Here is a 57,671-nt window from a genome sequence, read left to right on the forward strand (position 1 = left end):
GGTTGATTACAAATCCAAAGATAATGGTAAAATCGTTAAAAATCATAAATGGATGACAGGAAATGAACTGGAAGCACGCTAAAAATCTAATTCTAAATTGAGAAATAAATAGATATAAAAAGAAGTCTTAGAAGAATAACATTTATCAAAAAACGCTTAATAGACGAGAAGAATATCGTCTATTAAGCGTTTTATATTAATATTTTATCAGTACGTTGCATTTTTCTACGCCAAACATGGTAGTTAAATGATACTAGTCTAAAATAATAGTCTTAATTTTTCACAAAATACTATTCGCAATCATAATACTCAAACATCTTCTCATAAATGATGGGTTTTAAATTATTCGTCGTGTTTAAGCACACGAGTCATTTCTTCAATTTTGCCGGCATGTAATGGAACATGGAAGGCATTTAATACTAATAATTCATTGAGTGTTTGACAACCAGCAATAGGTTGTTTAAGTTCTTGTGACAATTGTTCATCTGTTAGTTTGCGCGCACGTTCAGGAAGTGTTTTTAAGTTTTCTTTAATCGTTTCGATTGCTGGAACATCTTGTCCTTCCCAGTTAACAGGGCTAGATCCGTAACCAAATAGTTTAGTATATTTAGCGACGTCTACGGCATTTTGACCACCTATTGATAAAGCAGAATCGAAAATCGTTAAAACATGTCCGAATTGCCAATGTAACGTATTTGGAAAAACATCATTTTCTTTATCTAATACGTGTTCAACGTTCCAATTATCATAAACAGATAGTAAATGATTTACACCTATATCAATTACATCGTAAACTGTTTTATCATTCATTTAAGTTTCCTCCTATATTTAAAAAGTGTAGTACTAAAAATCTACCCGTTAAAAATTACTCACAAACACTATGATTAGAAGTACTAGTTTTATTTACTGTATAGCACGAATGGATGTAAAGAGAATTAAGACTAGACAAAGTATCAAAGCTGTATTACTGAAAAAAAGCTAATAAAATAACAATAATAGATATTTATAACAGAAAAATTGACAAAATTATTTCTTCAATTTCTTAGACGGTAACTTAAACTAGTCATTCTTAACTTGTTTTGTTCTCTCGAATTCTATCCTTACAATGGAGAAATTTCTTATTTATAGCATCAAAATAATGTAAAAAAGAGTGGGACAGAATGTATTTTGAATGCATCGTCCCATTTCACCAAGTTTAGCAAGAAGAATTAGGATTGAAAAAAGCATAGCATAAGCGTATTTTCAACTCAGTCATTGACTGATAACATATTAAAAAAGCCCAAGACACTTAATGATGTCTCAGGCTTTTTTATCTATTTGTTCAAGAAGTTACGTTTATATTTCTTGTTTATTTATATAGTCTTTATTGTGGTTTTAAAATGACTTTAATATTGTTATCTTTTTTCTGATCGAAAATATCATACGCTTGTTTTGCTTCTTCTAAAGGCATGGTATGCGTTATGATTTCTGTTGGATCAAACACTTCATTTTTAATCATTTCATATAATTTTGGCATTTGATGAATAACTGGTGCTTGACCACTTTTTACTTGAACGTCTCTATTAAAAATTAAATCTACTGGAAAATTATCTGCAGGTGTAGCATAAATACCAGTTAATTGAATGGTACCAAATTTTCTTACTGATTCTGCTGCTGTAATAATTGGACTAATATTACCGCGTTGTGCTGAGTTTGAACTCATCTCTAAATCATCTTGAGCAACTTGTCCATCCATTCCCACACAATCTATCACAACATCTGCACCGCCACGTGTATTTTCACGAAGTAATTTTCCAATATTATCTTCTTTAGAAAAGTTATACACTTCAGCACCATTGAATTTTTTCGCATGGTTTAATCTATGTTCCACATTATCAACGGCAATCACACGTTCAGCACCTTTTAATTTAGCAAATTTTTGTGCCATTAAACCGATTGGACCACAACCTAGAACAATAACAGTGTCACCAGATTTTACGCCCGCATGTTCTACACTCCAATAAGCTGTTGGGACAACATCAGATAAAAATAATACTTGTTCGTCTTTCAAATCGCTATCTGGAACTTTGAAAGAAGAGAAGTCAGCAAATGGAACTCTTAAATACTCTGCTTGTCCTCCCCAGTGATTCCCGTGCATGGCACCAAAACCGAAAAGTCCACCATTGTCCATTTTCCAATTTGCAGGGGATGGATTAGAGTTGTCGCATTGAGATTCCATATGGTTATTACAATAGAAGCAGTCACCACAACCGATGTTAAAAGGTATAACCACTCTATCCCCTTTTTTTAAGGTCTTAACGTCTTTTCCTACTTCTTCTACAATTCCCATTGGCTCATGTCCAATAACAAAACCAGGATCCATAAATAAATCGCCTTGATGATAAAAATGTAAATCAGAACCACATATACCTGAAGCTGTTATTTTAATAATTGCATCTGTGGATTCTTCTATCGTGGGATCGTTCACTTCACGAACTTCCATATTTTTATGACCTTGATAAGTAACTGCTTTCATTAATATCGCCCTCCTCCTGTCAATCTACCCCTTGTAACATATTATAAATGCTGAAGAGTCATATATTATGTTTAGATGATGTAGATATGTTCGAATTAGAGGCTACTTTAGTAGAAAGGATATAGACGCATCGATGCTACATTCATTTATGGAAATGAAGAAAAAGTAAGGTAAAGTCTTGTAACAACAGGACTTAAACTTGAAGACGTATTTATCACAACTGGACGATTTTAGACGAGACAATGTGGAAAAAATATCATTAATCATTAGACAATCTTGATTGAGATTATTTGGAGTTATATTGAGTATATCAACCAAGTACAAATGAGGTGGTAATGATTGATACATGAAAAGGGAGGAAAGATTGATATCAATCAGACAAAGTTAAAGTATTGGAGTAAGTCATTTTAATAGAGAAGTTTTGCTTTAGAACATTCACATGATGATGAGCAATACTATTGAAGAAGATAAAAAAAGAGATTATACCATCCGTATAATCCCCGTAGATACATAATATATAATTGAACTCCCAACTCATACATAGTCTTTCCCCTAAGGCCATTATGCGAGTATTCGTTGTATTTGTCTATGTTCAAATATATTAATAATAAAAAAATGAGTATAACGTTTATATAAACGTGTGCATTGTTTTTACACGATCTGCCTAGTTAGACCATGAGAAATGACATACTTAATCAAGGCCATACGCAAATTTGATTTTATATAGTTCATGGTCACTTAAATGAAATTCATTAGTATGGAATACATATTTGCCAAATATATTTTTAGCTTCCTTAGGTGAGATAATATATTCATTTTTTAATTTTTCTAACTCTTGAGCTACACTTGTTGCGAAATTATATTGATCATCACGTGTGTGATAATCATTAAAACCGTTTTCTGATTGTTTTATTAAGTTTTCTATTTGAGTTGAATCCTTATTATTTTTTGATAATCTAGATTTTCTAAATCTCTCTAAAGTTCTCATCGCTTTAGCGTATTTATCTTCGATTGCTTTGACTCTATTTAATGTTTTTAATGAAGTTCTATTTGGTGTAACGCGAGGTGATGAATCATAAGCATATTTATCTTCAATTGCTTTTAAAGTGTCATTAAATTTATCTGTAGCTTGATCTTCATTGTTTTGACTTGCTCTATTTAATTCACTATATGCATTTTGTATCTCTAATTGCTTGGCGACTTCTTTTAAATATTGTGTTAATTCATTCATCTAGACAAACTCCTTTATTTATTTATTTAATGTTCTTTATTGAATATTTTCTTCATTTGTATATATATATCACTTAATACATATAATAAAACATTATGATTTAATTATAAATTATTTAACAAGATATAAATATTTAGTATTAAGACTATTATATATATTAAATGTAAAAAAACGATAACAATCAATATTAAATACTGTAAAAAGTATAGTTGGAATCTATAACTGATGAACTGTTTATCTTAAATAGTGAGAGAAAGACTAACAGAAACTTAATATAATAGTTAAGTAATAAAAAAATGCCCACATCTCATGGGCATTTTCATTATTACATCGTACTGATATCAATAACAAAACGATATTTAACTTTAGATGCCAACACTCTTTTGTAAGCATCATCGATTTCATCTGCTGTAATTAATTCAATTTGTGGGGCGATATGATGTTCAGAACAGAAATCTAACATGTCTTGAGTTTCTTTAATACCACCGATAGCAGATCCAGCAAATGAACCAGCAAGTTCTTTAAATGTTGATTTGTCACTTAAGATAGAATATACGCGTTTGCATTATTCTTCATATTGACAATAGAGACCTAGATCAATTAAGTCAACACATTAAACTCAGTATGTATAGCGCAAGATGATTTAAACTAACCAGTGTGAGATATATCTCAGTAACTTCATATTAGAAAGAGAAGTAAAATAAAACAGATAAATAGACTTTTAATATAAATGTAATTATATTGATAACATGTTGAAGGACATCTAAGAGACATCTCTGACAAATATAGAAGTGGAGGAACAAACGATGAACATTGGTATTATTGGAGCAACAGGTAAATTAGGAACTAAAGTATTAGATGAAGCACAACAACGTGGACATGAAGTAACTGCGATTGTAAGAAATGCTGCTAAATTAGATGATGATAAAGATGTTAAAGTGATTGAAAAAGATGTGTTTGATTGAACTTCTGACGATATTAAAGATTTAGACGTGGTAGTCAATGCATTTGGCGCGCCATTAGGTGAAGAAGAAGTGCACGTTGAAGTGGGACGCGTATTGATTAACATATTAAAAGATGTAGATACAAGAGCCATTATTGTAGGGGGCGCTGGTAGTCTATTTGCAGATGATGCGCATACTATACGTGTTATGGATACACCAGATTTCCCAGAAATGGTGAAACCAACTGCTAAAGGATCAAGTCGTAACTTACAAGACTTACAACATGCTGAAGGAATAACTTGGACTTTTATTAGCCCATCAGCGGAATTTGACTTTGAAGGTAAACGTACAGGCACCTATACGTTAGGAAAAGATCAATTATTATTTAATAGTAAAGGTAATAGTTATATCAGTTATGCAGATTTTGCTATTGCTATAGTAGATGAAGCTGAAAACAAAGCGCATATTAATGAACGTTTCACAGTTGTTGGTGAAGAAGAATAATAGTAATCCTAGATGTCCTTTAGAAGAAATAATTAAACAGGCTAAACTTAAATCAAAAGTAATTAGCTAAAATGCAATGGCAGTCATAAAGATAGTAAAAGAAGAGTTTAAAGAATGTCCTCCTATATATCTGTATGATAGTACCTAGTAGGATGTTTTAGTGTGTGACTATATTATTTTGTTTTTTAGTAATAGATTCATAACTAGTTAATTATAGAAAAAAATAGGGTATTAAATATAGTAAGACTTTAAATACAGTAAGATTTTAAAGGAGAGAGTGATGATTAAGATTAAAAAAGCTACAAGAATTGTATTACCCTTAGTAGGTGGAATGGTTATCGGGAGATTAACAGCTAAAGCTCAAAATGATTATAAACAATATGAAAAACCACCTTTTTCACCTCCAGCTAAAGTATTTCCAATTGTATGGCCATTACTTTATACATCAATGGGAGTAGCTTATCAATTATCATATGCGCATGCAGCTCATAAAAGACAGAAACAATCCATAACACGTGCTCATTATACACAATTAGGATTGAATTATGCGTGGACGATACTTTATTTCAATTTAAAACTGAGAAAGACATCTTTAATTGAAAGTTACGTATTACTTGCAGCTGGAAATATTACTGCACATCGTTTTTATGCATCTAATAAGTATGCTGGTTTATTGATGTTACCTTATGTCATTTGGTTAAGTTACGCAAGTTATTTAAACGGAGGTAATGTAATCTTAAATGAAGATCAACCAGGTTATACTAGAGATTAAAACTGAATGATATGCATAATATACTCTATAGTAGGGATATATTAAGTGACAGTATTAAATGAACTTATGTATTATTCTTTTATAAAAATATAAAAAAAGCACAAGCAAGTATACATACATGCTTGTGCTAAAAATTTATGTTTAAACAGGGACAACATTTGTTGCTTGTTCGCCGCGTTGACCTTCAGTGATGTCAAACTCTACTTTTTGACCTTCTTCTAAAGTTTTATATCCATCAGTAGCAATACCTGAGAAGTGAACAAACACATCGTCGCCGTCTTCTCTTTCGATAAATCCAAAACCTTTTTCTGCGTTAAACCATTTAACTGTACCGTTATTCATATAGAATACCTCCAAGTGCTTTTGCACATCATATTTGTAACAAATTCATAAATTAAAAGAGAATATTCCATAAAAATATACTACAATCCAAAATACGAGCTTTTATTACGTGAAACCAACTATACACGTTTTGAATGAATAAGTACAGCATTATTTTGAAATTTAGCATAATTTCTTTTGGAATTATAAAAATGCATAGATAATCAGACTAAGATTTATAATTTATTAAGATTGTTATTTTACATATATTGAATAAATATACATATAATAAATGCTACGGTGGCAAAACATCTAAGATTTTAATTACTTTTTAATATATCCTAAATTGCCACCAACAGTTTCATAAAAATCAAAACGCATGCCTGATTTGATAACTGAGCCATTTAAATCTTTATCTAAAACTGTAAGGGTTAATTTTCCATTAGGTAAATTCTTTGTTGTAAATTGAACAGTATATTCTCCAGGTTTAAAACGATGTTTCTTAATATCTAATACGATGAATTGAGTTGGATCTTTTCGATGTTTTACTTCTAGATACTTTAACTCAGAGTTTTTAGAAAGTATTTTTAAGAAAACTTTATCATTCTCTTGAGAGATTTTTAGTAATGTAGGATGCATGCTTTTTTTGTAATGTGTTCCTTTAAACGAATAGTAATATATATCGTTTTTCTCATGAAGTGGCTTATCATCTTTTTTAAGATAGAATTTAACAAAACTGATAATGTCTTCTTTGTTCCCCTCACGTATTAGTTTGATGGCTTGTCGGTTTAAATCATCATCTGCATAGTCTAAAGCATCGAAATGTTCATCTACCATATGAATGATATTTTGAAAAATAGGAAGTAACTCATTTATGTTTTTAATAAAGCCTTTTTTATAGAATTTAACTTCTAAAACATCTCTGTTAATAATACGATATAGTAAATTAGGCATTAATTTATTATTTTTATACTTACTCATTAAGTGACGATAGGCTTCACCTTGCCATTTCATACGATTAATATGTGTTGATTTTTCTGATTTTACTAAAGAAATATTATCGTCGTAACGGTTAGCACAATAAACCACATCTTGTGTTGTACTAATACGTTTAGTATTGAAAAAGACTTCTGCAAAAAATTGTAAATCTTCTCCAAAAATCATTTCTGGAAATTGAATATGATTCTTTTTAATGACGCTAGCTTTAATCATACGACCAGCAGGTGCTAAATGATAAAATGATTTTCTAAAGTATTTTAAATCTACTTTATTATATGCAATTTTAGATAGAGAAACGCCACTTCTAGTTATGCGATCACTATACACATATTTAGTTAAGCCTGTAGCATAGTCTGTCTTGTTTGTTTTTAAAAGTGTATATAACTTTGCTAGAGCATCTTCAGGTAACCAATCATCACCGTCTATAAACATGATGTACTTTCCCTTACTTAAATCAATAGATAAATTTCGTGGTTTCGCAGGTGTACCCGAATTTTGATCTAATTGAATAAATTTGTAATTAGAAAAACTGTCTATTTTTTTAGAAACAATATCAACGGTTTGGTCAGTAGAACAGTCATCCACCACGATTAATTCAAAATCTTTCACATCCATCGATTGTTTTAAGATACTATCTAATGTTTTATTAATAAACTTTTCTTTATTATACGTACTAATTAATACACTTACTTTGGGCCTATGGTTGATTTCTTTATTCTTTATAACCTTCATTTTTATACTCCTTTAATTAGTAATCTTTTTGATAATATAATGTATTTTAAAAAGTAGTTAAAATACAAATAATAATCTAATTATATTTAACATAATCAATTTTTTCTATCGCTATTTATTGTAACAATCTAATTATAGATTATGTTATATTTTTTGTTTTTGAGTATTAATATATCTATTATCATCATAATAATCTTTAATTATCTATAAAAACACCTAAATTAGGTAATTATGATATATAATGCGAGCGTTTCCAAAGAAACTCAAAAATGTTATAATTATAGTCGAAAACGATTCCAATAAATTGTTATTTGATATAGCTATTTAATCATTGAATTAAATGACTATATCAAGTAATAAATAGGAGAGATAGAAATGAAAGATACAGATCAAATACATACTAAAAATACTGAAGAACAAGGTATAACACTACCCTATTTAAAAAAAGCAGTTATTTTTTCTATTACATTTGGTTTCTTCGGAGTAAACATGGCATTTGCACTTCAATCAGCAATGATGGGAAGAATATTTCAAACGCTAGGCGCCGACCCTAATAATTTAGGTTGGTTTTTTATTTTGCCGCCATTAGCAGGAATAATTGTACAACCACTTATTGGATACTATTCTGATAGAACTTGGACTAGATTTGGACGTCGGATGCCGTATCTTTTAATTGCTGGTCCCATTGGAGCGATCGTATTAGTCCTGTTACCTAATGCAGGTTCGTTTGGATTTGGATATGCATCACTTATGGCGTTGTCATTTGGTGCAATCATGACGTTACTTATGGATTTGACTTCAAATGCGTGTATGCAGCCTTATAAAATGATTATTGGAGATATGGTAAACGAAAAACAAAGAGATATGGCCTGGTCATGGCAACAAATCTTCTCAAATTTAGGTGGTATTATTGCTACACTATTACCATTTTTACTAACAATTATGGGAATGAGTAATGTAGCGCCTAAAGGGGAAGTACCGATGACGGTAAAAATAGCTTATTATATTGCAGCAGCGGTATTACTCATTGCTTCTATTTGGACTGTTCTTTCCGTTAAAGAATATGAACCTAAAACATATAACTATTATCACGGCATTTCAGATGACAATAGAAATGAGAAATTAAATTTATGGCAACTGTTAAAAACGGCGCCTAAACAATTTTGGCAAATTAGTGTAGTTCAATTTTTTAACTGGTTTGCATTAATGTATCTTTGGACCTATTCAACAGGTGCAATAGCCAAAAATGTATGGAATGCGACAGACCCTTCTTCAGCAGGATATCAAGCAGCAGGGAACTGGTATGGTGTTTTATACTGTATACAATTTTTAAGTTCAGTTATTTTTGGTTTTGTCATTGCAAAATCTAAACCTTCTCAAAGAAAATTCTGGTATAGTTTTGGTTTAATTTTTGGTGGATTAGGTCTTATTTCAATGTTCTTTATTCATAACCAATGGTTACTCATTATTTCATTTATATTCATTGGTATTAATAACTTAACGATGAATACCCAACCCTTTACACTATTAACCGAAGCAATTGATGGAGAAAATTCAGGTGCTTATCTAGGCTTATTTAATACAAGTATTTGTCTACCACAAATTGTCGCTTCTGTAGCAAGTTTTGCACTTTTCCCATTATTAGGAAGTTCAATGCCTGCGATGTTATTATTTGCAGGAATCATGATGCTTCTGGGTGCAATCTCAGTTAAATTTATTAACGCAAAATTTTAATAAAATACTAAAAAATAAAAAATTTATTTATAATTTGTAAGAGCGAAAAATAATTTTTCGCTCTTTTTTTATAAAAACTATCAGCAATGTTTCATAAACAATATCATTGATGTCATTAAAAATTTAATGCATTTAAGGAATATCAAATCTTGAAGTATAGGTGAGGACATACGCGGTAAATCACTCGCCATAGAAAAGTCATATCACACATCATTCATTTAATTCATATTGACAATCTTAAAAATCATTGTACAATTTAAATCGTAATAATTACGATTTAAAAGGAGAGAATATAAATGAGTAAGATACCTGTAACTGTATTAAGTGGTTATTTAGGTTCAGGGAAGACAACGTTACTAAATCATATTTTAAATCATCGAGAAGGCCGTCGTATTGCAGTTATTGTGAATGATATGAGTGAGGTTAATATTGATAAAGATTTAGTTGCTGATGGGGGTGGACTGTCTAGAACAGATGAAAAATTAGTTGAACTATCTAATGGATGTATTTGTTGCACGTTACGTGACGATTTATTAAAAGAAGTTGAACGACTGGTACATAAAGGCAATATTGATTATATCGTTATTGAATCTACGGGCATTTCTGAGCCAGTACCTGTAGCGCAAACGTTCTCGTATATCGATGAAGCGATGGGAATAGATCTCACTTCGATTTGTCGTTTAGATACGATGGTTACGGTCGTTGATGCGAATCGATTTGTTAATGATATTCATTCTGAAGATTTACTTGTGGATCGTAATCAAGGTGCGGATGTGACAGATGAACGTTCAATTGCGGATTTATTAATAGACCAAGTTGAATTCTGTGATGTACTTGTATTGAATAAAACAGATTTAGTTACAAATGAAGCGCTAGATAAGTTAGAACATATACTTAGAACATTACAACCAGATGCAAAAATAATTAAAACAACGCAGTCTCAAGTAGATATTAATGATGTCTTAGATACAGGACGATTTGATTTTGAAAAAGCTAGCAATTCTGCAGGATGGATTAAGGAACTAACAGAAGGCGGCCATGAGACGCATACACCAGAAACTGAAGAATATGGTATGAGTTCGTTTGTCTATTCAAGACGATTACCGTTTCACGCGAAACGTTTCAATGATTGGTTAGAACAAATGCCTCAAAACATTGTTCGTTCAAAAGGTATTGTATGGCTTGCGCAATATAACGAAGTTGCGTGTTTACTGTCACAAGCAGGATCATCATGTAATATCAGCCCAGTTACATATTGGGTTGCATCGATGTCTAAAGAAAAACGGGAAGAGATACTTGCTCAACGTCGTGACGTAGCAGAAAGTTGGGATATTGAGTATGGGGATAGAAATACACAATTTGTCATTATTGGTACCGACTTAGATCAAGAAAAAATAGAAAAAGAACTCGATGAATGCCTGCTGAATAGTAGCGAAATAAATTCTGATTGGCATCAACTTGAAGATCCTTATCATTGGAAAATAAGAAAAATTTAAGAAATAATGGATATTAAACAAGTTATGATGATAAAAATATTGATTACAATTTTTATATAAACATCATACTACTTTTCGTAATATAATATTGCAAGCGCAATCTAATACTAAAACGACCAAACCTTATTATAATTACAGTAGACAATCATAATGGAATAAAAGTATATATATAATTCTCACAAACAACATTATAGTATTGCTTTTTATACTGAAAACGATAAAGTTTAAAATATTTGATTGGTCATTTTTTAGTTTCATACAACAAGAGATTAATAAAATTAAAGAGGAAACGACGAGATTATCGTCACTTCCTCTTTTTTTTATGGCATCATTAATTTAATACCTCTAATGATATTTTTTAAAAATAGCACAAGTGCCCATATAAAGAAAAGAACTGCGATGAGGATTGCAATGATCCAACCGATACCGCGTTCACTATTTACAAAAGCCGGGGAAATAGATAGGGTTACTAATCCTAATACCACCATAACCCAACTCATGATGTGATTGAATAACGCATTTCTAGCATGGGTCGAAGCTGGTGGTTGTGCGACGATCCATACAATAAGTGGAAATAATACTGGTGCAAAGAAGACACTTAAATAGCTAATGCCTCCTAAAATATCATTTTCTCTATAGTTTTCATTTGGCATATCATGATCACCTCAATTCTATAAAAACATATAATAAAATAAATAGTAAGTAAGATATTCTAAAATTACAACACTGTAAGTTAGTATAAGGTTGATGTTGAAAATAGTTAATTAAATATTTTGATGAATATAGCATATAAATGTATTAAATTGTACAATATTAATATATTAACTTTTAAAAGGTGGATATTATGCGGGAATTTTTAAATCTGTTAGGGGCATTACTAACAATGATCATTACATTTAGCATTTCAATTTTATTTAGTTTCTTAATACCTTTAATGGTCGAAGGAAATATTTTAAACATGGAGAAATTAAATCATCCGACATTTATTATGTTGTGGATTATTTTTAGTGTTATATTCAATATTATTATTCTTATTTTAGCTTTTTCAATGATTCAGTTTAGTAGTGACTTTGTAAATAAAATGAAATTAATGGCGATGTTAACTTTTTTTGTAATTATTAGTTATGCAAGCTTTAGTCATATAGATATGCAAGCTTTAACTGATCATTTAACATTAACGAGTTCTAAACATACCCGAGAGTTATCAATCAAACTTTTACCATTTGTTTTAACGATATCATTAGGATGTTATAGCGCTATTTTATCCTACTTACAGTATCAAATTGATAGCGAAGAACGTATGATATAAATTTTGAAAGCGCTTTACATATTAATACTAATTTTTTTGAAATAGTGCTAAAATAAAGATGAGAACAGATAAGGGGGAGATTAAAATGTTATCATACAAAAACATTTTAATTGCAGTTGATGGATCAAACGAAGCAGAATGGGCCTTTAATAAAGCCGTTGATGTAGCAAAACGTAATGATGCAAAGCTAACGATTGTGCATGTGATTGATACAAGAACATATACCGCTTATGAAGTGTACGCATCTCAATTCGATCCGTCTAAAGAGTATTCTGAGAAATTACTTGAAGGCTATAAAGAACTCGCTGTTAAAGAAGGCGTGACAAATGTAGAAACACGACTTGAACTTGGCCCACCGAAATTACTTATTCCTAAAAATTTAGCAAATGAATTGAATGTTGATTTAATTATGTGTGGTGCTTCAGGCTTAAATGCAGTCGAACGTTTTATGATTGGTTCAGTATCAGAAGCAATTGTACGTCATGCGCCATGTGATGTATTAGTCGTACGTACTGAAGAAATTCCAGAAGACTTTGAATCAAAAGTAGCAACCCCAGAATTTAGAAGACGATATTTTGAAAGTTCAGACCATAAATAATAATGATTTAATATATGACTTCATTCTCACGAAGTAGTGAGGATGAAGTTTTTTATGGGAAGTATAAATCAAGTGATGATTTTAGATAAAATATAAAATATGGTATCATTTTTATTTAAGTGTCGTGTTCTAAATAATGGCGCGCAATCATTTAAAAATATAAGTATAAAAGGAGAATCATATCAACGTGAATCAAATGAAACAACTGTTTATTAAATTTGTTGAACCATTAACGAAGATAGAGTTTTATCAAAATTTACTAGCCAATATTTTAATTATTATTGCCTATATCTTATTAGGTATGATTGTTATTGCAATTTCTAGAAAAGTAGTAACAAAATTTTTTAAAGTCAATGAGAAGAAGAAGACACGTTATAAAATTAAAAGAAGTGAGACACTTTCAACACTTGTTCAAAATTTAATTAGTTATGTTGTTTGGTTTATTGTTCTTACATCGGTTCTCTCTCGTTTTGGAATTAGCGTCTCAGCTATTTTAGCTGGAGCCGGTGTCGTTGGTTTAGCCGTTGGTTTTGGTGCCCAGACTGTTGTAAAAGATATCATTACCGGCTTTTTTGTTATTTTTGAGGGACAATTCGATGTCAGCGATTATGTTCAAATTAATTCATCAGGTGTAACGATTGCAGAAGGAACCGTACAAACCATAGGATTACGATCTACTCGTATTCAATCTGATACTGGAGAAGTGTATACCTTACCTAATGGCACAATTAGTGAAATTGTAAATTATTCTAAGACAGATGTATCACCCCTTATTGCAATTCCAATTTCTCCAAATGAAGATTATGACGTTATTGAAAAAGAATTAAAAGCATTCTTACCAACATTAAAAGATAAATACGATATGTTCGTTGCGGCACCTGATCTACTCGGTTTAGATAGTATTGATGGTAATGAAATGGTAATTAAATTATTAGCTCATGTTAAACCGGGCATGCAATTCCCAGGCCAACGTTTATTAAGAAAAGAAATCATAAGTTACTTTAATGATGTAGGAATTCATACGCCTAAACCAACACTTGTGAAATTAGAAGATGAAGAAAAATAAACAAATGTTTATCATCATAGGTTTTTAAAATTTTTTCATAAGGTCTTTATAACAACGTTTAATGATCAAAAATTCATTTAATTATCATCATATAAACGGATAAATAATTAATGATTTCTAATTATTTAAGATTTGCCTACATTACACTTTAGGTGTAATATCGAACTGTAGTAAATAGAAAGGGATGATAAGTAATGTGGGTGAAAGACTTTTATTATGATGGTAATGCGTACATCAATAAAAATGTATGGGAGTACATGTGTAAAGATAATGTGACGTTTGATAAAGCTATTGAGGCACTTAATTTAAATTATAAAGATGCGGTTGCGAATGAGAGGGACATTCCAAATTTAGACATCGAGAGAAAAGATATTGTAAAAAGTGACTTTTGGTAAGTTTTGGTAAGCATGGCTATATCAATAAACAGCAGTTTCTACGTCAAATACGTAGAAACTGCTGTTTTATTATGTTCTATATTTAAATTGTTCAATTGCATTTTTAATGTCATCTCGAACACGTTGGAATTCTGACCAATCTTTTCCGGCTGGGTCATCGAAGCCCCAATGTTCTTTTTTAACACCTGATGGAATAGTAGGACAATGTGCATCAGCATGACTGCATAATGTTACTACTAAGTCTGACTGTTTTAAAATCGTATCATCAATTAAATCAGAGGTATGATTGGAAATGTCGATACCCACTTCTTTCATGGCTTCAACTGCCTTAGGATTAACACCATGTGTTTCAATGCCTCCTGAATATACATTCCACTCATCACCTAAAATTGCTTTTCCAAAACCCTCAGCCATTTGGCTACGACAAGAATTCCCTGTACAAATAAAATAAATGGTTTTTTTGGTCATGATAAACCTCTCTATCTATAAAATTAATCTGACTTTATTCTACACTAATCCTAACCATTTCCAATACGTTAAGCTAAATAAAATCACAAGAATATAACCTATAATAGTGAGGGGGATACCTGATTTTAAGAAATCTTTAACAGTAAATGTATCCGTACCATAGGCCAACATATTTTGTGGTGCACTCACTGGTAATAAGAATCCAAAGCTAATCACAAATTGTTGTATTAAAACGAAACCGATAGAATGATCGCCTAAACCTAATGTTGAAGTTAATGAAATAAATACTGGGATCAATGCAGATGATAAGCTTGTTGCACTCGCAAAGCCTAAATGAATTAAAATATTGAATAATGTAATGAGTGCAATCGTTGCGATAATTGGTAACCCTTTTAGGCCCATTAATCCAAATGTTTTATCACTGAGCCATTGAGCAGCGCCTGTTTTAAGTAAAACATTACCAAGTGAGATGCCTACACCAAAGACGATAATTGTTCCCCATGGAATTTTCTTTTCAACGCCTTTCCAAGTAATCACACCGATTTTAGGCATTAACATAATACCTAATGCAATTAGAGTGACACTTGCTGAATCGATAGGGTGAAGTACTTTTTCGGTAGACCAAAAGATCAGTAATAAGATAGAAATGACAATGAGTCGCCATTCTCTAGCACTCATTGGGCCTAGTTCGTTTAAGTCATGTTTAATCAATTCTTTACCACCTTCAATGGCATCTCGTTCAGGTGGCATCACTTTCATCATAATGAAATATAAGGCAATAGACATCAGTATAGACCATGGTGCGGCGTATAAAAACCATTCACCCCAAGACACGTTATAGCCTAAGTTTTGATTAATGAAATTGATAGCGACGATATTTTGTGCAGCCGCAGTTTTGATACCGATATTCCAAATCGATACAGCTTGTACGGATGTAATAATAAGAAGTGATGCTAGTTTACTATCTTTACTCACTTTAAAGGCTGCAATCATTCCAAGTAAAATGGGTATGACAGCACCGGCACGAGCCGTAGCAGAAGGTACAAAAAAGGCTAATACAATTGATACTAAAATTGCACCGATAACAATATTTTTTGTTTTATTTCCTACAATTGAAAGGACATAAAGTGCTAGTCGTTTATGAAGATTGGTTTCTTGCATGGCAACTGCTAAGAATAAAGCGGCGGTCACAAGTGCCACTGCAGAAGTAGAAAAGCCACTAAATGCGAGACTCAGAGCATTGTTTGTGCCTAATAATTCGCTTCCCTTCAGAATGGCGTTTCCACTTTTAGGATGACCAAGTTGTTCTGAGAGATGTTGAACAGGACTAAAGCCAAGTAATAATATAATAAGTCCTAAAATTAAAGTAGCTGAAACTGGATAAGATACTGCTTCAGTAACCCACATGATTACAGCAAAAGCAAGAATGGCAAGTGCTGCTTTAGCCATGACCGGTAAGCTACTTGAAGTAGGTAATAATAAAATCATTACTAATACGATAAAACTAATCACAATCCATAATGGTTTATATCCTTTATTAGATGTTTCTTTTTTAGATTGATTAGTGATTTGATTCCCCTTTGTCATTATCATCGTCCCCCTTAAAATAGTTACACTATTATTTTAACAAGAAAGCGCTTTATTTTAGGAGTTATATTTTAAAATACACAAAATTTTCAAAAAACTATTAATTAAAGCTAATAAACATAGAAATATTGAGATGAAAAGGAACGAAACAATGAATTTAATGGGAATTCTGTTTCACTCTGTTACTTATATATTAAAGTTGTCCGAAATCATTTTCCTTAATATTGTTAACTTGATCTAAACTAATAGTTTGTTCTTTAGGTTCAGTAATATGGATATGTTGATCATCTTTAATTTTATCTATAGCAATATATTCTCCACTCATTGTTTCAACACTTTTTCTGACTGTAGTAAAACAACAATTATAATTATTTAGTAATTTTTATTTTTTAATCGCCCATTGACAATTTCGGTATGAAATGCGATTATTAAAACGTAATAATTACGATTTAGGAGAGAAGAAAATGATTAAGAAAAGTTTAATGTTAGTCTTCATCAGTATTTTAACGTTGTCACTTGTAGCTTGTGGAACATCCAATAGTGGTAGTGATAAAGATAAAAAATCAGAGAACAATGAAAAGCTTGAGGTAAAAACGACAGTATATCCACTGAAATCTTTTGCTCAACAAATTGGTGGTAAATACGTTCATGTTGAATCAGTCTATCCGAATGGAATGGATCCACATACATATGAGCCGAGTCAAAAACAAATGGTCGATATTGGTAAATCAGATTTATTTGTATATACAGGGGATAATCTAGACCCAGTCGCTAAAAAAATTGCAAATGCGATGAATGATAAAAATAAAACATTATCATTAGAATCATCTTTAAATAAAGCCGATTTGTTAAAAGGCGAAGAGGATGAACATGAACACGGTGAACACGAAGAACATGGCGAGCACGAAGAACATGAGCATCATCATGGTAAATATGATCCTCATGTTTGGTTAGATCCTGTATTAAGTCAACAATTTGCGAAAGATATAAAGGATGAATTAGTTAAAAAAGATGCTAAACATAAAGATGACTATGAAAAGAATTATAAAAAATTAGTTAGTGATTTGAAGGATTTAGATAAAGATATGAAACGTGCTGTTAAAGGTCAAGAAGGTAAAACAGTATATATTTCACATGATTCTATTGGTTATTTAGCTGATCGCTATGGTTTTAAGCAAGAAGGAATCGAAAATATGAATGCTGAAGAACCAAGTCAAAAAGATCTTACAACTATTGTAAAACAAATTAAAGAGGATAAGGTAAACTATATCCTAGCTGAAGAAAATGTGTCGAATAAAGTTGCAGACACGGTTAGAAAAGAAACACATGCAAAAACAATTTCATTTTATAATATGGGTTCTCATACTAAACAACAAGATAATGACAGTAATACGTATCAATCATTTATGAAGAAAAATATTAAAGCTATTGAAAAAGCTTTAAAAAATGAATCTTAAAATTAAAGTATATTAAAGTAAAGAAGTAAGATATGAAGATCAAGTAAATTCTATCTTACTTCTTTTTTATAGGCTTCCTTTTTCAAAAAAAAGTGGTATATTAAATTTAAATAATATGTAGGGCATTATTTATTATTTTTATGAAGTAAGGGTTTATCACTAATAGATTGGAAGGAGACAGCGTCATGAATATTTATAGACTACGTTACCAACACCATAAAGACATTGTAGATGACAATATTTTAACGGTATTTGTATTGGCCAAAAATGAAGAAGATGTAAGGAAATTTGCGAAAACGGTAAATTACAAAGTTGAAGATGTTAAACATACAACATATGAAGCTTATGAAGAAGCTAAAGCAAAAGGTGAAACATATCGCCTTGAACATGCAGATACATATATTAGCTAAGTCTGTATAACTAAAAATTATATAATTAAGGATAAATATCGATGAGTATAAGGTTACACTTAAAACTTCTTTTTGCATAAAAAATGAATGTAATCATGCAAAGAGAAGTTTTTTTATATATTATTATCTAACTTTTTTAAAAATTCTAAAGAAATTGATTTTAAAAAAATGTATAATATCTATTATGACTTTAAGAGGGAAACGAGGAAAGACAATGAAACAGAAACTTACATTTAAAGAGAATCTCTTTATTGGGTCGATGCTTTTTGGTTTGTTCTTTGGAGCAGGAAACTTAATTTTTCCACTTCATCTAGGGCAAATGGCAGGCGCAAACGTATTACTTGCGAATTTAGGATTTTTAATTACAGCAATCGGTTTACCATTTTTAGGAATTATTGCGATTGGTATTTCTAAGACGAATGGTGTATTTGCAATTTCTTCACGCGTAAGTAAAATTTATGCATACATATTTACGATTGGTCTTTATCTTGTTATTGGACCCTTCTTTGCTTTACCAAGACTTGCAACAACATCATATGAAATTGCTTTTTCACCATTTGTTTCTCCAAGCAGTGGAAAATGGATTTTACCTGTCTTTAGTATGTTGTTCTTTATCGTAGCTTGGTTTTTTGCACGTAAACCCTCTAAAATCTTAGACTATATTGGCAAGTTCTTAAATCCAGTCTTTTTGATTTTATTAGGTATCGTGGTCGTACTTGCATTGATTCACCCAATGGGCAGTATAAGTCATGCACCAATAAGTCCTGACTACAATAAGAGTGTATTATTAAAAGGTTTTATCGATGGGTATAATACATTGGATGCACTGGCATCACTAGCATTTGGAATCATTATTGTAACGACTATTAAAAAATTAGGTATTACAAATCCTAATGATATTGCTAAAGAAACAGTGAAATCGGGGGCCATTAGCATTATTGGCATGGGTGTCATCTATACACTTCTTGCAGTAATGGGAACAATGAGTCTTGGAGAATTTAAAGTAAGTGAAAATGGGGGCATTGCCCTTGCACAAATTGCCCAACATTATTTAGGTGATTTCGGAATTATTGTTTTATCACTTATTATTATTGTGGCGTGTTTAAAAACGGCAATTGGTTTAATTACAGCTTTTTCAGAAACATTTACAGAACTATTTCCTAAAACGAACTACATTGTATTAGCCACTATGGTTAGTGTATTGGCGTTTATATTTGCGAATGTCGGATTAACAAAAATTATTATGTACTCATTACCCGTATTAATGTTTATTTATCCATTAGCCATTACACTGATTTTACTAACCTTAGTAAGTCATTTATTTAATAATTCGCCAATTGTGTACCGCTTTACTACATTATTTACAGTGATTGCTGCATTTTTTGATGGTATTAAAGCGAGTCCAGAACCTTTTGTGAAAACGAACTTCGCACAATCATTAATCGGTTTTGCTGAGAATTATTTACCATTCTTTGATATTGGTATGGGATGGATTGTCCCAGCATTAATTGGATTTATTATCGGACTTATTGTCTATAAAGTTCGTGGCAACAAACACGAAGTTCAAGCATAATTAAGCCATTTACTATAAGTTATAAGAAGTTGAAATCATACGATCTTATAGCTTATTTTTTTATATATTTAAAGGTATAAATATATTTATAAAATGCATTAAAATGAAGATAATAATAATTTTGAGGAGAAATAAAGATGGACTATAAAATAGATAAAACATGGGCAATCTTTTATAAAGCCTTAGCTCATAAATTGTTAGAATATCAAAATTGTCGTGATCAATTGATTGAGAAAATACAAGAACTTTATATTAACACTCAAATCAATATGCCTAAATTAGAAATTAATAATGAAATGATAGATATGGATCCATTTACTGTGTTTGGATTATTTAATAAGAGTTCTATGACTAAAAAAAATAGAATTAAAATTATAGAAGAAATGGCCAAACTATTTGATGTGAAAGCAGATATACCACAAAATTTTGATGGTATTCCGACAGTGATGAATTTACGTGCTACATTTTATAATTTTAAGAATGATCGTGAAGCACAAGACATTGAAAATTTATGGTCGTTGTTTGAAATTGCTTTATTGTATTCATCAGATAAAAGCGAAGATAATGAAAATAACTTTAAGAGAAAATTTAATCAAGTGATGGCTCAGCCTGGAATCGGTATGGGTAAGTTAACCAGTGGATTATTTTGGATTGATTCTGACACATTTGCCAATTTAGATTCTCGGGCGATTTGGTATATTTTTGAAGAAAGCGAGATAAGTACAAAGTATATCAATTTTGAAGTTAACTTAAAAAAATCATTAACTGCAACAACGTATTTAATGATGATTGAAAAATTAAAGTTATTTCTAAAAGATGATAACTATTTGAATGATTTTATTGATTTAAGTTATGAAGCATGGCGTAAATCAAAGGAAATCAAGCAAAGCTCAAAAGTAAAAGATATCGATGCAGATAAGGATTTAGAAGTCGTGAATTATTGGATTTATTCTCCCAAACCACAAGATGTTGATTTCGCTTCTTTTATTGAAAATGGAGAAATGTCTATTGGATATAACGAGTTAGAAGATTTCTCGAACTATGCATCTAAAGAAGAAATTAATCAAAAATTACAACAATTGAACCATAATCAGCATAATTATATTCATACGGTTAATGCCATATGGGAATTTAGTAAAGAAATGAAGCGTGGGGACATTGTTTATGTGAAAAAAGGACAGACTGATATTGTAGGATGGGGCGTTGTTTCATCAAATCATCAATATAAAAATGATAAAAATATCATTCAGCTTGTTTGGAAAGAGAAAGGAAACTGGAAGATTCCAATCAAAACATTAAATAAGACGCTCACTAAAATTACGCCATATAGTGAAACGATTCGGAAATTTAATGAGTTATTTTCAGTGGAACATTCTGATGGATTGGTTGCTACACAAACGACTTATCCAGTTTATACAGCAGAACAATTCTTAGACGACGTATTTATGAAAGAAGAAGACTATGACACGCTTGTACAATTAATTAGAAGAAAAAAGAATGTCATCTTACAAGGACCACCAGGTGTAGGTAAAACATATGCAGCTAAACGATTCGCTTATTCAATGATGGGTGTTAAAGATAAAGAACGTGTGAAACTTGTACAATTCCATCAAAGCTATGCATATGAAGATTTTGTGATGGGGTATCGTCCTACTGAAACTGGCTTTGAATTGCGTACGGGTGCGTTTTACAATTTTTGTAAGCAAGCAGAAGAAGATAGTGAGAAAGACTATTTTTTTATTATCGATGAAATTAATCGTGGTAATTTAAGTAAGATATTTGGTGAATTGTTTATGTTAATTGAAAACGATAAGAGGGGAATGGAAATAGAATTACTTTATGCAGATGAGAAATTCTGTGTTCCAGATAATGTTTATATTATTGGTATGATGAATACAGCAGATCGAAGCTTAGCCATTCTTGATTATGCACTACGACGTCGATTTGCATTTTTTGATATGAAACCTGCCTTTGAAACCATACAGTTTAAACAATATCAAGAAAATTTAAAAAATCCACAATTTGAAGCATTAATTGATGCCATTGAAGCATTGAATATCGACATTCGAGAAGATGATATGTTAGGTGAGGGGTTCGTCATTGGTCATAGTTATTTTAGCAATATAGTTAAGGTCACAGAATCTGAATTATCTAATATTATTGAATTCGAAATTATTCCATTATTAAAAGAATATTGGTTTGACGAGCCTTCAAAAGTGGATATTTGGAAGGTACGTTTAAGGGATGCGATCCAATGATTAACATTCATAATATTTATTATATGTTGTCTTATGCGTTTACAGTTTTGAATAAGAAAGGCTATCAACATATAGCAACAGAATCCTTTAATAATGTGGCAGATTTATATAGTGCACTCCTCATTAAAGGCGTATCGAGTCAATTAAAATATGGTCTTCAACATGAATATTTAGAATACAATGACTCGCTGAATGTGATACGAGGAAAGATTAATGTCACAGCATCCATAAAACAAGGAACGATGATGCATAAACGGTTAAATTGCACGTATGATGAATTTTCAATTAATACGTATATGAATCAAATTCTAAAAACAACAATGCTTAATGTTCTAAAATTAGATATTTCGCGCACACGTAAAAAAGCGTTAAAACGACTGTTGATATATTTTGAACACGTAGATATATTAGATTATCGACATATTGATTGGCAGTTACGATTTGATCGTCATCACGAAACATATCGTATGTTAATGGCTATTTGTTATCTTGTTACGCAAGGGCGAATTCAGTCAGAAAGAAGCGGTTCAAGAGAAACAATGATGTTCGAAGATGAACAACAGATGGCACGTTTATATGAACGGTTTGTTAGGGCTTATTATAAGAAGGAATTTCCACAGTTAAAAGTCACTGCGTCTCATATTCCATGGGCCATTGATGATGATTATCGTCACATGTTACCGACAATGAGAAGTGATGTCATGCTAACTTATGGTACGCAATGCTTAATCATTGATACGAAGTATTATACGTCCACGTTACAACAGTATTTTGATACAAGAACGATTCATTCTGGAAATTTATATCAAATATTTGCGTATGTAAAAAATGAAGCACTTCATTTAAAACCAAAGCAGATAAATGTTGCAGGGATGTTACTGTATGCGAAAACGGATGAACAACTTGTACCTGATAATACGTTTCAGATGAGTGGCAATACGATTAGTGTAAAAACATTGGATTTATATCAAGATTTTATTCATATTGCTAAACAACTTGATGATATTGTATATAATTATTTTAAGATATAAAATAGTTAGTAGATATTGTAAAATTTCAACAATCCATATACGATACATGCAAATTAAAATGACAGTTTTGACTTATAACAAAGGAGTTAATGACAATGAAACACATGCATTTATCTGTTTTAGCTTATAGTACAGGTCTACATCCTGCTTCTTGGAGACTACCACATTCATATGTTGAAGAAGTTGGAGATATTGATTTTCAAATTAAGTTAGCAAAATTAGCTGAAAAAGGTAAACTGGATGCTTTCTTCTTAGGTGATGGTCAATATATTTCTGGAGAAGAAACGGGACATATTTCTTATTATTTCGAACCACTAACGGCGCTTGCCGCAATTTCACGTGAAACACATTCAATTGGTTTGATAGGTACCATTTCTTCTTCTTTTTATGAACCTTATCTTGCAGCACGTATGCTTTCAAGTTTACATCAAATATCTCATGGGCGTATTGGGGCAAATATTGTAACATCTCAATTTGATTTAGAAGCACAAAACTACTCGATGCAAGCTTTACCACATCTTGAAAAACGATATGAACGAGCAGATGAATTTATTAATGTAATGAAAAAATTATGGGAGTCATTTACTGTAGAGGCTATCGTTAATCACAAAGCCTCAGGGATTGGTTTAAATCATCAGTATATTCATCCACTTCATTATCAAGGGAAATATTTTCAAGTTGCCGGAGCTATTAACATTCCAACACCAAAATATGGTCGACCACGTTTATTCCAAGCAGGAACTTCCATTCCAGGTCGTGATTTAGCAGTACGACACGTGGATGCTATTTTTTCAATTGCATGGAATTTACAAGATGGCCAACAGTTCAGACAAGATATTCATCAACGTGCCATGGAAACAAATCGTCAACCTCCTCTTGTATTACCAGGTCTCACCGTTTATGTTGATGAGAATGAGGAGGATGCTTATAAACTTAAGCAACAATTAGATGAGATGATTCCACTTGAAAAACGCAAGAAACAATTATCTAAAGCCATTGGTCTAGATATAAGTGAGTGGACACTAGATGAAGTCGTGCCATCATTACCACCTTATGATGCATTAGAGAAAAAAGTTGTAAAATCTGTGTATGAAGCGGTACAGCGTGCTGTTATGACCGAACACCTTACCTTACGCGATGTATTAGATCGATTTGGTACTTGGGTAGGACATAAAACGATAGTGGGGACACCGGAACAAGTAGCGGATGAAATGATTGAATGGTTTGAAAAAGAAGCGTGCGATGGTTTTATGTTAATGTCACCAACATATCCAAACGCATTTGAAAAATTTATTGATTTAGTCATTCCAGTTCTTCAAGCGCGTGGCGTGTTTAGAAAAGAATATGAAAGCCATATGTTAAAAGATCATTTAAATATAAATACAGAGAAACTATAATTAAGCTTATTTAATAGATATCTTGAAAAAGACTTCCTCCATTAGGAGGAAGTCTAAAATGTTCTTTATATTATTCCATTTTAACTTTCGCTTTGTCTGATTCTTTTTTATATTTTTGATACATAATCCAAAGAATAATTGCCCATACGGGTATAAATAATACTCCAATTCTAGTTGAACTGTTAATTAATAAGATAATAAAGATAAATGCGAAGAAAGCTAGAATCGCAAATGCCATATATTTTCCGCCAGGCATTTTGAACTTACTATCTTTGTGTAATTCAGGATTACGTTTGACATAATTTAGATAGGCAATCATGATCAGTGTCCAAATTAAAATGTTCAATACTGTTGAAAATATCGTAATTTGCACGAACACTTTTGTTGCATCTTTAAATATTGCATTTAAAATAACTGAAATACTTAATAAGCCGCATGTGACTAAAATAGCATAGTGAGGTACACCATGTTTATTTGTTTTATGCAAGAATGGTGGGCCTTGTTTACGACCTGCTAAACCGAACATTGTACGACTATTTGCGAAAATACCACTATTACATGATGATGCGGCTGCAGTTAACACAACGAAATTGATAATTCCTGCAGCAAATGGAATACCAATTAATCCGAATAATTTAACATATGGACTGTCTGCTGGGTTTAGTTTATCCCAAGGTACTACAGACATAATCACTGCTAATGAGCCAATATAGAAAATTAAAATACGCGCAGGTACATTGTTAATTGCTTGAGGAATCGTTTTGTGTGGGTTTTTAGTTTCTCCAGCTGTAATTCCGATTAACTCAATACCAATAAATGAAAAGATAGCCATTTGGAATGCCATCAAGAACCCTTGAATACCATTCGGGAAAAATCCACCTCTAGACCAAAGGTTCGTTACACTGGCTTGCCCGTAAGAGGTTTTCATTCCAAGCACAATCATCACAATACCAACAATGATTAAGGCTACAATTGTTATCACTTTAATAATTGACAGCCAGAATTCTAACTCTCCAAATAGCTTTGCACTGAATAAGTTCAAAGCGACTAATACTAAGATAGTAAATGCCGCTGTTAGCCAGTTTGGTACTGTTGGATACCAATATGAAACATATTTAGCAACTGCTGTCACTTCTGCCATGCCTGAAATAATCCAAGTTAACCAATACGTCCATCCGACCATAAATCCAGCAATTGGTCCAATATAATGATGGGCAATATCTCCGAATGATTTGAATCCTAAATTCGATAAGAGGATTTCTCCCATTGCTCTCATAAACATAAATAATACAAAACCGACAATAACATAAGTCAATAAAATAGACGGTCCGGCTAAATGTACAGATTCACCTGATCCAAGGAACAATCCTGTACCAATTGCGCCACCAATAGCGATAAGTTGAATATGTCTATTACTTAACTCTCTTTGCAGTTTATCTTCTGCCATAATTTTCTTCCCTTTCATGAGTAACCTTATGACTGAAACTTTATGACTGAATCCAATACCCTTTGTTATAACATAAATAATTTTTTAAAACTTCAAATTATTTAATTTGTTAAGTTTAAGAATACCCTATTTAGTTAATATTAATCAAATAATAGTTTAATAGATAAGTGTTAATACATTATTAAATATAGTTAATAATGTATTAAATTGAGTATCTTTTTAAATCTATAAGCAAATTACTTCTCTTTATTTTCAATTTATTTAATAATCTAAGTTACGTAATTAAAATATGAAAGTAGGGAAATGAATGAACGATTTTAACGAAATATTAGAAAGTAGAAAATCTGTTAAAGGATTTGATCCAAATTATAAAATTCCACATGACGAAATGAATGAAATCATTAGCAAGGCAACAAAAGCACCTTCATCAGTGAATATGCAGCCATGGCGTTTTGTTGTTGTAGAAAGTGATGAAGCGAAAGCAAAATTACGCCCGTTAATTCGATTTAATACATCACAAAATGATACATCTTCAGCGATGATTGTTATTTTTGGTGATTTACAATGTTATGAGGAAGGCGAATTCATCTATAACAAAGCAGTTGAAGAAGGACATATGCCTCAAGAAGTAAAAGACCAAATATTACCTTTTGTAATGGATACTTACAAAAATAGTTCACGTGAAGTTATGAGTGACATCGTAAAAGTGGATAGTAGTTTAGCTGCGATGCAATTAATGTTAGTTGCAAAACAATATGGCTATGATACGAACCCTATCGGTGGTTTTGAGCATGACAAAATTGGCGAAGCATTCGGATATGATTTAGAACGTTACGTTCCAGTGTTAATCGTTGCGATTGGTAAGAAAGAAAAAGAACCTCATACATCATATAGAATGCCAGTTGATAAGGTAGTAGATTATCAATAATTAAAGTTTAATATAAAATATCAAAAAATATATTTCCATAAACGATTATAAAAGAAAGTTCTTTAAATAAAAATTTATGGGAATATATTTTTTCTTTAAAATGATTAATTCTTTTATAAATGGGAATAACTAACTGTATTCCGTAATAAGGAAACAATGTACATAACAATGTATTTACGATACCAATCTATATCTAGGAGAGATAAGTATGGATCAATCAAATGAAAACAAAAAACAACAACAATTAGATGCTCTAAGAAAAAATAATGATGGTACAGCAATGACTACAAATAGTGGTATGAAAGTAAGTGAAGATGAACATTCACTGACAGTAGGGGATAGAGGTCCGACTTTACTAGAAGACTTCCACTTCCGTGAAAAAATGATGCACTTTGACCATGAACGTATTCCTGAACGTGTGGTACACGCACGTGGATTCGGTGCACATGGTGAATTCCAAGTGTATGAAGATTTAAGTGAATATACAAGTGCTGACTTCTTAACACACCCTGAAAAAACAACACCTGTATTTGTGCGTTTCTCTACTGTACAAGGTTCTAAAGGATCTCCAGATACAGTACGTGACATTCGTGGTTTTGCTACTAAATTCTATACTGATGAAGGTAACTTCGATTTAGTGGGTAACAACGCACCTGTATTCTTTATTCAAGATGCAATTAAATTCCCTGACTTCGTACATGCGTTAAAACCAGAGCCACATAATGAAATGCCACAAGGTGGTTCAGCGCACGATACATTCTGGGATTTCATTGGTCAAAACCCTGAATCTATGCACGCAGTATTCTGGGCAATGAGTGATAGAGGGATTCCTAAAAACTTCCGTCAACAAGAAGGTTTTGGTGTACACACATTTAGACTTGTAAATAAAGAAGGTCAATCTTACTTTGTTAAATTCCACTGGAAACCTAAACAAGGTTTAGAAAGCTTAGTATGGGATGAAGCACAAATCTTACATGGTAAAGACATTGATTTCCATCGTAAAGATTTATATGAATCAATTGATAAAGGCGACTATCCTGAATGGGAATTAGGCTTACAAATTATCAAACCTGAACAAGAATTTGACTTTGATTTTGATATTTTAGATCCAACTAAATTATGGCCAGAAGATCAAGTACCTGTGAAAATTGTTGGTAAAATGACGTTGAACCGTAATGTAGATAACGTCTTTGCAGAAACTGAACAAGTTGCGTTCCACCCTGCACATATTGTTCCAGGTATTGATTTCTCTAATGACCCATTATTACAAGGTCGTTTATTCTCTTACACAGATACACAAATTTCTCGTCTTGGCGGACCAAACTTTAACCAAATTCCTATTAACCGCCCAGTTGCAGACGTTCATAATAATCAACGCGATGCAATGCATCAATCATATATTCATCAAGGTCAAACAGCCTACCATAAAAATGGCTTGAACAATAATGACCCTCATACGACACCTAAAGAACAAGGTGGTTTCGAGCATTATCATGAAAAAGTAGAAGGTTATAAAGTACGTCAACGTAGTGATAGTTTCAAAGATTACTATACTCAAGCTAAATTATATAAAAACAGCTTAACTGAAGCAGAACAACAACATTTAGCTGATGCATTTTCATTTGAAATTGGTAAATGTAAATCAACAGAAGTAAAACAAAATGCTGTTAATCAAATTAATAAAGTTGATCGTAAATTAGCTGAATACGTAGCAAATAATGTAGGTGTAGAAGTTCCAGCAGAAAACGAAGAAGTGCAATCAGATGCTAAAGATAGCCAATTAACATTAGAAAAATTTGATATCCCACTAAAAGGACACTCTGTAGCAGTGCTTGTAAATGGTGATATTAGCGCTGAAACATTAAAATCATATGCAGAAGTATTTGTTAACAACGACTTAAACTATGCATTTGTTGGACAAACAGCTAAAAACCTTAATGATGACGAAATTGGTATTACTGAAACTTATAGCACAGCAAGTTCAACAGTATTTGATAGTGTAATCGTTCTTTCAGACGGTAAAGAAATGTTACCGACTGCGATTGACTTTGTTGAAATGAGCTATAATCATAAAAAACCTGTTGTAATCACTGAAGAAGCGAAAAATGTATTACAAAGTAATCGTATTGATTTAGATGCGCCTGGTGTTGTAGTATCTAGCGAACCACAAGCTATCCTTGACGCATTCAAACGTTACAGATATTTCGATAGAAAATAATGAATGATTTTTTGGAAAAGCCTGAGACATAATGTGTTGTCTTAGGCTTTTTTAATATATTGGCAGTCGATGATTGAATTGAACATGCGTTTGTTCCAAATTCTTTTCAATCAACACAAGTTGGAGATACGTTACTGGAGTGGACGATAAATTCAAAATGAATGCTGTCTTGCACTCTTTTGAGTAAGGAGGAGATATGATGAATCGAGGTATTAATCATATTGGTCTTACGGTTCCTAGTATTGAAAAAGCCACTGCTTTTTTTAAACAGGGACTAGATGGAAAAATTGCATATGATAGTCAAACTAAAAATGATGAACCAAGAGGTGGCGAATATGTCGAGCATATCTTAGGGCTAGAAAAAGGAACTTCAATTATTCATAAACGCATGATGGTGTTTGGTTGTGGTCCTAATATTGAAATGTTTGAATTCCAACACGCTCAACAACATGAACCACAATCACTACAAGATATAGGTTTTACACATATTTCTTTTTATATTGAAAGTGACGAATTTGAACATGTATTAGAACGTGTCAAACAGGCAGGAGGAGAGCCACTATCTGAACCACATTCTAATACAAAATATGAGAATACAGAGAATAATAAAACCGTTTATATTCGAGCGCCATGGGGAAGCTTAATCGAACTTCAAACTGTACCTAATGGTTTTTATTATCCAAAAGATAGTGAAGCGAAGGTATTTATTCCTAAAAGCAATGATGAGTAATAAAATTGACTCAGTCATGCATTGAGTTTTTCGACAGTGACGATTTTGTGTATTTTTTCTAGAAACAGGGTAATAAACTAGAAAGCCTATCAAATGGCTTAATGACAGTTTAAGGGAGTAGAACAAATGATTGATATTCAAATTCAAAAATGTGACTTAATTGAAGTAATTGAATCAATAATCAATGAAAAAGTCGAAGTTGACAATCAAGATGCATGTGAATATTTAGCGACTGAAATTGTGAATGGATTAGAAAGCTACAATAGTGAAGAAACTCAAGCAAATAATTTATTAGGATTGAATAGTGCATTACGTCATGAAGTCAAAGCTTCTAACCACTCTAAAAAGATCACACTTTCAGCAAATGAAGAAGCATTCTCGTCAAACGATAATAATGTAGATGTACGTTCATCTAACTAGACTGAAAAACTTACAGCACTTTATGACATCATGTTCTTACAAATCTTACATAATAAAAAGCACTTCCTAACGAGTGAAAATGTCTTCATCTCATTTGGAGGTGCTTTTATTTATATTAAATTAGAAAAATAATGCTTTAACTATTCTGAAGAAAGAACCAAGTAATTGAAAGAAATCACCAGACATTAGACAACCACCTTTCCATAAAAATGATATTAAGCTTCGTTAGTTGACGTTAGCGCTTCTGTTTGAACTAAATCATCAGCTAAATCATACCAAAACTGTTGTAATTCTTCTCGTGTACGTTTTGTATCTGTACTATCTTGACCCACAAAGTCGACATGATCCCAGTCATGTTTAGTAGGTGTTACTTGCCAAATGCCTTTTTGATTTGTATCTGTTGCTTCTGTATAAGCTTGATTGAAAGGATGTTGAGATGAAATAACAGAGACAAGACCATCATTTTCTCTCCATTCTTTTTCAGTAGCTTTACCAATGACATTAGCAGTAACTGTGAATGGTAAGAAGAGATTGTAATCTGCTTTATATTTACCAAATAATGTAGGGTGTGTTGCTTCGCCTGTATATGTTTTATAAACGATATTTGGATTAAGTGACGTTTTGCGATTAAGATCCGTCGCGCCATCACGTGTTAAATCGTATAGAGCATTATCTTTCGTTTGCCATAACTTAGATGTTTTAGTACGTGAAAGGTATGATAAATAAGATTCATCAGGTTGTTGTTTTAGACCCCATTGAGACAGACCGAAGTCTACTCGAGAGTTTTTATTGCCTAGTCGCTTACCTAAATCAAAGGCGATTTGACGAACAATAGCTTCATTACCTAACTTATCAGAGGCATGTGTACCATTATGTGGTGTGCCTAGTGTTGTGATTGAAGAAACCATATTATCATGATTACCTTGGAATAATGGAGAAATGTCGCCTCCGTGTTCTTTTTGGTATTCAATTTCTTCTTGACTACCATTTCTTAATAATTCTTCTAATTGACGAACAGTTTGGCCTCCCATACTATGACCAACTAGATGCACTTTTTGACCAGGTTGCCAATCTTTATAAACACCCTCATATGTTTTACCATAGCGTTCATGTCCATATCTTTCTGCATGTGCAGCACCATAATCTACAGTACCACCTTTAATATAGTAATAAAGTTCAACAGCACGATCATAGTTACTACCAAACGCACTGATACTTGCTTCATAAGCGTTATAACCATTTTGTTCTAAGTCTTGACGAATGTTTAATTTATCGCCACCCCAATAATGTGATAAAACATTAGGATTAATATCATCTGTAAATCCATTAAAACCATGAACAAGAATAATTGGGTCTTGGTTTTTGTATTGACCTTGTTTAGCAACTTTATTAGTTTGATCTTTTGTTTCTGTTGTACCTTGTTGTTGAGATGTATTATTTGTTGTTGCTACTCCATTGTTAGCTAATGTCTCTATGCCGGCTTGTGAATTTTTTTGATCTTTAGCATCTTTATTTCCAATAGTTTCATTTGTTGTACCATCAATTGAGATCGCTTCATCTTTAGTGTTTAAAGTATTCTCTGTAGGTGTAGTAGAATCTGTTGGTTGTTTAGCTGTCACTGTTTGTTGTGTTTCAGTTGTGTCTACAGTATCATTTGTTTTTCCAGTAGACGGCGCCTCTACGTCATTATTTTTTATTGCATCCTGATTTACATTTGAATCTTGTTGAGTTTTTGATGGTGTTAATTCTTTACTCTCTGTTAGAGGTGTTGACTGAGATGTTTTTGTTGAATGACTGTCAGTTGTTTTTGAAGTATTGTCTTTTGTAGATGATGTGTTGGTTTCAGCAGTCGTTGTTTGAGTTGTTGTTTTCTCTTCTGTCGGACTTTCATTTGTCACGTTGTCTGAAGAGTGAGATTGATTTTTAGTAGTTGACGTTTCAGTTGTGTTATCTTTTTTATCTGAAGTGACTGTGTCTTTTTGAATTGTGTCTTTAGTATTATTTTGAGATTGCTCAGAAAACGCTTTGCTCTCTTTTGTTGAAGATGATTGTGATTCATCTGAAGGAGTTTCTTTAGTTAATGCGTCTTCAGATTGATTTGATTGATGTTTAATAGTTTGATCAGTTAGGTTATGTTCAATTGTTTCTTCGTTAGTGTTTAATTGATCAGTATCATCTTTAACTTGAGTTGAAGTTTTATTTTCATTATGTAAGCGTTGTGTTTCATTTTCATTAGTTACTGATTGAGATGTAGAAGTAGCTTGTTCGTCAGATTGAACATTGTCTTGTTGTGTTTCTTGATTATCAGATTGTTTTTTATGATCCCCAATAGATTGTGCTACAGCTGATTCAGGATTTCCCTCTTCCTGATGTGTTTCTGCTGCCTGTGCAGCACCGCCTCCCATAAATAGCAATGTTGCTACTAAAATGGATGATGCACCCACACTGAATTTACGAATACTGTATCTGTTTTCACTTTTTTTCATAAATAGCACCTCTATTAATTGTTTTTTGTTATAAAATATATAGATTAAATAAAAATATTAATTATTGAACGTGGAATAAATCCAAAAAGTTTACTAAATATCGCTTTAATATTTTCCAAAGTAACCATCCTTTCTTAACCGACAATTTAGAAAGCGTTTACAAATGTGATGAAAAATTGTCGTATGTAGAACAGAGCTACATACGAGATTTAACCATCAACGTTGTCTATTGAATGTAAATAGATAGTAACGCTATATGAAAGCGTTGTCAATAATCTGTCACAATTACATAGAGTAAATATACATTTTAAGAGTATATGAAATTGAAATGTGTAATAACATCGTAAACTAAGGAGCGAAACCCTAATAAAGTAAACTGTTCCTTAAAAATCATTACTTGTGTGTATTCAAATGTAACTCGGGGTTTTTAGGCGAACGAGGTGGTGTAATACGTCTCCCTTTTCCAAGAGACATTTGAATAATCGATGATACTAACATAATCGAATTGAAAATAATCATTAGTAGAAATACTTTATGATCAGCATCAATAGCAATATCTTTTATACGCTTAATATAAATTGAAGTGTTTGTAATATTTTCTGTATAAACAGATTGTGTTCCTTTTTGAATATTATATTTAATCAGATAGGCAATCACTGGAACAAGAAATGCTGCCGCGTAGTTACGTATTGTGTGCATCGTTTGAGAACGCTGACCAGCTTGAAGTAAATCGCCATCTAATAATGTTGCCATAGCACCACTTACAAGTGTCATACTTGCACCAAAACCAAGTAGGAAACCTTGAATGTAAAGTAAATGAATATTTACGATATCATGTAAAATCATCCAATGAACACTGACATAAAGTAACGCTGATGAGCCTAATGTGCCTAAAACACCAGCTCCTACTGCACTATAGATAAACATTTTAATCAATCCTGTCACAATGACACCTATGAAAAAGAATAAATAAAAGTGTAAAGATATAGTGAAAGGTAATTTTAAGATTCTAATTATATACACATTAATTCCTGCAATACCACATAATAAGGCTAAATGTGAAGATATAGCCATTGTTGCACCAACAAGTGGTTTCTTTGTTAATAACGTTTTAAAGTGAACAAATGGATGTTTTGCTTCATGATTAAAGACTACAAAATTTACAATGAATAAAATTGCTATAATTAGGATAGGCCAGACCCAGAGAGACCCGTACCCTTTTTGTGTAAGCATCCCCATCGGTAGCGTAAGAGCAATCGTACTAAGAACTAATGAAATAATCATAGGACGACTAATATGAATAGGTTCAGAATGTTGATATTCTTCTTTTGTTAAGAATATTGAACCTAAAATAAGACATAAGATAGCTGAAATAATATTAATAATAAAGATCCAATGCCAACGATCTAATTCTAAAGATAGACTACCTGATAGACCTCCCAATGCATTTGCGCCAAATAAACCTACAATAACCATTAATAAGAATACATTGCGGTATTGTTTAGGGAAATTGAGAAAGAGTTTTGGTAAAAGTGTGAAGAATAAGACGCCGGTACTTAAACTTTGTAACCCTTTAGCAATAGATAAAATAATTAAGTCGAAGGAAAAAAGCCCAATAATCGAGCCGATTAAAAATAGAGTTACAAAGAATAAAAAATTACGTCTAAACCCGAATTTGTGTGTCAATGTATGTCCAAGTGGCACGCCAAGTGCAAAGGCAAAGTTAGCAATCACAGAAGGTATAATGAGATATTGAGAACCTATACCAAATGATGTTTGTAAAATACCTTGATTTAAACTATAAGCCAAATTTGAAAAATATTGTGAACCAATGCCGAAGATAGTTAGTATGCCAAGTATTGATATTTCTAGCATTTTTCCTTTTTTAGATGACCAAAAGTCCATTTTTTTCACTCCGATATATGAATATGGTGTATCGTCATTTCGCAACTTAACTATTGTACTCTTATAAATGGGAAAAATAAATAAGAGTGTTTTATATATAAAATATGAAATAAAAAGAAACCTAAGAATTTAATCTTAGGTTTCTTAGATAGCGGAGGGAGAAGGATTTGAACCAACGCGAGCTAAAAGCTCCTACTAACCATAAAATGGTTAGCCTCTTAAGCCAGGCTTGAGTATCCCTCCATAATTTTACTTTAATACTATACTATATATTTTGAAGTTTGTAAAGAAAAATATTTTTTATGTAAATAATTTATAAATGTACATTAAAGTTAAAAATAAATTGTTTTATAAAAAAGACGCATACTGTCCTTTGTTTGTTTTATAATATTGATGTACATATTTTATTTTAAACATAAAACCAATTCATTTTTAAATGGAAGAAAGCAGGGGACAAATTAATGCTAAAATCTAAATTTGGTAAATCATTAGTAGCGAGTGTCGTTATTGGTGCCAGTGTACTAGGATATTCTGCCCAACATCAAGAGGCTAAAGCTGTAGAAACCAACTATTATTATGACGGGATACAAAGAGGATCATATCAAGCGTATTTAAAAGCGAAAAAAATTAGTAACAGCAGTATTTCAATCCAACGCTATCCAAATGCCTCACAAAATAATTTAAAGGCGATTGGCCGTGTATCTAATTTAAATGGCTGGAAAAAAGGCTCTCGCGATGCATCTGTAAGAAAGCAAGATTCTATGGGAACAGGAACAGTGATTGGGGCACATACATTTGTAACCAATGCACATGTTATCGATGATCAATATGGTCGTGCAGCGGCTCCAAAATATATTAAATTTCAAATGAATCGTGATGGAAGTCGTATGCCATATGTTTTCCAAGCAACAGAAGTGATTAAAGTACCACAATATGATATTGCAGTGGTTCACACAAAACAAAATATGTCTAAATATGTAAAACCAGTTAAAATTGCAACGGATTCAGAGATTAAACAATTGAAATTCAATTCGCCACTTTATTCATTAGGATATCCATGGCAATATAACGACAACACAAAAGCGTATTTTAATAAACTTCGTGTAACTCAATTCTCAACAAATGGTACAGAGATTCAAACGAAAGATATTTTTAGATCAGGTGCTTCAGGCTCACCAATGTTAAATAGTACATTTACAAAAATGTATGGCTTAAGAACATATGGATATAACTTAATGGGTGGTTCAACGGATGCTTATGCTAAACAAGAAATGTCTGGTGGCGAATCGTTTAAAGGATATGCTGGTCGTTTCGTACGTCAACATATTAAGTAATTAATATAAAAAGTACATGCTTTAGATAATGAAGTGTGTACTTTTTCATAACGACATACAATGTCTGTTTAATATTGTAAGTTAAGGTATATATTTTTTTATTTTAAAAGGAGCGAAACAAATGAAGAAACATTACTTAGCTATCGGCGCTATAACGGCGACAACTTTACTTGCAGGTTGTGATTTAGGAGATATGATTGGGCTCAATAATTCTAGTGAAAAATCAGAACATACGACATCACAAAGTAACCAATCATCAAATAAAAACACTTCAGATAATGATAACAATAATACCCAACAAGATAGTAATAAAAGTTCAAATGATAACAATCAACAAGAAAATAAAACAAATAGTAATGTCGACAACTTATCTCAAGCTGAAAAAGTAGCGTTAGCTTTAAATGATCCTTCAGTGTCAGATTATGTCATCAATGCTAATGAATTAAAAAATCACTCTTATTTTGCGAATTATAACGGTGGCGGCGAACAAAAAAATATAGATACTTATCAATTAGAGACTACAGAACAGCTAGAAGGTGCACCAAGTGATATGAAATTCTATAATGCACAACCGGCAAAGGGTTCATTTGCGACAATCATTGGTGTTGGAAGCGACAAAGTTTTTATTGCTGCCACGCAAAGTCCCGGTACGTATGAACAATTTATGAATTCTTCTACAGGACATGAGTTAGATGTAGATACATTATTTGATAAATATAGTAAAAGTATTGATTATAAAAAAATTGCAAAACAAATTTCATTTAGTGGTAGTAAATCATCAGAAAGTCGCCATACATCTAATACAGATAGTAAAAATTCAAAAGAGTACTTTGCTAGAGTGTGGCTCACAGCAAGAAATGATGTAGACAATATTTTTAAAGAAGATAGTATGAACTATACGCCAATAGACATGTCGGGTGAGCCTATTAATCCATATAATAAAGAAGCTTCAAAAGTATACCCAGACGGAACAATTCTACTATCTCCAAGTTATATGTATTTAGGACATGTAATTTTTAAAGATAATGGAGACGGAACAGTGACCTTTTATGATGTACCAAGTCATTTCCAAGATAGACGTTGGGATGAAGATGATTATACTAAAAATGAAACGACACGTATTTTAAATAATGGAGAAACGAAACAACTTGTTAATCCTTCAGAAGCCAAGTTAGATGAAGTTGCAAATCATATCACTAGTGATACACCAGAACAACCAGAAGAATTTGATACTGACACAGAATCAAGTTCTGATGATACATCGAGTGAGAAGGATACCTCAAGTGATGAAAAAGTAACACGTGCAAATGTCATTGATAAGGTAGAAGATTATGAAGGTCATCAATTAGATACAGAGACGTACACATATAAAGAACCAGAACAAGATGAAAACGGAGATTGGGGCTTCTCAATTTTAGATAAAAATGGAGATTTAGTTGGCTCATATATCGTTACTTCTGACGGCATAGTGACAAAATATGATGAACATGGAGATCCAATTGATTAATAAAAAGCAACAGCTGATTTTAATGGTCAGCTGTTGTTTTCTGTGTAAGTACGTTTAATTTCATCTAAACGGTCAATAAAACTATCGATATATGATTCCGGAGCGATAATTTTTGCTAAAGGAGCAAGTTGATAAGCAATGTAATAAGCATCAAACCGTGTGCAATTTACCCATGCCAAAATGGTGTCTTCATTACGTGAAACAATCTCTTTAATTGAAAATTGTTGTTTAAATTGATTCCAAATGGTTGTACTCGTTTCAAATAATACTGCATTATTCGCGAAGTCTTTAGAAAATTTTGTATCTAGAACGTGTAAGGATTGTATCGATTTCAAAGAAACGGTATGTATTTTATGTTGAAATTCGTAAGTAAACCAATAATCATAATGCATATACAAAATAGATAATGGTTTAATAGTCATTTTGTTATGATCTACTTCAATACGCACTCTATGTTTATTGACGATTGCTTTTTGAAGGTCCATTAATCGTTTTCCAGGAAGTAAATCATCACGTACTTTGAATTGATGTAACATCGTCATCAAAATATGTTTATCTTCTATTCTGACAGACGACATCGCATGTAGGAAAAATTTGTAAATATCGTAATGAAGAATAGGTGTGAGACTTTGTAACTTAATGAGTAAACTTAGTACACCAAGACTTTGTTTGTTCGTAGTATCATGGGTGAGTTCATAACCACCTAATTGATAATTATAGACAATTTTAGTATGATTGCTTCTCCAAAAATGACTTTCATAAAAAAATGTATTAATTGTATTAATATCACGTTGAATAGATTTTTTGCTGACATTTGTAAAGCGATCTAAGTCTTCTTGAGTGACAACATGACCATTTAATAATAATGTCAAAATATTAAGTATACGTGTTGCTTTATCCAAAGATATATCTCCCTTTTATTAAAGTGAAAAAGTTTTTAAAAATAATTATATAGCTTGTAATAGAGTTTGTTACTATATAATTTGACAAAATATTAATAGTTAAACATTGATTTTAACATTAATATTGAATGGATAAAGAATGGTGAGACCGCAATAATGCATAAACTGTATCTAACGATGGCGTAGAAAGGTGATGTGTTCTAGCCTTACGATAAATAAAACCTTGAATTGATTCTACTTCAAGGGGCTGATGATTCATCACATCATAATACATACTTGTTCCCATATGATCTGGATAGCCAGCATAGATATGCATAATATCTTCAACAATCGTGTCAGGCAATGTAATACCTTCTGCCATAGCGACTTGTTTACCTTCTTCTAATAAGCGTGTGCATAATTGATAGACTTCTGGAATTTTTAAAATTTGTGCAGTATTGCCACCTAAAGCAGTAATCGAATTAATACCAAGATTGACGAGTAATTTATACCAAATCGTTGTTTCTATGTGATCTTCTAATATAAGTTCTATTTTAGTGTGTTCTAAATAGTGTTTAAGCTGTTCAGTCCGACGATCATGCTGAATATGCAAACGGTAATCTCTGAAATGGATCACTTCATCGTCTTTTTTCTGTCCACTAATATAGACCACAGCTTGGTAGACATATTTAAATGGTAAAGTTGAACGTAAACCATATCCATTTTGAGCTAAAATAATAGTTGTCTCATCATGAGTAAGACGGTTTAAGTCTGGAATTAAAGATTCAAGTTGATGCGTTTTGACTGCCACGATAATCACATCGAAGGGGTCAGTCATAGACTTAATATCTTTAACCATGACATGTTGATTTGCAGTTTGAAAGTGAATGGACTTATTTGTTCTCCCAAGTAATGTGATATGAGGTAATATTTGTTGTAATTCATAAGCAATCGTCGTACCTACAGCGCCTGGTCCAATAATCGCAATACGCATTTATAACTTTCCTTTCTTTAAAATATTACATATAATTATACGTGATATTATTGAGATAATGTTATAGGAGATCGATAAAATAATGAAAAATTTGTCAAAACTTATGGAAATGAAGCAAAATGGTACAAAAATTTCAATGGTTACAGCATACGATTATCCCAGTGCAAAACAAGCGCAACAAGCCAATATTGATATGATTCTAGTTGGTGATTCGCTAGGAATGACAGTTTTAGGTTATGATACAACCACTCAAGTTACTTTAGATGATATGATTCATCATGGTAAAGCTGTTCGTCGAGGCGCCGATGATACATTTATCGTTGTAGACTTACCTATCGGAGCGGTAGGCGTAAGTGCGGAACATGATTTAAATCATGCGATAACGTTATATCAACAAACCAATGCGAATGCATTAAAAGCAGAAGGTGCCCATTTAACTGACTTCATTAAAAAATCGACACAAATGGGTATTCCAATTGTTGCACATCTTGGTTTAATGCCACAAAGTGTCGGTGTTATGGGTTACAAATTACAAGGCGGTACAAAAGACGCAGCAGAACAACTTATTCGTGATGCACATGCCGTTCAAGAAGCAGGTGCAGTGGCGTTAGTATTAGAAGCTATTCCAAGTGACTTAGCTGGATTAATTAGTAAACAATTAGACATTCCAGTTATTGGTATTGGAGCGGGCAAAGATACAGACGGACAAGTATTGGTGTATCATGATATGTTGAATTATGGCGTAGAACGTTATGCTAAATTCGTAAAACAGTTCGCAGATTTATCTGTAGGAATTGATGGTATTAAGCAATATGATAAAGAAGTGAAAGCGGGAGCATTTCCTGCAGAAGCACATACGTATAAGAAAAAAATATTAGATGAGGTTAATAAAAATGACACAAGTAATTAATACTGTAAAAGAGATGCAAGCGATCGCACAACACATAAAAGCATCTGGTCAATCAATAGGTTTCATTCCAACAATGGGTGCGCTTCATGAAGGACATTTAAGTATGATGCGACGTTCAGTTGAAGAAAACGATGTGACAGTCATTAGTGTATTTGTAAACCCATTACAATTTGGACCTAATGAAGATTATGATGCATATCCTCGCCAAATTGATAAGGATGTTTCTTTAGTTAAAGCTATTCATGTCGATTATGTATTCCATCCTTCCGTTGAAGAGATGTATCCAGATGAATTAGGCATCACATTAAAGGTGGGACGTCTAGGGGAAGTCTTAGAAGGCCCACAACGTCCTGGACATTTTGATGGTGTCGTTACAGTAGTTAATAAATTATTTAATATCGTAAGTCCTAATAAAGCCTATTTTGGTAAAAAAGATGCACAACAATTAGCAATTATTGAGAAAATGGTAAAAGATTTTAATCATCCTATTGAAATTGTCGGCGTCGATATAGTACGTGAAGATGATGGACTTGCGCGTAGTTCTCGTAATGTGTATTTGACTGATGAAGAACGTAAAGAAGCGGTTCATCTAAGTAAAAGTTTAAAATTAGCCAAAGACATGTATGCAGAAGGTGAACGTCGAAGTCATATACTTGTAGGTGCAATAAAAACATACTTACAAGAACATACAAGCGGTCATATCGACGAAGTCGCAATTTATAGTTATCCTGAACTTGAAGTTGTTAATGAAATAAATGGACAAATTTTTATCGCTTTAGCTGTGAAATTTTCTAAAGCACGTTTAATAGATAATATTATTTTAGGGAGTAAATAAAGAAAATGATTAGAACAATGATGAATAGTAAAATTCATAGAGCACGTGTCACAGAATCCAATTTAAATTACGTAGGAAGTATTACGATCGATGCCGATATTTTAGATGCGGTTGATATTTTTCCAAATGAAAAGGTTGCTATCGTCAACAATAATAACGGGGCTCGTTTTGAAACATATGTTATCGCGGGTGAACGTGGTAGTGGAAAAATTTGTCTCAATGGTGCTGCATCTCGCTTAGTAGAAGTAGATGATATTGTTATTATTATGACTTATGTACAGTTAGACGATCGTGAATTGAATGATCATGCACCTAAAGTAGCGATTATGAACGAGAATAATGAAATTATTCAAATGATACATGAAAAAGAAAATACTATAATTAAATAATGAAGTGAGCGTGCAGTCTAAAAGAAAATATTTTGGAAAGACTAGCACGCTTTTTATATAAATTTTCTTAAACCCTAAAAATAGATTGTCATTCCTGTTATAATAGGCGCTATGTTAAAAAGGGAGCTTTGATTATGACAGAAACATTAAAAGACGAATGGTTAAAAAATCCTGGTAAAAATATAATGGCAGGTATTGTTGTTGCTTTAGCACTAATTCCAGAAGCTATCGCGTTTTCAATTATTGCCGGTGTAGATCCTATGATAGGATTATATGCTGCTTTCATTATTGCTACCGTTACAGCAATTGTTGGTGGGCGACCTGCTATGATTTCAGGTGCGACTGCAGCAGTTGCACTGGTTGTAACACCGCTAGTCAAGGATTATGGGGTGCAATATTTATTTGCAGCAACCATTTTAATGGGATTGATTCAGTTATTACTTGGTATTTTAAAAGTAGGACGATTGTTAAAATTTATTCCACGCTCAGTAATGATTGGATTTGTGAATGCATTAGGTATTATGATTTTTTTATCTCAAATTGAACATATTTTTGGTATTTCTATTGATACTTATATCTATGTCACAATTACATTATTAATTGTATTTATCTTACCTAAATTCTTTACTATAGTCCCAGCACCACTTATTGCGATTGTCGTTTTAACTATACTTTATCTAACCATGGGTGCTAATATTCATACAGTAGGCGACTTAGGTACCATTAAACAAGCTTTACCACACTTTACTATTCCTCACGTACCTTTTAATCTAGAAACATTAAAAATTATCTTCCCTTATTCGTTATCTATGGCGATAGTGGGACTCGTTGAATCTCTGTTGACAGCTAAGATTGTAGACGATTATACAAATACCTATAGTAACAAAAATAAAGAGGCTCGTGGACAAGGCATTGCCAATATAATTACAGCTTTATTTGGTGGAATGGGCGGTTGTGCCATGATAGGGCAGTCAGGAATTAACGTAAGATCAGGTGCGAATAGTCGCTTATCAACTTTAACAGCGGGATTATTTTTAATTTTCATGATTATGGTGCTTGGCCATATAGTGATACAAATACCTATGCCAGTGTTAGCAGGTATTATGGTTATGGTTTCTATAGGAACTATTGATTGGGGATCATTTAAATATATTAAACATGCACCCAAAACGGATGTGTTTGTAATGATTTTAACAGTGGTTATTGTATTATTTACACATAATTTAGCACTGGGTGTTGTTATAGGAATTGTATTTAGCGCATTGTTCTTTGCGACTAAAATCTCGAATATTAAAGTAGAGACAAGAAAAGAAAATAATCAATATTTTATTGTTTTTAAAGGACCCATCTTTTTTGTGTCAATTGATACTATGATGACCCAAATCGACTTTAATGTTCAACGTGAAACAATTCAATTAGATTTTAGTGACGCGCATATTTGGGATGACTCGGCTGTAGATGCTATTGAAACAATCGTGCGTAAACTTGAAGATAAGCATAATGAAGTATATGTTAAAAATTTAAATAAAGATAGTCGGAAAGTAGTTTCCGAATTAAGTCAATTAAAAGAAAACCAACTTATTTAAAAGAAGAGTCCAGGGTTTATGTCCCGGACTCTTTTTTTAGCAATTTATTATTTTAATCCTACATATTCTTCTAATGTTTTACCTGATTGATATACTTTGGTTGCAGTATCTTTTCCTAAATAACGTAAATGCCATGGTTCGTATTGATAACCAGTAACTTTTTCTTTTCCTTTAGGATATCTCACAATAAAGCCGTATTTATGTGCATTTTTCGCAATCCATTGACCTTCTTTTGTTTTTCCGAAACTTGCATATAAGTTTTTATCTGAATTAACGCCACCGATGTCAAATGTAAGACCTGTTTGATGTTCTGAGTAGCCAGGACGTGCGCTATATTTATCTGCAGCTTTTTTACCATCGCGTGCAGCATAGCGATGGTATAGTTGAACTTGAGTAGGATAACTTCTGTAGCCACTTATTTTGTATAAGTTAATACCCTCTTTTTGTGCAGCACTAAATAATTGTTGTAAGGCTTGTTGGGCTTTTGGATCTTCACCAGGATTATAATTTGAAGGAAGACCAATATCTTTATTTACAATTAAAATACCATCAACATATGTACGACCATCTTTAATGACTTTTTTATGTTTTTGTTGATTGTCATCACTTTTATTAGTTTGAGATGTTTGTTTAGTATTATTTTCATTTTTATCATTACTATCATTACTATGTGAGCAAGCTGAAAGTAATAAAGCGCTTGTCATTAGGATTGCAAAGAATTTTTTCATGCTTAAACTCCTTTACATTTTAATTACTATAAAAAATAATGAAACATTGTACACAGTGTAACATAGTTTTTAATTATATAAGACGCAACTTTTGTGAAAAAAAGTGGTATTTTAACAAAATTTATATTTATCTTCCCCTTCAAATAATGTATAAATAATGTATAGTATATTAGTAAAATAAGAAGAATGTATGAGGGGCCAATAGATGAAAAAAATTTTATTTTTGGGTAGTATCATGATGATGTTATTAGCTGCTTGTAGTACGCATGAATCTTCAAAAGAAGATAATAAATCAAAATCAAATCAAAATAACGTTCAAAAAGCTAAAAAGAACGAATCAGATAAAAAAGATGAAACGTCATCAACCAATACGTCTAAATTATCAGCGAAAGAACGATTAGCATTAGCATTCTGTATTGATGGTGTCGATCAATATACATTGACTAAAAATGAAATTCTAACTGGAATTTATGAATATAGATTACCTACGGGCAAACATAATTATAAATTAGTTGATTTTACATTAGTTAAAGTGAAACAACCAGTAAAACATGCACCAAAACATATGCAGTTCTTTACGGTTTATCCAGATAAAAGTACCTATCAAGCGCTAATTGGAGTTAATAAAGATACAGTTTATGTAGGACGTATGCAAAAAGGTACATTGGATTATAACGATTTACTTGATAAAGGAAAAGAAGCTAGTTTAGAAGAAGTATATAAACATAATAAAGATAATAAAGCTTTACCAGAACTTATAAGTAAAATGCATATTTCAAACTCGTTACCTGATAGTGCTAATGATAATGGGAATCCGTTAGCTTCAAATGATTTAGAAAAATCTGGTAGTGTCAATACGCGTTATCGTAACGAAGTGTATCAATTAATTTCTGATTTTGATGACGTAGAATTAAAAAAATCAGGTTATTTATGGGATGATGTCAAAATGACAGATCATAATGGTAACTGGATTGTGAACTATCGTAACAAAAAAGGCGAGATTCTAGGTACATATAGAATGAAACACGGAAAAATTCAAAAATTAGATGAAAATGGAAAAGTGGTAAAAGAAGAAAAATAAATGAATTGTTAATAAAACGTTGTGAGATGTTTAAATTAAGACATTTTACAACGTTTTTCTTTTTATTATGATACGATGAATAAGATTGTAGGAGGTTCGGAGCAAATGAAATATAAAAATACAACATTTCATTTTTCTAGGGATACATGGCAGTATTTAAAGCATAAAAGTGATGATGATAGATGATGACTTTTTTAGCCATTACCATTTTTGTACTCACATTAATTTTTGTAATTTGGCAACCCAAAGGATTAGATATTTCGATTACTGCTGTAATTGGTGCAGTTGTAGCACTTCTGACGGGCGTAGTAGGATGGTCAGATGTTATGGAAGTGACGAGTATAGTATGGAATGCAACGCTAACATTTGTGGCTATTATTCTTATTTCACTTATTTTAGATGAAATTGGCTTTTTTGAATGGGCAGCACTTCATATGGTAAAGGCATCTCAAGGCGATGGACGAAAGATGTTTATTTTCATTATGATACTTGGAGCGATAGTAGCAGCATTTTTTGCGAATGATGGGGCAGCACTTATTCTCACTCCTATAGTATTAGCAATGGTACGTCACTTAGGTTTCAAAGAAAAGATGATATTTCCATTTATTATCGCCAGTGGTTTTATTGCGGATACTACATCTTTACCGTTTACAGTGAGTAATTTAGTAAATATTGTTTCAGCAGATTATTTTAATATTGGATTTGTAGAATATTTAAGTCGTATGATACTTCCAAATATATTTTCATTAATCGCAAGTATTATTGTATTGTGGCTTTATTTTAAAAAGGCAATGCCAAAGCAAGTGGATATAAAAAAATGAAGGCACCTCAATTAGTTATTAAAGATGCTTCATTATTCCGTATATCGTGGTTCGTATTAGTTTTATTACTTATAGGTTATATGATGAGTGAGTTTGTTCGTGTGCCTGTCTCTATTATTGCAGGTAGTATTGCTCTTATTTTTCTTATTTTAGCGGCGAAATCGAATGCCGTTCCAGTTAGAAAAGTTGTAAAAGGCGCACCATGGAATATTGTTATATTTTCACTGGGAATGTACTTAGTTGTCTTTGGTTTGAAAAACGTGGGAATCACTCATGTGTTAGGTCATATATTTTCAAATATCGCGCATCAAGGTTTATTTACTAGTATTATGGGTGTTGGTTTTATCTCAGCTATACTCTCTTCAATAATGAATAATTTACCTACCGTACTCATTGATGCGATTGCCATTCATCAATCAGCAGTTACTGATGTACTCAAGGAGGGAATGATATATGCTAACGTAATAGGTTCAGATTTAGGACCTAAAATTACACCGATTGGTTCTTTAGCTACATTGTTATGGCTTCATGTTTTAGCTCAAAAAGGAATTAAAATATCATGGGGCACCTATTTTAAAACAGGTATCGTTATTACCCTTCCAGTTTTATTCATGACCTTACTAGGTTTATATTTAACATTAAAATTGATATAGACAGACTTATTAAAAAGAAGCCAAAAATGATATGATTTTTGGCTTTTGTTATATAAAACAAAAAGTTTAAAATTATTAAAAATGTAATATTATCATTTTTGTTTAAATAGGTTATGATAAATTATATATATTTTGATTTTTGATTCATATGTAATGAATAACAAGGGGATGACATAAATGAAAAAGAATAAAACTGGAAAGTTTAAACTAGAAATGCCGCACACCTATGCAATATTAATGTTGATTATAGTAATTTCCTGGTTACTTACTTATATTATTCCTGCTGGAGAATATGCGAGAGAAAAGAAAAACGGACAAACCATAGTTATTCCTGGTACCTATCACACAGTATCTTCAGAACATCTAAATTTTTTGAATATATTTAGAGCTGTCCCAGAAGGATTGATTAGTGGGGGAGAAATTGTTTTTTATGTATTTTTAGTGGGTGGCGCTTTTGGAATTGTCCACAAAACAGGTGCTTTTGAAAATGGTGTAAATAAAGCTATGAGAGTTTTGGGAAAAGCCAACTTTTTAATGATCCCACTAACGATGATCATCTTTTCAATATTAGGTTTTACAATAGGTTTAGCTGAAGAAACTATTATATTTGTTCCCATTGGTATTATTATTGCTCGTACCTTAGGTTATGATGCATTAACTGGTGCTGCCATGGTTATTTTGGGGGCAGCTAGTGGTTTTAGTGGGGGCATGTTAAATCCTTTTACAGTTGGGGTGGCTCAAACAGTTGCTGAACTTCCAATGTTTTCAGGTTGGGGCCTTCGAACTATCATATATCTTTTTATATTAGCAACGGCCATTTCAACTGTAATGTTATATGCTAGTAAAGTTAAAAAAGATAAAACTAAAAGTATTGTGTATCATTTAGAAAAAGAAGAAGGACAAGTTGATCAAGATCTCGATTATCAACATTTTAGTAAAAAACAAGCATTTAGTTTAATGATTATTATGGCAACTATCCTCTTCAATATATTTGGTATTTTTAAATTTGGATGGAGTTTCAATGAAATGAGCGCTAATTTCTTATTTGCAGGAATTTTAGCGGGCTTAGTAGGTGGCTTAGGGTTTAATGGTACGTTTGATGCTTTAGTAGATGGAATGAAAAATATTCTATTTGGAGCAATGATTGTTGGTGTCGCAAAAGGAATTATCGTACTGTTAGAAAATGGGAAAATCATAGATACCATTGTTCATGCATTGACGACCTTATTATCAGATGTACCAACGTCATTAGTGATTATAGCTATGTTTATTTTACAATTCATTCTTAATTTCTTTATTCCATCAGGTTCGGGTCAAGCATTAACGACGATGCCCTTAATGGTTCCTATCTCTGATTTGTTACATATTAATCGTCAGCTTACTGTCTTAGCCTTCCAATATGGTGATGCAATAAGTAATATTCTATTTCCTACATCAGCAATTTTAATGGGAGCTCTAGCTGTAGGTAAAATTTCTTATACTGAATGGTTGAAGTTTGTATGGAAACCTATATTAATATGGATAATTATATGTAGCGTTGCTATGTCTATTGCTTTAGTAATAGGATACTAAAAAAATCAGGTAAGACTGACGGTTGTCTGAAGTTAGTGAGATGGATGTCTTAAAAATCTTGTGAAAATAACGAAAGAGCGTGTGTTCGTGTTAAATGAACGCACGCTCTTTTTTATACATTAACCTTTTGATGAAGTACTGTTTTGATAACGACCATGTACAAAGAAATATAAAATCATTGCAATAATAATTAGACCTGCCATTGCAAGATATAAATAGCGATAGCCCATAAATGGAATGAGTAGACCTAAAATGAAAGGACCCATGCCTGCACCAAAGTCCACAAAGATATAGAACGTTGATGTAGCTAATCCCATCTTACTAGTGGGTGATTGTTGAATGGCAATGGCTTGTGCAGTTGGAACGATGGTTCCATAACCAAAGCCAATAAATGCTGCAGATAGTAATAGTAAAAATGGAGAACTTACTATACTTAAAATAGCTAATCCTATTGCAAAACTTAGAAGTACAGGATACATGACTTTATTTTCGCCAAAATGATCATAAATTTTTCCAGTGAATGGACGTGTCACAAAGGTCACAACTGCAAATACAATAAAGAAGAAACTAGATGCAGTAACTAAATGTAACATTTCACTGTATATTGATAAGAATGAAAGTACACTTGCATAAGCAATTCCTACTAAGATGACGACACATGAAATAGGCAATGCTTCTTTTTGTAAGAAAGCACTGAGACCTTTAGGACGTGATTGTTCTTCAGTAACTATGTCATGATTCATCGGTAATTTTTTAATTAATAAAGTAAAACTAAATGAAACGACAATGCTAATCAAACTGATGCCAAAAATTGAAGAAAATCCTAAATTATTATTTAATACTAGTCCTAAGAATGGGCCAAAAGCGGAAGCAAGCGTTACGCTTAAACCGTAGTAACCGATACCCTCACCTTTACGTTCTTCTGGAATTAATCTAGAAGAAATCGTACCCGTTGCTGTTGAAGAGAAACCAAAGGCAATTCCATGAATAAAACGAACGAACATCAAAATAAGAATACTATGAATTGTAAAATATAAAGCGATAGCTATAATAGAGCCAATGACACCGCCAATGAGCACATTCTTAGGTTGCAGATGATCGATGATTCTTCCAGCGCCTAATCTTCCAGCTAGCATGCCAATGATAAATACACCAGCTGCTAATCCGCCAATACTTTCTGAAGCATGGTACGTTTCGATTGTGAATTGTGTAATTGTCACAATAAGCATGTAGTGAATTAAATACATAAATAAATTCACAATCGTTACAAAGATAAAGTCTTTTGACCATAAACGTTGCGACATGTTTAACCTCCTCTATTTAATCCTATTTATCTTAAGTTATACTTAATTATTATAATATTAGCTAGACTTAATGTATAATTAGAATAATTTAATTTAATATAAGTAAAACTAATATAAGGGAGGAGAACATATGAATTTTGAACAGCTAATATATGTTAAATCAGTATACGAACAAGAATCAATGATTCGTGCAAGTGAACTGATGCATATTAGTCAATCTGCCATGAGTCAATCGATTGCTAATCTGGAAACAGAATTAGGATATTCATTATTTTATCGCTCCAGAAAAGGGACAATACCGACAGAAATTGGCAAACGATTGATTCCAAAAATATTGGAAATTTTGGAAGCGAAAGAACATCTCATGCTAGAAGTAGAACGTTTACAAACACATATAACAGGAAAATTAACCATAGCCACTATACCAACGTTATTTCACAAACTACTTCCTAAAGTCATTTCTCAATTTAAAGTGGATTATCCAAACGTAGATATTGAAGTTATAGAATCTGACCGTGAAAATATTATAAAAATGTTGAGAAATAATGAGATAGATTTAGGATTAATTGGTAAAAAAGAATCAGATAAAACAATGTCATTAATTCATGAATTTCCTCTTAATTTATCGACGAATTTTAAACTTATTGTACCTGCTAAATCTAAACTTACGTTTAAAGATACTGTTAATTTAGAGGATATTAAAGACTATCCTTTTATTCTCTATGATCGTAGCTTTTACCATCATCATTTGAAAAAATTCGAAGAAGAAAATGGGGAATTAAAAATTGTATTTCGTACGCATAATCCCATCGTTTTATTAAGAACTGTTGCAGAAGGCTTAGGTGTAGGTATGATTTCTAGTTACATGATCGAAGACGAACCCATTTTAAATGACGAATACATTGAGGCCATACCTCTAGGCCATCCTTTTGATTATTCAGTGTATTTTACAGCGATAGTCAATGACAACAGAAAAAATGAAACCTCTTTATTACGATTTATTGATTATTTAAAGAAGTAATCATTAACAAAACTTTGTTCAAAAGTTCACAAACTTTTCATAGTATTTTACATACAAAGTGCTAACATAATAATTGAAAGTTATATTACTTTAAGAGGTGTAGTAAATGGACAATTCTAAAAAAGTAGCACTTGTTACAGGTGCAGCACAAGGTATTGGTTTCAAAATAGCAGAACGTTTATTTAATGACGGTTTTAACGTTGCTATTGTCGATTTTAATGAAGAAGGCGCAAAAAAAGCTGCTGAAGCACTTTCAAAAGAAGGTCAAGAAGCAGTAGCATTTAGAGCTGACGTATCCGACCGTGAAAATGTTTTTGATGTGACACGTAAAGTTGTAGAACATTTTGGAGAGTTAAATGTAGTTGTAAATAATGCTGGTTTAGGACCAACAACACCTATTCATACAGTAACACCTGAACAATTTAATCAAGTTATCGGAGTAAATGTTGGAGGCGTATTCTGGGGCATTCAAGCAGCTTTAGAACAATTTGAAAAATTAGGTCATGGCGGTAAAATTATAAACGCAACATCTCAAGCAGGTGTTGAAGGTAATGCGGGATTATCTTTATACAGTAGTACTAAATTCGCAGTTCGTGGATTAACTCAAGTTGCTGCACGTGATTTAGCTGACAAAGGTATTACAGTAAATGCATTTGCACCAGGTATCGTTGAAACACCTATGATGGAAGGTATTGCTAAAAAATTAGCCGAAGAAAATAATCAACCAGAAGAATGGGGTTGGAAACAATTCACTGATCAAATCACATTAAAACGTTTATCTAAACCAGAAGATGTAGCCAATGTGGTTGGTTTCTTAGCTAGCAGTGATTCTGATTACATTACTGGTCAAACTATTATTGTTGATGGCGGTATGAGATTCCACTAATTTAAACAACAAATATATATTATTATTTTTAAAACTGATACGCACCCCAAAAGTTGGACTTAAAATCTAACTTTTGGGGTGCATTTTTATATTCTTTTAGTAGATACTATCTGCATATTGATGAAATACTTAACCTTATTGTTTTTTTATGTACTAGTCTAATTGATGACAACGTTACCTTTCCTATAAATATAGACCAATAATGATTGGACTCATCGCAATTGTATAACTCATTAAAAATGAGTAATTAGCAAAAATAATAAGCAATAAAAGCTAATACACCTACAAGTAACAAAAAGATTTAGAGACGCAATCAAAGATAAAATACGCTTATTTAGATATTTATTAATGAGAGTGTTTTATATTTTTAAAAAATAATGATATATAGTAAATTTAAATGTAAATATAGTATATAATGTTATTAATATCTTACAGAAAGGAAGACATCAATGAGAATAAACAATATGAATATAGTTTCTGGTATCTTATGTGTATTATCATTTCTACTTGCAGTTTCGATTACATTTACAGATATGTTTTGGTATTTACCTGGCTTTTTTGTCATGCTATTGTCAGTGGTTTCAAGTGTTGTAGGTCTAATGAGTAGCAGCAAAGTATTTAATGGTATCACGTTATTTTTAACAATTATTTTCTTTCTTATTTTTTCAAGTCCATTATTACTTGCTTAGAAAAGAAAACGATTTTATATAATATTAATATGAATGGCAATATTTACAGCTATTGGTGTACTCGCGATGTTCTTTGTGATTAAGTATCTTTCAGAAACACGGGGGCGCAGTTTAGCTAAAATTGAACATGATTTATGATGACGAACAAATGTTAAATCTGAATAACGTAATGTATATCGCTACTTCAATGATTTGGAGTAGTGATTTTTTATTTTTTTAAAAAAGGGTAAACATAAAAAAGCAATGTTATGAACGGAGGAATTAAGATGAAACAGTCAAAAGATTTAGAACGATTACTTAAATCTTTAGACGGACAAAAATATGGCGCTTATAAACGAATGAAAGGGATATATCAATTTGATCAATTCCATCTAGCTATCGATCATGTCCAAGTCGATCCTTTTGCGCCACCTTCAAAAATGCGTGTCATTATTGAGAAACATGAGACTGAAATTCCTAATGAATTATTAGACACTAAAGATAAACGTATAGCGACTTCAGACTTTTTAACTCGAACAGTGGATACCCAGTTAAAACATTTCAATCGTACAGTGAAAGGTTCGGGTAAAAATGGGAAGATCTTTATCGATCATCCAGGACAAGAGATACTCGAACGTACATCTGTAGTGATTAATGATAAAGAGATTGAAATACGTATTGAAGTTGGACTACCGGCAGCTGGACGTAAGATTCTAGGAAAAGCAGCAGCATATACGATAATACATGGCATTCCTCAAATAGTAGAAAAAGCGATACGATATAAAAATTTAAATCAACAAGCATTGAAAGAACAAGTTGTATTAAAACTAGACCAGACCTATATTAGACAACAACTTGAAACAGAGCATTTAGTCGCATTTGTGGCAAATGGTTCAATCTTGCCAAGAAAAAGTGGTGTTTCAGACGCTCCAATGAAAGGTGCCATTCAATTCACAAGTCCTAAGAAATTTGAACATACATTCAATCTTCCAAGTGGTCGGTCAGTCACAGGGATGGCTATTCCACAAGGGATTACACTTATTGTCGGTGGAGGTTACCATGGTAAATCGACACTATTAGAAGCGCTTGAGCGTAGTGTATATGATCACATTCAACATGACGGTCGAGAATTTGTGGTGACTCAACATGATGCAATGAAAATACGTGCTGAGTATGGTCGAAACGTTGAAAATGTCGATATTAGTCCATTTATTGATAATCTGCCAGGAAAGAAAGATACGACACACTTTTCTACAGAAAACGCAAGTGGTAGTACATCTCAAGCCACAAATGTAATCGAAGCTTTAGAAGCAGAAAGTTCATTATTATTAGTCGATGAAGATACATCAGCTACCAATTTTATGATTCGTGATGGTCGCATGCAACAACTGATTGCTCCAGAAAAAGAGCCGATTACTCCATTTTCTAATAAAGTAAAATCATTATATGAAGATTATAGTGTTTCTACTATTCTTATTGTTGGCGGTTCAGGAGATTACTTTGATGTTGCTGACCAAGTGTTAATGATGGATGAATATCATTTAAAAGATGTAACAGAAGAAGCAAAAGAAATTACGAATACTGACGGCTATAAGCGAGAAATTGATGGTAATCAGTCATTTGGAGTGCTATCTCATCGCATACCGTTAACAGATTCTTTCTCTATAAAAGGAAAAGAAAAACGTTTTAAAGCAAAAGGATTACATTCTATTATGTATGGTCATGAGCCTATTAACCTAACAGGATTAGAACAACTTGTGGATGATAGTCAGACCAATGCTATTATGGTGATGTTAGATTACTTTAGACGTCATGGTATCAATAATCAGAATTCCATAATTCAAGCAACAAATGAAATGTATCGCTTAATTGAGCATGAAGGATTAGAAGCGCTCTCTCATTTTAATGGACATCCAGGAAATCTTGCCTTACCTCGTAAACAAGAATTTATCGGTACCTTAAATCGATATAGAGGATTGAAAGTGAAATAAAAAGAGTATATCTTATCTTTTTTAGTAGGCAGGTAGTCTTACTTTTAAAAAATTAAAAGTCTGATTAATAGTGAAACATCTGAATTAATAACGGAAGAATACGAAAAATCACGAAAAAAAGGTTAAAAAATAAATATTTACCGATTGGACATAAGTAAACCAAAGACTTATTTTTCTTTTATTAAAGAAAAGTGAGTCTTTTCTAATTAAACTAGCAAAAGTATTAGGGAGTGAAACAGTAAATTTAAAATAAATTCTATTCTACACCTTCAATATTTTAGAAATATTTGGATATTTATCATTTGATTAATCGCGCGAGATTGTTTATACTGAAATCAATCGCGAACGATAGAAAAGAGGTGCTGTGTTGAAAAAGGATGAAATGACATTAGCGAATCAATTATGTTTTTCTGCATATAATGTGAGTCGCTTATTTGCTCAATTTTATGAACAACAACTAAAGCCATTTGGATTAACGTATTCTCAATATTTAGTGTTACTGGCTTTATGGGAAGAAGATAATCGAACATTACATGAGATTGGTAGACAACTTGATTTATCAAGTAATACGTTGACACCACTTTTAAAAAGATTAGAACAATCAGGATGGGTCATAAGAGAACGTTCTGAAACTGATAAACGTCAACTGATGGTGACACTTACTGAAAAAGCACATCAACAACAAGAAGCAGTTTTTGAAGCGGTAGCCGAATGTTTACCTTCAAATTTTGATAAAACGAAATATAACCAAGCAAAAGACGTATTAGAACAATTAGAACATGGTTTGAAACAACTCAATAAAAAATAAAGGAGAGGATGAGTTAAATGAAAACATACGACGTTACATTTATTGGTAGTGGACATGCAGCTTGGCACGCAGCTTTAACATTAAAACATGCAGGTAAAGAAGTAGCAATTATCGAAAAAGAGCGTATTGCGGGAACATGCACAAACTGGGGCTGTAATGCTAAAATCTTACTTGAAAATCCATTTGAAGTGTTAGAAGAAGCAACACACTATCCAGGTATTGTTGAATCACAAAATCTTAAAGTAAATTGGTCAAACTTAATGGATTATAAACATAAAGTGATTGATCCAATGGCTGGTCAGTTAAAATCATTATTTGAACAACAAGGTATTGATGTATATGATGGTACAGGTGTAATTAAAAATGAACATACAGTTGAAGTAAATGGTGAATCGATTGAAACTGAAAATATCGTCGTTGCGACAGGTCAACATAGCAATAAATTACCTATCGAAGGTAAAGAATATACACATGATAGCCGTGACTTCTTATCGATGGAAGACACACCAAAAAGTATCACATTCATTGGTGGCGGAATTATCAGTATCGAATTTGCATCTATCATGATTAAAACTGGCGCTGACGTTCATGTGGTTCATCATACAGATGAGATTTTACCAGGATTTAACCGTAATCATGTAGATAAATTAGTTAAAAAATTAGAAGATGAAGGCGTTAAATTCTATCTAAATGAAAATACAGCTGCAGTTAAAAAAGAAGGAGACGCGTTTACACTAACAACTGAATCTGGATTATCAATCCATACAGAATATGTACTTGATGCAACAGGAAGAGTTCCAAATGTTGAAGGTATTGGATTAGAAAATGTCGGTATCAATTATAGTAAAAAAGGTATTGAAGTAGATGAGTACTTAAGAACAAATGTTAAAAATATTTACGCAAGCGGTGACGTTTTAGATAAAACGATTCCTAAATTAACGCCAACTGCGACGTTTGAATCAAACTACATTGCTGCACATATTTTAGGTATGGTACAAGATGAAATTAAATATCCAGCTATTCCTTCGGTACTTTATTCGCTTCCACGTTTATCACAAATTGGTGTAACTGTAGAAGACGCAAAAGAAAATGATCAATATACAGTAAAACATGTGCCATTCGGTAAACAAATGGTATTCGAATATAAGAATGAAACAGAAGCTGAAATGTATATTGTACTAGATGAACATAAACACTTAGTAGGTGCTGAAATCTATGCAGATGCTGCCAATGATTTAGTAAACTTACTTGTATTTATCATTAATCAACGTTTAACAGCTAAAGAATTAAGTCAATTGATTTTTGCTTTCCCAGGCGCTTCAACAGGCGTGATCGATTTATTAAGATTAAACATGCTATAGGTAATAATAAAACGGTTAGTCCTTGTGACTAATCGTTTTTATTACGGAAGAATGCTATGTTTAAATTTCTCTAAAATGTAAATAACTATATTGTACGAAAAATGAAACGTCATCTCATTTGGAGGGATTTATATTATGGTTAAAGAATTTGAATCAAATGGTGTTAACGTAGAAATACCAGATGAATTAGAATCAGTTGTTGCGTTAGAATATTCTTTTGTAGAAGCATTAGCTAAATTAGAATTGAATGTCACAGGTATTGCTGATGACAAAGATAAAAATAACTTAGAAGATTCTATTAAACGATTAGTAGGTAACTACACATCTGTTGGTTCACGTTTAGAGCCTGATACAGAATTAATTAAAAAAGCAGAACCACAATTAATACTAGCAGATAAAACAAGACATGAATCAATATTTGAAAAATTAAATACGGCAGCACCAACAGTATTATTAGAAAGTTTTGATGCTAACTATGACCAAAGTATTGAAACATTTAAACAAATTGCAGAACTCGTATCTAAAGAAGATAAAGGCCGTGAACTTGTTGTTCAACACAATGAAAAAGTTGAAGACTTAAGCAAAGATATTAAACTTGATAAAGACTTATCAACTATTGCTGCTGTACCAACACATGATGGCTTATATGTTCATGCATCACATTCATATGTTGGACAATTCTTGCAAAAAGTTGGTTTTAATGGTTCTATTCCTGAAGATATGGAGAACCACCTACCTGAATATATGGGTGCAGATTACTTAAAAGTAGATACAGACCGATTTGCAAGCTTCAATCCAGAACGTATATTGATTATGGTAGATGAAGATAACAAAGCAGATTATGAAAAATTAAAAGAATCAGAAGCGTGGTCAAATATTGAAGCAGTTAGAAATGATCGTGTACACGATGTAAACCGTGAACGTTGGGCAAAATATAGAGGATTAATCGCTTCAGAATTAATCTTAGAAGATTTAACAAACATTGAAGAATAATGATTAAAAAAGCGTGCATTTCAAAATGGTGAAATGCATGCTTTTTATTTTAAATATAAGCATATAACATGTTTACTTATTTAAATATTATAGAAGTAACTAAGAGAGTCACACCAGACAGACAAATTGAAGTTATACATATCACTATGAAAGGTTTAAGTGCTTTTGAAATAACTTCTTTTAAAACGATATTCAATCCTAGAGCAACCATCGCCATTAACATACATACCGTTGTAATAACATTTATAATATTCATAAGTAATGAAGGAATAGGAACAAATGTATTGATAAAAGCCATTATGATAAATCCAATGAGAAAGTAAGGAATATCGATTTTTTGTTGTACTTGGCTTGAGTGTGACTTATAACGCATATACAAAATTAAGACAATGCTTAATGGAATAAGTAAAAACACAC

At 32.1% G+C, this 57,671-nt stretch carries 50 protein-coding genes, 1 tRNA gene and 3 pseudogenes (1 of these 54 cut by a window edge); 35 read left to right on the forward strand and 19 right to left on the reverse strand.

Going from position 1 to position 57,671, the window contains the following annotated elements; translation table 11 throughout:
• The coding region (locus tag HMPREF2629_RS11235; RefSeq protein WP_256325154.1) for a DUF1541 domain-containing protein at window positions 1-82 on the forward strand (82 nt) is incomplete at its 5' end.
• A gap of 260 nt (window positions 83-342) precedes the next feature.
• On the opposite strand, the gene HMPREF2629_RS01165 is transcribed toward HMPREF2629_RS11235, so the two are convergent.
• From HMPREF2629_RS01165 to HMPREF2629_RS10840, 4 genes and pseudogenes are all read right to left on the reverse strand, one after another.
• Window positions 343-810 carry a bacillithiol transferase BstA gene (locus HMPREF2629_RS01165; RefSeq protein ID WP_070813069.1) on the reverse strand — a complete coding sequence of 156 codons (468 nt, stop codon included), beginning with the start codon at window positions 808-810 and terminating at the stop codon, window positions 343-345.
• Between the two features lie 553 nt (window positions 811-1,363).
• The gene (locus tag HMPREF2629_RS01170; RefSeq protein WP_070813070.1) at window positions 1,364-2,515 is read right to left on the reverse strand and encodes a zinc-dependent alcohol dehydrogenase; all 1,152 of its coding nucleotides are present in this window, start codon (window positions 2,513-2,515) and stop codon (window positions 1,364-1,366) included.
• Between the two features lie 691 nt (window positions 2,516-3,206).
• A complete protein-coding gene (locus tag HMPREF2629_RS01175; RefSeq protein WP_049434304.1) occupies window positions 3,207-3,746 on the reverse strand; it encodes a hypothetical protein in 540 nt (179 codons plus the stop codon).
• Between the two features lie 325 nt (window positions 3,747-4,071).
• Window positions 4,072-4,254: pseudogene (locus tag HMPREF2629_RS10840) on the reverse strand (alcohol dehydrogenase); the annotation flags it as partial.
• 298 nt (window positions 4,255-4,552) lie between these two features.
• Between HMPREF2629_RS10840 and HMPREF2629_RS01180 the strand changes: the two are divergent.
• Both HMPREF2629_RS01180 and HMPREF2629_RS01185 read left to right on the forward strand, forming a co-directional pair.
• Window positions 4,553-5,194, forward strand: a pseudogene (locus HMPREF2629_RS01180) (NAD(P)-dependent oxidoreductase).
• Between the two features lie 280 nt (window positions 5,195-5,474).
• Window positions 5,475-5,966, forward strand: coding sequence for a TspO/MBR family protein (locus tag HMPREF2629_RS01185; protein WP_070549318.1), 492 nt, complete (start codon window positions 5,475-5,477; stop codon window positions 5,964-5,966).
• Window positions 5,967-6,107: 141 nt separating this feature from the next.
• On the opposite strand, the gene HMPREF2629_RS01190 is transcribed toward HMPREF2629_RS01185, so the two are convergent.
• Together HMPREF2629_RS01190 and HMPREF2629_RS01195 are read right to left on the reverse strand one after the other, a co-directional pair.
• Complete coding sequence (locus HMPREF2629_RS01190) at window positions 6,108-6,308, reverse strand: cold-shock protein (protein ID WP_017174716.1); 201 nt, start codon at window positions 6,306-6,308, stop codon at window positions 6,108-6,110.
• 303 nt (window positions 6,309-6,611) lie between these two features.
• On the reverse strand, window positions 6,612-8,018 hold the full coding sequence (locus HMPREF2629_RS01195; protein WP_061544162.1) for a glycosyltransferase family 2 protein: 1,407 nt from the start codon (window positions 8,016-8,018) through the stop codon (window positions 6,612-6,614).
• Window positions 8,019-8,393: 375 nt separating this feature from the next.
• Between HMPREF2629_RS01195 and HMPREF2629_RS01200 the strand changes: the two genes are divergently transcribed.
• Together HMPREF2629_RS01200 and HMPREF2629_RS01205 are read left to right on the forward strand one after the other, a co-directional pair.
• Complete coding sequence (locus HMPREF2629_RS01200; RefSeq protein WP_070813071.1) at window positions 8,394-9,752, forward strand: SLC45 family MFS transporter; 1,359 nt, start codon at window positions 8,394-8,396, stop codon at window positions 9,750-9,752.
• A gap of 296 nt (window positions 9,753-10,048) precedes the next feature.
• Entirely contained in the window at window positions 10,049-11,248 is a 1,200-nt protein-coding gene (locus HMPREF2629_RS01205) for a GTP-binding protein (RefSeq protein WP_070813072.1), read from the forward strand.
• Window positions 11,249-11,568: 320 nt separating this feature from the next.
• Here HMPREF2629_RS01205 and HMPREF2629_RS01210 read toward each other — a convergent pair whose 3' ends face one another.
• On the reverse strand, window positions 11,569-11,901 hold the full coding sequence (locus HMPREF2629_RS01210; protein ID WP_017174720.1) for a magnetosome magnetite crystal formation protein family: 333 nt from the start codon (window positions 11,899-11,901) through the stop codon (window positions 11,569-11,571).
• A gap of 191 nt (window positions 11,902-12,092) precedes the next feature.
• On the opposite strand from HMPREF2629_RS01210, the gene HMPREF2629_RS01215 reads away from it, so the two are divergent.
• From HMPREF2629_RS01215 to HMPREF2629_RS01230, 4 genes are all read left to right on the forward strand, one after another.
• The gene (locus tag HMPREF2629_RS01215) at window positions 12,093-12,557 is read left to right on the forward strand and encodes a hypothetical protein (protein WP_049379049.1); all 465 of its coding nucleotides are present in this window, start codon (window positions 12,093-12,095) and stop codon (window positions 12,555-12,557) included.
• Between the two features lie 85 nt (window positions 12,558-12,642).
• Window positions 12,643-13,155, forward strand: a complete 513-nt coding sequence (locus HMPREF2629_RS01220; protein WP_017174722.1) for a universal stress protein — start codon at window positions 12,643-12,645, stop codon at window positions 13,153-13,155.
• A gap of 196 nt (window positions 13,156-13,351) precedes the next feature.
• Window positions 13,352-14,221: a mechanosensitive ion channel family protein gene (locus HMPREF2629_RS01225; RefSeq protein ID WP_141744490.1), complete on the forward strand. Its 870-nt coding sequence runs from the start codon at window positions 13,352-13,354 to the stop codon at window positions 14,219-14,221.
• Window positions 14,222-14,415: 194 nt separating this feature from the next.
• Window positions 14,416-14,616 carry a hypothetical protein gene (locus HMPREF2629_RS01230; RefSeq protein ID WP_070548123.1) on the forward strand — a complete coding sequence of 67 codons (201 nt, stop codon included), beginning with the start codon at window positions 14,416-14,418 and terminating at the stop codon, window positions 14,614-14,616.
• Window positions 14,617-14,685: 69 nt separating this feature from the next.
• Here HMPREF2629_RS01230 and arsC read toward each other — a convergent pair whose 3' ends face one another.
• The 3 genes from arsC to HMPREF2629_RS11240 all read right to left on the reverse strand — a co-directional run bounded on the left by arsC (window position 14,686) and on the right by HMPREF2629_RS11240 (window position 16,996).
• The gene (gene arsC / locus HMPREF2629_RS01235; protein ID WP_070548120.1) at window positions 14,686-15,084 is read right to left on the reverse strand and encodes an arsenate reductase (thioredoxin); all 399 of its coding nucleotides are present in this window, start codon (window positions 15,082-15,084) and stop codon (window positions 14,686-14,688) included.
• Between the two features lie 39 nt (window positions 15,085-15,123).
• Window positions 15,124-16,671, reverse strand: coding sequence for an SLC13 family permease (locus tag HMPREF2629_RS01240; RefSeq protein WP_070813074.1), 1,548 nt, complete (start codon window positions 16,669-16,671; stop codon window positions 15,124-15,126).
• Window positions 16,672-16,864: 193 nt separating this feature from the next.
• Entirely contained in the window at window positions 16,865-16,996 is a 132-nt protein-coding gene (locus tag HMPREF2629_RS11240; protein WP_256325150.1) for a hypothetical protein, read from the reverse strand.
• A gap of 139 nt (window positions 16,997-17,135) precedes the next feature.
• Between HMPREF2629_RS11240 and HMPREF2629_RS01245 the strand changes: the two genes are divergently transcribed.
• The 6 genes from HMPREF2629_RS01245 (at window position 17,136) to HMPREF2629_RS01270 (ending at window position 24,797) form a co-directional block, all read left to right on the forward strand.
• Window positions 17,136-18,128, forward strand: a complete 993-nt coding sequence (locus HMPREF2629_RS01245) for a metal ABC transporter solute-binding protein, Zn/Mn family (RefSeq protein ID WP_002449309.1) — start codon at window positions 17,136-17,138, stop codon at window positions 18,126-18,128.
• A 185-nt stretch (window positions 18,129-18,313) separates the two neighbouring features.
• Window positions 18,314-18,538, forward strand: a complete 225-nt coding sequence (locus HMPREF2629_RS01250; protein WP_002449204.1) for a hypothetical protein — start codon at window positions 18,314-18,316, stop codon at window positions 18,536-18,538.
• A gap of 214 nt (window positions 18,539-18,752) precedes the next feature.
• Window positions 18,753-20,111: a branched-chain amino acid transport system II carrier protein gene (brnQ, locus tag HMPREF2629_RS01255; RefSeq protein WP_017174728.1), complete on the forward strand. Its 1,359-nt coding sequence runs from the start codon at window positions 18,753-18,755 to the stop codon at window positions 20,109-20,111.
• A 137-nt stretch (window positions 20,112-20,248) separates the two neighbouring features.
• Window positions 20,249-22,369: an AAA family ATPase gene (locus HMPREF2629_RS01260; protein WP_070813075.1), complete on the forward strand. Its 2,121-nt coding sequence runs from the start codon at window positions 20,249-20,251 to the stop codon at window positions 22,367-22,369.
• Entirely contained in the window at window positions 22,366-23,400 is a 1,035-nt protein-coding gene (mcrC, locus tag HMPREF2629_RS01265) for a 5-methylcytosine-specific restriction endonuclease system specificity protein McrC (RefSeq protein WP_070813078.1), read from the forward strand. Before HMPREF2629_RS01260 ends, mcrC begins: the two co-directional genes overlap by 4 nt.
• Before the next feature lie 95 nt (window positions 23,401-23,495).
• The gene (locus tag HMPREF2629_RS01270) at window positions 23,496-24,797 is read left to right on the forward strand and encodes an NtaA/DmoA family FMN-dependent monooxygenase (RefSeq protein WP_070813080.1); all 1,302 of its coding nucleotides are present in this window, start codon (window positions 23,496-23,498) and stop codon (window positions 24,795-24,797) included.
• Window positions 24,798-24,867: 70 nt separating this feature from the next.
• Here the strand turns inward: HMPREF2629_RS01270 and HMPREF2629_RS01275 are convergent, their stop codons facing one another.
• Window positions 24,868-26,244, reverse strand: a complete 1,377-nt coding sequence (locus HMPREF2629_RS01275) for an amino acid permease (protein WP_070813082.1) — start codon at window positions 26,242-26,244, stop codon at window positions 24,868-24,870.
• Window positions 26,245-26,551: 307 nt separating this feature from the next.
• Here HMPREF2629_RS01275 and HMPREF2629_RS01280 point away from each other — a divergent pair, with 307 nt between their 5' ends.
• The 4 genes from HMPREF2629_RS01280 to HMPREF2629_RS01295 all read left to right on the forward strand — a co-directional run bounded on the left by HMPREF2629_RS01280 (window position 26,552) and on the right by HMPREF2629_RS01295 (window position 30,540).
• On the forward strand, window positions 26,552-27,172 hold the full coding sequence (locus HMPREF2629_RS01280) for a nitroreductase family protein (RefSeq protein WP_017174732.1): 621 nt from the start codon (window positions 26,552-26,554) through the stop codon (window positions 27,170-27,172).
• A 208-nt stretch (window positions 27,173-27,380) separates the two neighbouring features.
• Window positions 27,381-29,390, forward strand: coding sequence for a catalase (locus tag HMPREF2629_RS01285; protein ID WP_048761058.1), 2,010 nt, complete (start codon window positions 27,381-27,383; stop codon window positions 29,388-29,390).
• Between the two features lie 196 nt (window positions 29,391-29,586).
• Complete coding sequence (locus tag HMPREF2629_RS01290; protein ID WP_002449191.1) at window positions 29,587-30,120, forward strand: VOC family protein; 534 nt, start codon at window positions 29,587-29,589, stop codon at window positions 30,118-30,120.
• A gap of 126 nt (window positions 30,121-30,246) precedes the next feature.
• Complete coding sequence (locus tag HMPREF2629_RS01295; RefSeq protein ID WP_002449192.1) at window positions 30,247-30,540, forward strand: hypothetical protein; 294 nt, start codon at window positions 30,247-30,249, stop codon at window positions 30,538-30,540.
• 215 nt (window positions 30,541-30,755) lie between these two features.
• Here HMPREF2629_RS01295 and lip read toward each other — a convergent pair whose 3' ends face one another.
• The 3 genes from lip to HMPREF2629_RS01310 all read right to left on the reverse strand — a co-directional run bounded on the left by lip (window position 30,756) and on the right by HMPREF2629_RS01310 (window position 35,174).
• On the reverse strand, window positions 30,756-33,026 hold the full coding sequence (gene lip / locus HMPREF2629_RS01300; RefSeq protein WP_070813083.1) for a YSIRK-targeted triacylglycerol lipase: 2,271 nt from the start codon (window positions 33,024-33,026) through the stop codon (window positions 30,756-30,758).
• A 393-nt stretch (window positions 33,027-33,419) separates the two neighbouring features.
• Window positions 33,420-34,931, reverse strand: coding sequence for an MFS transporter (locus HMPREF2629_RS01305; protein ID WP_048761068.1), 1,512 nt, complete (start codon window positions 34,929-34,931; stop codon window positions 33,420-33,422).
• A gap of 152 nt (window positions 34,932-35,083) precedes the next feature.
• Window positions 35,084-35,174 (reverse strand) — tRNA-Lys (locus tag HMPREF2629_RS01310).
• Window positions 35,175-35,392: 218 nt separating this feature from the next.
• Here HMPREF2629_RS01310 and HMPREF2629_RS01315 point away from each other — a divergent pair.
• On the forward strand, window positions 35,393-36,265 hold the full coding sequence (locus tag HMPREF2629_RS01315) for a trypsin-like serine peptidase (protein ID WP_048761071.1): 873 nt from the start codon (window positions 35,393-35,395) through the stop codon (window positions 36,263-36,265).
• Between the two features lie 121 nt (window positions 36,266-36,386).
• On the forward strand, window positions 36,387-37,772 hold the full coding sequence (locus HMPREF2629_RS11340; protein ID WP_070813084.1) for a hypothetical protein: 1,386 nt from the start codon (window positions 36,387-36,389) through the stop codon (window positions 37,770-37,772).
• A gap of 26 nt (window positions 37,773-37,798) precedes the next feature.
• On the opposite strand, the gene HMPREF2629_RS01325 is transcribed toward HMPREF2629_RS11340, so the two are convergent.
• Both HMPREF2629_RS01325 and HMPREF2629_RS01330 read right to left on the reverse strand, forming a co-directional pair.
• Window positions 37,799-38,674 carry an HTH domain-containing protein gene (locus HMPREF2629_RS01325; RefSeq protein ID WP_017174739.1) on the reverse strand — a complete coding sequence of 292 codons (876 nt, stop codon included), beginning with the start codon at window positions 38,672-38,674 and terminating at the stop codon, window positions 37,799-37,801.
• A gap of 118 nt (window positions 38,675-38,792) precedes the next feature.
• Window positions 38,793-39,647: an oxidoreductase gene (locus HMPREF2629_RS01330; protein WP_048682839.1), complete on the reverse strand. Its 855-nt coding sequence runs from the start codon at window positions 39,645-39,647 to the stop codon at window positions 38,793-38,795.
• Window positions 39,648-39,729: 82 nt separating this feature from the next.
• Here HMPREF2629_RS01330 and panB point away from each other — a divergent pair, with 82 nt between their 5' ends.
• The 4 genes from panB to HMPREF2629_RS01350 all read left to right on the forward strand — a co-directional run bounded on the left by panB (window position 39,730) and on the right by HMPREF2629_RS01350 (window position 43,367).
• Window positions 39,730-40,557 carry a 3-methyl-2-oxobutanoate hydroxymethyltransferase gene (gene panB, locus HMPREF2629_RS01335; RefSeq protein WP_049382200.1) on the forward strand — a complete coding sequence of 276 codons (828 nt, stop codon included), beginning with the start codon at window positions 39,730-39,732 and terminating at the stop codon, window positions 40,555-40,557.
• Window positions 40,541-41,392: a pantoate--beta-alanine ligase gene (panC, locus tag HMPREF2629_RS01340; RefSeq protein ID WP_061815562.1), complete on the forward strand. Its 852-nt coding sequence runs from the start codon at window positions 40,541-40,543 to the stop codon at window positions 41,390-41,392. Before panB ends, panC begins: the two co-directional genes overlap by 17 nt.
• 5 nt (window positions 41,393-41,397) lie before the next feature.
• Window positions 41,398-41,781 carry an aspartate 1-decarboxylase gene (panD, locus tag HMPREF2629_RS01345; RefSeq protein ID WP_049419886.1) on the forward strand — a complete coding sequence of 128 codons (384 nt, stop codon included), beginning with the start codon at window positions 41,398-41,400 and terminating at the stop codon, window positions 41,779-41,781.
• Window positions 41,782-41,915: 134 nt separating this feature from the next.
• The gene (locus HMPREF2629_RS01350) at window positions 41,916-43,367 is read left to right on the forward strand and encodes a SulP family inorganic anion transporter (RefSeq protein ID WP_061815564.1); all 1,452 of its coding nucleotides are present in this window, start codon (window positions 41,916-41,918) and stop codon (window positions 43,365-43,367) included.
• A 47-nt stretch (window positions 43,368-43,414) separates the two neighbouring features.
• Here the strand turns inward: HMPREF2629_RS01350 and HMPREF2629_RS01355 are convergent, their stop codons facing one another.
• Window positions 43,415-44,095, reverse strand: coding sequence for a M15 family metallopeptidase (locus HMPREF2629_RS01355; RefSeq protein WP_061815565.1), 681 nt, complete (start codon window positions 44,093-44,095; stop codon window positions 43,415-43,417).
• Between the two features lie 205 nt (window positions 44,096-44,300).
• Here HMPREF2629_RS01355 and HMPREF2629_RS01360 point away from each other — a divergent pair, with 205 nt between their 5' ends.
• The 3 genes and pseudogenes from HMPREF2629_RS01360 to HMPREF2629_RS01370 all read left to right on the forward strand — a co-directional run bounded on the left by HMPREF2629_RS01360 (window position 44,301) and on the right by HMPREF2629_RS01370 (window position 48,222).
• Window positions 44,301-45,176, forward strand: a complete 876-nt coding sequence (locus HMPREF2629_RS01360; RefSeq protein WP_049382203.1) for a hypothetical protein — start codon at window positions 44,301-44,303, stop codon at window positions 45,174-45,176.
• Window positions 45,177-45,361: 185 nt separating this feature from the next.
• A pseudogene (gene arsB / locus HMPREF2629_RS01365) lies at window positions 45,362-46,650 on the forward strand (arsenite efflux transporter membrane subunit ArsB).
• Window positions 46,651-46,827: 177 nt separating this feature from the next.
• Window positions 46,828-48,222, forward strand: a complete 1,395-nt coding sequence (locus HMPREF2629_RS01370) for a YfcC family protein (protein WP_049420671.1) — start codon at window positions 46,828-46,830, stop codon at window positions 48,220-48,222.
• Window positions 48,223-48,341: 119 nt separating this feature from the next.
• Here HMPREF2629_RS01370 and HMPREF2629_RS01375 read toward each other — a convergent pair whose 3' ends face one another.
• Window positions 48,342-49,526, reverse strand: coding sequence for an MFS transporter (locus tag HMPREF2629_RS01375; RefSeq protein WP_017174748.1), 1,185 nt, complete (start codon window positions 49,524-49,526; stop codon window positions 48,342-48,344).
• Between the two features lie 130 nt (window positions 49,527-49,656).
• Between HMPREF2629_RS01375 and HMPREF2629_RS01380 the strand changes: the two genes are divergently transcribed.
• The 7 genes from HMPREF2629_RS01380 to HMPREF2629_RS01410 all read left to right on the forward strand — a co-directional run bounded on the left by HMPREF2629_RS01380 (window position 49,657) and on the right by HMPREF2629_RS01410 (window position 57,254).
• A complete protein-coding gene (locus HMPREF2629_RS01380; RefSeq protein WP_048761092.1) occupies window positions 49,657-50,547 on the forward strand; it encodes a LysR family transcriptional regulator in 891 nt (296 codons plus the stop codon).
• A gap of 106 nt (window positions 50,548-50,653) precedes the next feature.
• Window positions 50,654-51,433, forward strand: a complete 780-nt coding sequence (locus HMPREF2629_RS01385; RefSeq protein WP_017174750.1) for a (S)-acetoin forming diacetyl reductase — start codon at window positions 50,654-50,656, stop codon at window positions 51,431-51,433.
• 449 nt (window positions 51,434-51,882) lie between these two features.
• The gene (locus tag HMPREF2629_RS01390) at window positions 51,883-52,122 is read left to right on the forward strand and encodes a hypothetical protein (RefSeq protein WP_017174751.1); all 240 of its coding nucleotides are present in this window, start codon (window positions 51,883-51,885) and stop codon (window positions 52,120-52,122) included.
• A gap of 266 nt (window positions 52,123-52,388) precedes the next feature.
• Window positions 52,389-54,092, forward strand: a complete 1,704-nt coding sequence (locus tag HMPREF2629_RS01395; protein WP_070813085.1) for an ABC-ATPase domain-containing protein — start codon at window positions 52,389-52,391, stop codon at window positions 54,090-54,092.
• 367 nt (window positions 54,093-54,459) lie between these two features.
• A complete protein-coding gene (locus HMPREF2629_RS01400; RefSeq protein ID WP_070813086.1) occupies window positions 54,460-54,900 on the forward strand; it encodes a MarR family winged helix-turn-helix transcriptional regulator in 441 nt (146 codons plus the stop codon).
• Window positions 54,901-54,917: 17 nt separating this feature from the next.
• Window positions 54,918-56,261: a dihydrolipoyl dehydrogenase family protein gene (locus HMPREF2629_RS01405; RefSeq protein WP_070813088.1), complete on the forward strand. Its 1,344-nt coding sequence runs from the start codon at window positions 54,918-54,920 to the stop codon at window positions 56,259-56,261.
• A 135-nt stretch (window positions 56,262-56,396) separates the two neighbouring features.
• Window positions 56,397-57,254, forward strand: coding sequence for an ABC transporter substrate-binding protein (locus HMPREF2629_RS01410; RefSeq protein ID WP_070813089.1), 858 nt, complete (start codon window positions 56,397-56,399; stop codon window positions 57,252-57,254).
• Between the two features lie 76 nt (window positions 57,255-57,330).
• On the opposite strand, the gene HMPREF2629_RS01415 is transcribed toward HMPREF2629_RS01410, so the two are convergent.
• Window positions 57,331-57,671: the final stretch of a YeiH family protein gene (locus tag HMPREF2629_RS01415; RefSeq protein ID WP_049419892.1), read on the reverse strand. Its footprint extends 655 nt past the window's final position; only the last 341 of its 996 coding nucleotides appear in the window; its start codon lies beyond the right edge, outside the window; it ends in the stop codon at window positions 57,331-57,333.

Source organism: Staphylococcus sp. HMSC034C12 (genome assembly GCF_001835895.1).
Classification (GTDB): Bacteria; Bacillota; Bacilli; order Staphylococcales; family Staphylococcaceae; genus Staphylococcus; species Staphylococcus hominis.

Coding starts and splice junctions, on each gene's coding strand:
- HMPREF2629_RS01165 (WP_070813069.1), bottom strand. CDS start 810: ATGAATGATAAAACAGTTTACGATGTAATTGATATAGGTGTAAATCAT.
- HMPREF2629_RS01170 (WP_070813070.1), bottom strand. CDS start 2,515: ATGAAAGCAGTTACTTATCAAGGTCATAAAAATATGGAAGTTCGTGAA.
- HMPREF2629_RS01175 (WP_049434304.1), bottom strand. CDS start 3,746: ATGAATGAATTAACACAATATTTAAAAGAAGTCGCCAAGCAATTAGAG.
- HMPREF2629_RS01185 (WP_070549318.1), top strand. CDS start 5,475: ATGATTAAGATTAAAAAAGCTACAAGAATTGTATTACCCTTAGTAGGT.
- HMPREF2629_RS01190 (WP_017174716.1), bottom strand. CDS start 6,308: ATGAATAACGGTACAGTTAAATGGTTTAACGCAGAAAAAGGTTTTGGA.
- HMPREF2629_RS01195 (WP_061544162.1), bottom strand. CDS start 8,018: ATGAAGGTTATAAAGAATAAAGAAATCAACCATAGGCCCAAAGTAAGT.
- HMPREF2629_RS01200 (WP_070813071.1), top strand. CDS start 8,394: ATGAAAGATACAGATCAAATACATACTAAAAATACTGAAGAACAAGGT.
- HMPREF2629_RS01205 (WP_070813072.1), top strand. CDS start 10,049: ATGAGTAAGATACCTGTAACTGTATTAAGTGGTTATTTAGGTTCAGGG.
- HMPREF2629_RS01210 (WP_017174720.1), bottom strand. CDS start 11,901: ATGCCAAATGAAAACTATAGAGAAAATGATATTTTAGGAGGCATTAGC.
- HMPREF2629_RS01215 (WP_049379049.1), top strand. CDS start 12,093: ATGCGGGAATTTTTAAATCTGTTAGGGGCATTACTAACAATGATCATT.
- HMPREF2629_RS01220 (WP_017174722.1), top strand. CDS start 12,643: ATGTTATCATACAAAAACATTTTAATTGCAGTTGATGGATCAAACGAA.
- HMPREF2629_RS01225 (WP_141744490.1), top strand. CDS start 13,352: ATGAAACAACTGTTTATTAAATTTGTTGAACCATTAACGAAGATAGAG.
- HMPREF2629_RS01230 (WP_070548123.1), top strand. CDS start 14,416: ATGTGGGTGAAAGACTTTTATTATGATGGTAATGCGTACATCAATAAA.
- arsC (WP_070548120.1), bottom strand. CDS start 15,084: ATGACCAAAAAAACCATTTATTTTATTTGTACAGGGAATTCTTGTCGT.
- HMPREF2629_RS01240 (WP_070813074.1), bottom strand. CDS start 16,671: ATGACAAAGGGGAATCAAATCACTAATCAATCTAAAAAAGAAACATCT.
- HMPREF2629_RS11240 (WP_256325150.1), bottom strand. CDS start 16,996: ATGAGTGGAGAATATATTGCTATAGATAAAATTAAAGATGATCAACAT.
- HMPREF2629_RS01245 (WP_002449309.1), top strand. CDS start 17,136: ATGATTAAGAAAAGTTTAATGTTAGTCTTCATCAGTATTTTAACGTTG.
- HMPREF2629_RS01250 (WP_002449204.1), top strand. CDS start 18,314: ATGAATATTTATAGACTACGTTACCAACACCATAAAGACATTGTAGAT.
- brnQ (WP_017174728.1), top strand. CDS start 18,753: ATGAAACAGAAACTTACATTTAAAGAGAATCTCTTTATTGGGTCGATG.
- HMPREF2629_RS01260 (WP_070813075.1), top strand. CDS start 20,249: ATGGACTATAAAATAGATAAAACATGGGCAATCTTTTATAAAGCCTTA.
- mcrC (WP_070813078.1), top strand. CDS start 22,366: ATGATTAACATTCATAATATTTATTATATGTTGTCTTATGCGTTTACA.
- HMPREF2629_RS01270 (WP_070813080.1), top strand. CDS start 23,496: ATGAAACACATGCATTTATCTGTTTTAGCTTATAGTACAGGTCTACAT.
- HMPREF2629_RS01275 (WP_070813082.1), bottom strand. CDS start 26,244: ATGGCAGAAGATAAACTGCAAAGAGAGTTAAGTAATAGACATATTCAA.
- HMPREF2629_RS01280 (WP_017174732.1), top strand. CDS start 26,552: ATGAACGATTTTAACGAAATATTAGAAAGTAGAAAATCTGTTAAAGGA.
- HMPREF2629_RS01285 (WP_048761058.1), top strand. CDS start 27,381: ATGGATCAATCAAATGAAAACAAAAAACAACAACAATTAGATGCTCTA.
- HMPREF2629_RS01290 (WP_002449191.1), top strand. CDS start 29,587: ATGATGAATCGAGGTATTAATCATATTGGTCTTACGGTTCCTAGTATT.
- HMPREF2629_RS01295 (WP_002449192.1), top strand. CDS start 30,247: ATGATTGATATTCAAATTCAAAAATGTGACTTAATTGAAGTAATTGAA.
- lip (WP_070813083.1), bottom strand. CDS start 33,026: ATGAAAAAAAGTGAAAACAGATACAGTATTCGTAAATTCAGTGTGGGT.
- HMPREF2629_RS01305 (WP_048761068.1), bottom strand. CDS start 34,931: ATGGACTTTTGGTCATCTAAAAAAGGAAAAATGCTAGAAATATCAATA.
- HMPREF2629_RS01315 (WP_048761071.1), top strand. CDS start 35,393: ATGCTAAAATCTAAATTTGGTAAATCATTAGTAGCGAGTGTCGTTATT.
- HMPREF2629_RS11340 (WP_070813084.1), top strand. CDS start 36,387: ATGAAGAAACATTACTTAGCTATCGGCGCTATAACGGCGACAACTTTA.
- HMPREF2629_RS01330 (WP_048682839.1), bottom strand. CDS start 39,647: ATGCGTATTGCGATTATTGGACCAGGCGCTGTAGGTACGACGATTGCT.
- panB (WP_049382200.1), top strand. CDS start 39,730: ATGAAAAATTTGTCAAAACTTATGGAAATGAAGCAAAATGGTACAAAA.
- panC (WP_061815562.1), top strand. CDS start 40,541: ATGACACAAGTAATTAATACTGTAAAAGAGATGCAAGCGATCGCACAA.
- panD (WP_049419886.1), top strand. CDS start 41,398: ATGATTAGAACAATGATGAATAGTAAAATTCATAGAGCACGTGTCACA.
- HMPREF2629_RS01350 (WP_061815564.1), top strand. CDS start 41,916: ATGACAGAAACATTAAAAGACGAATGGTTAAAAAATCCTGGTAAAAAT.
- HMPREF2629_RS01355 (WP_061815565.1), bottom strand. CDS start 44,095: ATGAAAAAATTCTTTGCAATCCTAATGACAAGCGCTTTATTACTTTCA.
- HMPREF2629_RS01360 (WP_049382203.1), top strand. CDS start 44,301: ATGAAAAAAATTTTATTTTTGGGTAGTATCATGATGATGTTATTAGCT.
- HMPREF2629_RS01370 (WP_049420671.1), top strand. CDS start 46,828: ATGAAAAAGAATAAAACTGGAAAGTTTAAACTAGAAATGCCGCACACC.
- HMPREF2629_RS01375 (WP_017174748.1), bottom strand. CDS start 49,526: ATGTCGCAACGTTTATGGTCAAAAGACTTTATCTTTGTAACGATTGTG.
- HMPREF2629_RS01380 (WP_048761092.1), top strand. CDS start 49,657: ATGAATTTTGAACAGCTAATATATGTTAAATCAGTATACGAACAAGAA.
- HMPREF2629_RS01385 (WP_017174750.1), top strand. CDS start 50,654: ATGGACAATTCTAAAAAAGTAGCACTTGTTACAGGTGCAGCACAAGGT.
- HMPREF2629_RS01390 (WP_017174751.1), top strand. CDS start 51,883: ATGAGAATAAACAATATGAATATAGTTTCTGGTATCTTATGTGTATTA.
- HMPREF2629_RS01395 (WP_070813085.1), top strand. CDS start 52,389: ATGAAACAGTCAAAAGATTTAGAACGATTACTTAAATCTTTAGACGGA.
- HMPREF2629_RS01405 (WP_070813088.1), top strand. CDS start 54,918: ATGAAAACATACGACGTTACATTTATTGGTAGTGGACATGCAGCTTGG.
- HMPREF2629_RS01410 (WP_070813089.1), top strand. CDS start 56,397: ATGGTTAAAGAATTTGAATCAAATGGTGTTAACGTAGAAATACCAGAT.